This is a genomic window from Rhodobacter capsulatus (assembly GCF_052363185.1).
Taxonomy (GTDB): Bacteria; Pseudomonadota; Alphaproteobacteria; order Rhodobacterales; family Rhodobacteraceae; genus Rhodobacter; species Rhodobacter capsulatus_E.
Map to the genome: position 1 here is coordinate 588,220 of NZ_CP198955.1, position 41,781 is coordinate 630,000.

Sequence of the window (41,781 nt, forward strand, 5' to 3'; positions counted from 1 at the left end):
GACGATGAAAAACCTGAAGAAAACGCGGCGCATCCAGATTCTGCTGGTGGCGGCCGGGTCGCTGATGCTCTCGACCGCGCTGATCGGCTACGGCATGCGCGACGGCATCAACTTCTTCCGCGCCCCCGCCCAGGTTGTGGCCGAGCCGCCCGCCGCGGGCGAGGTGTTCCGCCTTGGCGGTCTGGTCGAGGAAGGCACGCTGGTGCGCGGTCAGGGCGAGGCGATCACCTTCAAGGTCACCGATGGCGGCGCCTCGGTTCCGGTCACCTTCACCGGCGTGCTGCCCGACCTTTTCGGCGAGGGCAAGGGCATGGTCGGCACCGGCGAGATGGTCGATGGCATCTTCGTCGCCAGCGAAATCCTGGCCAAGCACGACGAAAACTACATGCCCAAGGAAGTGACCGAGGCGCTGAAGGAACAGGGCGTCTACCGCGACCCGGCCCAGCCCGAGGGCTGAACGCCCGCATTCCGGATCGTTAACCTGATTTCGTCACCCTTTGCGCTCAGCCAAGGGGGATCGTGATGAAATCTGTCAACGAGATTGCCAGGGAAATCGTCGCCCGCGAGGGTGGCTATGTCAACGACCCCTCCGACCCCGGGGGGGCGACGAACTACGGGGTGACGCTGGCCACGCTGCGCAGGCTGGGGCTGGATCTGAACCGCGACGGCGTGGTGAATGCGCGCGACGTGAAGCTGCTGACGCCCGATCAGGCGGCAGAGATCTACGTGACCCATTATTTCAAGGCGCCGAAGCTGGATCAGCTGCCCGTGGCGGTGCAGGCCTCGGTTTTTGACATGCAGGTGAATGCGGGGGCGCATGCGATCCGCATCCTGCAGGAGCTGCTCGGCCGGATGGGGCATCCGGTGGCCGTCGATGGCGTGCTGGGGCCGCAGACGATCGCCGCCGCGCAGACCGCTGCGGCCGCCGATCCGCAGCTTTTCGCCGATGCTTACGGGATCGCGCGGCGGAACTACTACTATGATCTGGCCGACCGCCGCCCGGCCAGCCGCAAATATGCGACGACACGGGCAGGCACCAAGGGCGGCTGGATCCTGCGCGCCGAGGAATTCATCTCGCCCCGCTTCCATCTGAGTGCGGCACAGCATCGGGCGCGGGTGGCGAAATGGCGCTGATCGGGGCGGTTCCGGGCGCGTCTGCGGCCTGATCAATACATCCGGGTGGGCCGGTCGAAGACCTTCCGGCCCATCAACGAGGCGACCAGATCCACCATCAGCTCCGCCGTGCGGCCGCGTTCGTCCAGAAACGGGTTCAGCTCGACCAGATCGAGCGAACTGACAAGCCCCGATTCGTGCAAAAGCTCCATCACCAGATGCGCTTCCCGAAAGGTCGTGCCGCCCGGAACCGTGGTGCCCACGGCAGGCGCGATCGAGGGGTCGAGGAAATCGACATCCAGCGAGACATGCAGCAGCCCGTTTTCCGCCCGCACTTTCGCCAGAAATTCGCGCAGGGGGGCGCCGATGCCGCGTTCATCGAGCACGCGCATGTCGGCAATCTCGATTTCGGCGGGGATCAGCGCGGCTTCCTCGGCCGCATCGACAGAGCGGATACCCAGCATGCAGATGCGGTGCGGCGGCAGGGGGGCGGGGAAGGGCGGGAAGGCGTCAAAGCCGGGCCGCCCGGCGATATAGGCGACCGGCGTGCCGTGCAGATTGCCCGATTGCGTGGTCTCAAGCGTGTGGAAATCGGTGTGGGCATCCAGCCACAAAAGGAAGAGCGGCCGCCCGAGGCGGGCCGTATGCGCCGCCATCCCGGCGACCGAGCCGAGCGAGAGCGAATGATCCCCGCCCAGAAAGATCGGAAAACCCTCCTCCGCCGCGGCCTGCCCAACCTCGGCCAGGGCTTCGGTCCAGCCCAGGGTCTCGGCCAGATGATGCACGGCGGGGTTCTCGTGCGCCATCGGCGGATGGGCGACGGGCGCGACATCGCCGCGGTCGATGACCTGATGGCCCAATCCGGTGATCGCTTCGGCCAGCCCGGCGACGCGATAGGCGGCCGGGCCCATCAGACAGCCCGCGCGTTTCTGTCCGGTATCGACGGGCGCGCCGATCAGGATCACTTTCTGGGACATGGCGGGTTCCTTTCGCAGCAAAAGGGAAGGGGGCTGTCTGCCCCCTCTTCGGGCTTTGCCCGAATTCACCCCCGAGGATATTTCAGCCAAGGTGAAAATGGCATGACTTTCATCTTGCCAAAAATATCCCGGGGGGAGTCCGCTTGCGGACGGGGGGCAGCGCCCCCCCTTACTCCCGTCGACCGGCGAAGCGCTTCGCCCAGTCTTCGCGCTCTTCGTCGGTGATCTTGCGGAAGAGGTTTTCCGGCACCGCAAAGGCATGGCCCGCGGGCAGAACCGTCAGCGCGGCGTCGAGATCCTCGGGCCAGGTCCAGTCGTCGCAATTCAGCGCCGTCATGATCGCCTGCGCCGCATCCGGAATGAAGGGGCGCGACAGCACCGCATAAAGCCGGATCAGATGCAGCGCGAAGGCGATGATGCCGCGCGCGGCGGCTTCGTCGGTCTTCACCACGCTCCAGGGTGCGGCCGCCTGCAGATATTCGTTGCCGAGCACCCAGAGCCCGCGGAGTTCCTCGGCGGCGCGGCGGACGTGAATTTCGTCCATCGCCTTTTCATAGGCCGCCAGCCCCTCGCGGAATTGCGCCATCAGCGCGGTTTCCCGTTCGGTCATCGCCACCGCGGCGGGCATTTCGGGGCCGAATTTCGAATTGCAGAACTTCGTCACCCGGCTGACGAGATTGCCCAGAACGTCGGCCAGATCCTTGTTCACCGAGGCCTGGAAATTCTCCCAAGTGAATTCGGCATCCGCGCTTTCGGGGGCGTGCGACAGCAGCCACCAGCGCCAGTAATCCGAAGGCAGGATGCCCAGCGCCTGATCCATGAACACGCCGCGCCCGCGCGAGGTCGAGAACTGGCCGCCGTCATAGTTCAGATAGTTGAAGGACTTGATGTAATCGACCAGTTTCCACGGCTCGGCCGAGCCAAGGATGGTCGAGGGGAAGCTGAGCGTATGGAAGGGCACGTTGTCCTTGCCCATGAACTGGGTATACGTCACGTCGCCCGCGCCCTGATCGAGCCGCCACCAGCGCGCCCAGTCGCCGCCGGTCTTTTCGGCCCATTCCTGCGTGCCCGCGATATATTCGATCGGCGCGTCGAACCAGACGTAGAAGACCTTGCCCTCCATGCCCTGCCACGGCGCGCCGTCGAATTGCGCCGGAACGCCCCAGCTCAGGTCGCGGGTGATGCCGCGGTCCTGCAGGCCTTCGCCGTCGAACAGCCATTTCTTCGCGATCGAGGTCGACAGCACCGGCCAGTCGGTCTTGCTGTCGATCCAGGCGGCCAGCTTGTCCTTCATCGCCGACTGGCGCAGGAACAGGTGCTTCGTCTCGCGCATCTCCAGATCGGTCGAGCCCGAAATCACCGAGCGCGGGTTGATCAGATCGACCGGGTCAAGCTGCTTCGTGCAATTGTCGCATTGATCGCCGCGGGCGCTGTCAAAACCGCAGTTCGGGCAGGTGCCCTCGATGTAGCGGTCGGGCAGGAAGCGGCCGTCGGTCACCGAATACATCTGCTTTTCGGTGACTTCGCGGATCAGGCCCTGATCGGCCAGCACCTTCGCGAAATGCTGGGTCAGGGCGCGGTTCTGCGCGCTGGAAGACCGGCCGAAGTGATCGAAGCTCAGCCGGAAGCCGCCCGCGATCGTCGCCTGCACGTCATGCATTTCCGCGCAATAGTCGGCGACGGGCTTGCCCGCCTTGGCCGCCGCCAGTTCCGCCGGCGTGCCGTGTTCGTCGGTCGCACAGATGAACATCACCTCGTGGCCGCGCCCGCGCAGATAGCGCGCGTAAAGATCGGCCGGCAGCTGGCTGCCCACAAGGTTGCCCAGATGCTTGATGCCGTTGATATAGGGAATCGCCGAGGTGATGAGATGACGCGCCATGACCCTTGCCCGCTTGCCGCAACTGCAGCCCTTTAGCGTGGCGGGCGGGCGCTGGCCAGAGGGTTTCGCCCATCCGTCGCCAAAGCTGCGACAGTCCGTCTTATGTGATGACACAATCTCGTGCTTGCGGAACTGAACGAAGCAGTGCACAACTGAGGCGTGTGACGGTCCCTCCCCGTCCTCATGCAGCGGACTCCAGAATGGACTATTCCTGGCCAAGCCGCGGGGCGCCGGAAGATGGCGTCGTCGCGATCGATGCGCAAGGCCGCATCGATTATGTCAACGCTGCTGCGGCGGCGCTGTTCGGCTACGGCCAGGGGGCGCTTCTGGGCGAGACGCTTGAAGTGCTGATCCCCGAACCGCAGGCCGATGTCCATGCGCAATTGCGTCGCGCCTTTGCCGCCGGAAAAATTCCGCTGGCGATCGGGCGGATGCGCTCGGTGCGGGGGCGGCGGCGCGATGGCAGCGAAATCGCGTTGCATGTCATGCTCAAGCGCGATGCCGACAGCGGCCGGATCTTTGCCTTCCTGCATCCGCTTGACCGTCCGCGCGGTGCCCGTGCCGACAGCCGCGAGGCGGGCGAGGACCCGTTGACCGGCCTGCCCGACCGGCGGGCGCTGCGCAGCGATCTGGATGCGGTGCTGGCGCAGCGCGATCCGGCGCTGGGGCAGGTCTGTCTGCTGTTCGTCGAGATCGACCCTTTCGCGGGCAACCGCGCCGCCAGCGATCCGGCCCATCACGATGCGCTGATGCGGGCCTGCGCGGCGCGGCTGGAGGCGCTTGAAACCGATGCGGTGCGGCTTTACCGCTCGGGCGAGGACGGGTTCGTTTTCCTGATGGTGCAGCGGGCCGAGCCTGCGGTGCCGGGGCCGCAGCTGGCGCGGGTGATGGCGGCGCTGGATGCGCCCTTCGAGATGGCCGGGCAGCCGCTGCATCTGGAATTCGGCGTCGGCCATGCCTGTGCGCCCGAGCATGGCGCCCATGCGGGCGAGCTGATCGCCAATGCGGCGCTGGCGCTGGCGGCGTCGAAAGCGGCGTTCAACCGGCCCACCGGCTATGACGAAAGCCTGCGCAACCGCGTGGAACATCGGCACCGGCTGCTGCGCGATCTGCGCGCGGCGGTCGAACGGCGCGAATTCGAGCTTTATTACCAGCCGCAGGTCGATCTGGGCACGGGGCGCGTCGTCGCGCTCGAGGCGCTGTTGCGCTGGCGGCATCCGGAATGGGGGCTGCTTCTGCCGGGCGCCTTCATGGAGGTGCTCAGCGCGTCGGAATTGTCGCTGGAGGTGGGGGATTGGGTGTTGCGCGAGGCCTGTGCGCAGGTCGCGCAGTGGAACCGTCATCGCGAAGTGCCGCTGACGGTGGCGGTGAACGTTTTCCCGCGCCAGTTCGACCGGGATATCCTGCCCGCCTCGATCCTGCGGGCGCTGGCCGAAAGCGGCCTGCCGCCCGAGCGGCTGGAAATCGAGATCACCGAAAACATCGTGATCGACCCCGCCACCCACAGTTCCGAGGTTTTCGCCGCGCTCAGCGCCACCGGGGTCGTGCTGGTGCTGGATGATTTCGGCACCGGCTATGCGTCGCTGACCTGTCTGGCCCGCCATCCGGTGCAGAAATTCAAGATCGACAAGAGCTTCGTCGATGGCATCGACACCGGGCCCGGCTATCGCGCGATCCTGAAATCGCTGCAGGCGCTGGCCGGGGCGCTGGGGCTTGGCACCGTGGTCGAGGGGGTGGAGACCGAACATACCGCGGCGCTGATGCGCGATTTCGGCTTCGAGGTCGGGCAGGGCTATCTGTGGAGCAAACCCTTGCGCGGCGAGGATTGCGCCCGGACGCTGGGGCTGCTCGGGCAGGCTGCGCCGACGTGATGCGGGTTCTTTATTGATTGGCCGATCAAAAACGACTTCTTGAACAGCGAAAGCGACAAATTTCTTGATGTTTCCCTGCGGCTGCAACAACGTGCAGGCGAAAGTGATTCGATTCTCAGGGGTTCGGGGGAAGGTCTCGGGATGCATACGGAAGCGATTGCCCGCAGCTACAAGCGCTGGGCGCCGATCTACGACAGGACTTTCGGCAAGATCACCCATGCCGGGCGCCACCATGCGGTGCGAGAAGTGAACGCCACCGGCGGCGCGGTTCTGGAGGTGGGGATCGGCACCGGGCTGGCGCTGGATCTTTACGAACCCTCGAAGGTGGCCGTCACGGGCATCGACCTGTCGCCCGAGATGCTGGCCAAGGCGCAGGCCCGGGCCGAGGCGCAGGGGCTGCGCAATGTGGCCGGGCTGCATATCATGGATGCGCGCGAACTGGCCTTCGAGGACGAGAGCTTCGATCACGTCGTGGCGTTGCACATCATGTCGGTGGTGCCCGAGCCGCAGCGGGTGATGGCGGAAATGGCCCGCGTCTGCCGTGTCGGCGGCACGGTGCTGATCACCAACCATTTCGCCCGCGAAAAGGGCGGCTGGGGCGTGGCCGCGAAACTCGCCGCGCCGATGGCCGATGCGCTGGGCTGGCATTCCGATTTCTCGCGCGATCAGGTGATGGCCGAGCCGCGGCTGAAACTGGTCGAGGAAACCCGGCTGCCGCCCTTTGGTCTGATGACCTATCTGCGCTTCCGCCGCGTCGCGTAAGCTTCGGCCCTGCGCTTACGGCAGGGCCAGAATGACGTGGCTGGATTTGATCAGCGCCGTGGTTTCGACCCCGGCGCGCAGATCCAGCGCCTCGGCGCTTTCACGGGTGATCGTTGCGGTGATCGTCTTGCCGCCGCCCAGACCCAGCGTCACTTCGCTGGACAGGGCCGCGTCGATCCGTTCGATCACCCGACCTTTCAGCCGGTTGCGCACCGACAGCCGCTCGGGCACGCCATCGCCTGCCAGCAGCACGAAGTTGGATTTCACCAGCGCCAGCACCTCGGAGCCCGGCGCCAGACGCATCTCGGCGGCCGAGCGCGCGGTGATCACCGCCGACAGATCCTGCCCCTCGCCCAGATGCATCCGCACCTGCGCGGCGACGCCATCGGCCGCCACCGACCAGACCTTGCAGGCCCAGGCATTGCGCGCCGAGGTCCGCAAGGACAGCCCCCGCAGCACCTCGGCCGGGTCTAGCTTCAGGCTTTTTTCGAAACTGGCCAGAAGCTTCGCCACCCCCTCCTCGATCGCGCCATAGGCCAGGATCAGCTTTTGCCCGGTCTCGGTCAGCACCGCGCCGCCGCCCGCCCTGCCGCCCGGCGCCGCGGTCACGACGGGGTCGGAAAACAGGTTGTTCATCGCCTGCACCCCGTCCCAGGCCGCCTTGTAAGACAGCCCCACCTCGCGCGCGGCGGCGGAAATCGACCCGGTGCGCCCGATCGCCGCCAAAAGCGCCACGCGCTCGGCCCCCATCCGTGATCCCGTCCGCTCCAGCACCAGCGCCCCGCGCAGCCCGTCCGTCATCGCCACCTCCGTTTGCCCCATTGTGGCGCAAACCGGCCGCAAGGGCCACTGTCGCGATGGGGCGACTCGGGGCCGGGCCTGCCTGCGCGGGCGGAGTCTTCGCATTTGGCCCGTTTTTTGGGCAAAGGCCGCGGTGGCGCCTGATTTGGCGGCGCTTGGCATGGGATCTGTGGGCGTGGGTGATAACGCGGCCCGTTGCGGCAGAGATGCCCCTGCCGTTCCCCGTGCGGCACCGCTATTAGGTCAGGATACATAGCGAAACACCTTTCGGAGCCGCCATGACCGACCAGCCCCTCACCGCCGCCCTCAGCCTGCAACGTGCCGGCGCCCCGCGGGTGGGCAGCGAGCGGATCCGGCTGCTTGAAGCGATCGCCCGCACCGGCACCATCGCCGCCGCCGCGCGCGAGGTGGGCCTGTCCTACAAGACCGCCTGGGATGCGGTGGGCACGCTGAACAACCTGTTCGAGCGCCCCCTGGTCGAGGCCGCGCCAGGCGGGCGCACCGGTGGCAATGCCCGTGTGACCGAAACCGGCCGCGCCGTGATCGAGGGTTTCGACCATCTGGAAGGCGCGCTTTCAAAGGCGCTTTCGGCCTTCGAGGGCAATCTGGCCAGCGCGCCCGAACAGGCGCTGACGACCCTTTGGAGCCTGACCATGCGCACATCGAACCGCAACACGCTGCGCTGCACCGTCACCCGCGTCACCCCGGGCGCGGTGAATGCCGAGGTGGAACTGGCCCTGACCGATGGCCATGCGCTGACCGCGGTGATCACCGAACGCTCGGTCAGTGACATGGGGTTGGCGCCGGGCGTGCAGGTCTTTGCGCTGATCAAGGCCAGTTTCGTGATGCTGGCGGCGGGGGGCGATCCGGGCCGGATTTCCGCCTGCAACCGGCTGACCGGCATCGTCGCCGCCCGCACCGACGGGCCGGTGAACACCGAAATCATCCTGGATCTGGGCAATTGCAAGTCGATCACCGCCGTGATCACCCACACCAGCGCCGATGCGCTGGGGCTGGCCCCGGGGCAACCCGCCACCGCGCTTTTCAAGGCCAGCCATGTCATTCTGGCGATGCCGTGATGGCGGGCTGATGACCGCCATGCCCCCCGCCGTCTTGCCCGCCCGGGCCGTGCCGCGCCGGTCGTGGCCTCTCGAAATCCGCGCGAAACGCGGCTAACTTGCGAAACAGGCCCTATGACGGAGATCCCCCTGCTCGATCCCGAGATGTTGCAAACGCTGGTGCTGACGCTGAAACTGGCGGCGGTGACGACGGTCTTGCTGTTGCTGATCAGCACGCCGCTGGCCTGGTGGCTGGCGCGTGGCGGTGGGCTGTGGAAGGAAATCGTCGCCACGCTGGTCTCGCTGCCGATCGTGCTGCCGCCGACGGTGCTGGGCTTTTATCTCCTGATCGCGATGGGGCCGAATTCGCCCTTGACCGATCTCCTGGGCTTCAAGCTTTCCTTCACCTTCGCGGGGCTGGTCGTCGGCTCGGTCGTCTATTCGCTGCCCTTTGTCGTCAATCCGATCCGCAACGCCTTTGCCGCCATGGGGCCGCGCCCGATGGAGGTGGCGGCGACCTTGCGGTCCTCGCCGCTCGATGCGTTCTTCACCGTGGCCCTGCCGCAGGCGACCCCGGGGCTGATCACCGGGGCGATCCTGGGCTTTGCCCATACCGTCGGCGAATTCGGCGTCGTCCTGATGATCGGCGGCGGCATTCCGGGGCGGACCAAGGTGCTGTCGGTCACCATTTTCGACTATGTCGAGACGCTGGAATGGGACAAGGCGCATGTGCTGGCGGGCGGCATGCTGGCGATGTCTTTCGTGGTGATCCTCGCCATGATGCTGATCGAGCGGCGCTTCGGCACCGGCAGCGGGGGACGGCGATGATTTCGGCACGGTTCAGCGGGCAGTTGGGCGATTTTGCGCTTGAGGCCGCCTTCGAGGTGCCGGGGCAGGGGGTCACGGCGCTCTTCGGTCCCTCGGGCTGCGGCAAGACCACGGTTCTGCGCTGCATGGCGGGGCTGATGCGGCTGCCGGGCGGGCATCTGCGGGTGAATGGCGCGACCTGGCAGGAGGGCCGCCACATCACCCCGCCGCACCGCCGCGCCGTGGGCTATGTGTTTCAGGAAGCCAGCCTTTTCACCCATCTTTCGGTGCATCAAAACCTGATCTACGGGCTGAAACGCGCCCGCGGCTCGCTGCGCATCACCGAGGCGGAGGTCACCCGGCTTCTCGGCATCGCACCGCTTCTGACCCGCCCCACCGCGACGCTGTCGGGCGGCGAGCGGCAGCGCATCGCCATCGGCCGGGCGCTTCTGTCGCAACCGGAACTCCTTTTGATGGACGAGCCGCTTTCGGCGCTCGACCGGATCTCGCGCGACGATATCCTCCCCTATCTGGAACGGCTGCATGCCAGCCTGAAGATGCCGGTGATCCTGGTCAGCCACGATCTGGCCGAGGTCGAGCGGCTGGCCGATACGCTGGTCTTGATGGAGGCGGGCCGGGTGCGCGCGGCGGGGCCGATCGCCACGATGCAGGCCGATCCGGCCCTGCCGCTCATCCATCGCCCCGACCTTGCCGCGGTGATCGAGGGGGCGGTGATCGCCGTCGATCCCCGCTATGGGCTCAGCGAATTGCAGGTGCCCGGGGGGGTGATCGTGGTTCCGGGGCTGCTGGGTCCGATCGGCACGCGGCGGCGGCTGCGGGTGCCTGCGACCGATGTCAGCCTTGGCCGCCATGCGCCCTCCGATACCACGATTTTGAACGCGCTGCCCGCGGTGATCCTTGGCGCCGAGGCGGCCGCGGGCTATCAGGTCACCGTGCGTCTGGCGCTGGGCACGGCGGGCGAGGGGGCAAGCCTGCTCGCCCGGGTGTCGCGCAAGTCCTGGGACGGATTGGGCTTTCAGCCCGGGGAAAAGGTGGTGGCGCGGCTCAAGGCGATGGCGCTGAGCGCGCCTGCGCAAACCGGAGGGTAGGGGATGTTCCTGATCGACGACACCGCGCTGATGGCGCTCATTCGCGAAGACGTGCCCGCGGGCGATCTGACGACGCGCAGTCTGGGGCTGGCCAGCGAGGCGGGCGAGCTGACGATGCGGGCACGCGGGGCCATGACCGTCGCCTGTTCCGAGGAGGCCGTGCGCATCCTGCAGCTTCTGGGCGCCGAGGCCTGGATCGCCACCGCCTCGGGGCGGCAGGTCGAGGGCGGCGAGATGCTGCTTTTCGCCCGCGGTCAGGTCGAGGCGCTGCTGGCGGGCTGGAAAGTGGCGCAAAACCTGATCGAATGGGCCTCGGGGCTGGCCTCTTCGGCGGCGGCGATCGTCGCTGCGGCACAGGCGGTGAATCCGGCGGTGACCGTTGCCTGCACCCGCAAATCGGTGCCGGGCACGCGGGCGCTGTCCTTGCGCGCGGTGACGGCGGGCGGGGCGACGGTGCATCGCACCGGGCTTTCGGACAGCGTGCTGCTCTTCGCCGAGCATCGCGTCTTTGGCGGCGAGGATGCCTTGGCGGCGCAGATTTCCCGGCTGCGCGCGACCTGCCCCGAACGCAAGGTGGTGGTCGAGGTCGCCGATGTCGCCGAAGCCCTTGCCGCGGCGCGGGCCGGGGCCGAGGTGCTGCAGCTGGAGAAATTCCCGCCCGAGCAGGTGGCGGCGGTCGTCGCCGGTCTGGACCCGGACTGGCGCGGGCACATCGCGGCGGCGGGGGGCATCACCGCGGCGAATGCCGCCGCCTATGCGGCGGCGGGGGCGCAGGTTCTGGTGACCTCGGCCCCCTTTACCGCGCCGCCGCGCGATGTCGCCGTCTGGATTGGCCCGGCCTGATCCTCAGGCTGTTTGGGCTTGTTTTTCGGCCATTCTTTCGCGGTAAAGCGCAAGGATGGCGGGTTCGATGTAGTCATGGGCCCAGTCGTCGCGGGCGGTGATGCCGGCCGCGGCCAGGCCCTCGCGCGGGCAGTCGCCGATCTTCGCCACCAGAACCGTGTCGATCCCTTCAAGCGCCGCAATGACGCGGTCGAGCCGGTCTTCCTCGCCGCCGCCATCGACGCAGTAATTGTCGCAGCGGCGGTGGAAGGCGAAACGCACGCCCGTCGCGTCGACCTCGAAGACCTGGAATTCGCTGGCGTGGCCGAAATGCTGGTTGATCCGGCCGCCGCCCTGCGTCGTCACCGCGACGAGGAGTTTCGGCGACGTGGCCGCCACCGCAGCCTCGGTCGCGGCCTGTGCCGCTTCGGCGGCGGCGCGGCGGTCTTCGCGTTCGGCGCCCACCCAGTCGCGATAGGTGTCCCGCGCGGCGGGGTCATAGACCGGCGCCTCGGGCACGAGGTCCAGGGTGAATTCCTGACCGCGGTCTTCGCCCAGAAGCCCCACCGCATCGGCGCGGCATTGGCGGCAGTGCTTCATCAGATTGGCGCCGCCCGCGCAGGCCTCCTGCACCGCCAGAAGCTCGGCCGCGGTGGGCCCCCGCTGCCCGGTCAGGCCGAAGTGCGTGCCATGTTCGGGCGCCGAAATCAGCGGCATGATGTTGTGCAAAAACGCGCCGCGGCGTTTGACTTCGCGGTTCACCTCCAAGAGATGCGCGTCATTGATGCCCGGGATCAGCACCGAGTTCACCTTGACCAGAATGCCGCGGGCGACGAGGCCGTCGAGCGCCTCCATCTGCCGTTCGTGCAGGATGCGGCTCGCCTCCACGCCATAGATCCGCTTGCGATTGTAAAAGATCCAGGGGTAGATCTGCGCCCCCACCTCGGGGTCGATCATGTTGATGGTGATGGTGACGTGATCGACATTCATCTCGACCAGCTCATCCAGATGATCGGGCAGCGAAAGCCCGTTCGAGGACAGGCAGAGCTTGATATCCGGGATCTGTTCCGTCACCAGCCGGAAGGTTTCCTTTGTTTTCAGCCAGTCATAGGCGCTGTCGCCCGGCCCCGCGATGCCCAGAACCGAGAGCTGCGGCACTTCGTTGGCCACGGCAATCACCTTGCGCGCGGCCTCCGCGGGCGTCAGGCGTTCCGACACGACGCCGGGGCGGCTTTCGTTCGAACAATCGTATTTGCGGTTGCAGTAATTGCACTGGATGTTGCAGGCGGGCGCGACGGACACATGCATGCGCGCGAAATAATGATGCGCCTCTTCGGAATAGCAGGGGTGATCCTTGACCTTGGCCCAGGTCGCCGGGTCCATGTCTTCGGGTTTTTCCTTGCTGCCACAGCCGGTTGCCGATCCGGTCGAGGAACAGCCGCCAGAGGCCATCGCGGCCGAGAGGCTCTCCTTCGAGCCGATCGCCAGGGTGCCAAGGGCCACGACATTGTCCGACATGCTGCTCTCCGTTCTGGTCCCGCTTGGGTCAACAGGGATGAAGCAAGAACCGTGCCAGGCCCACGGCGGGGCGATTGGCACAAAACCTGCGCTTTTGTCGGGAATGCGACAGGCGGGCGCGACAGGGATGCGCGAGAGGGGGGCGCAAACAAAGACCCCGGCCGAAGCCGGGGCCTGTCGCGTCTGCCAACCGCCCTCAGATCTTGCGCAGCTCGATCTCGAATTTCTGCAGCGCATAGGCGATCTGGCGCGGCGTCATGCCCAGAAGTCGCGCCGCCTTGGCCTGCACCCAGCCCGCGCTTTCCAGCGCCTTCACCAGCTCTTCGCGGCTCAGCTGCGCGGTCTTGGTGCGCAGCTGCACCTCGTCGCGCGCGGCCGGCTCGGGCGGCGCGGCCACCGGCTCGGGCAGGGGCGCCGCGGGAGCAGAGGGCGGCGGCGCGCTCACCCGGACCGTCGGCGTGATCACCCGCCCCACCGCCAGCCCGCCGATCGGCGAGGCCCCGTCCTGCAGCCGGAACAGTTCCGCCGAAAGGCAGGCGCCCTGCCGACAGGCCAGCTCCTCGGCCAGAACGATCTCGCCATCCGAGAGCGCCGCGGCCCGGTTCACGCAGTTTTCCAGCTCGCGCACATTGCCCGGAAACTGGCAGCGGCAGATCTGGTCAAAGGCATCGGCGGCGAATTTGACATTGGTGGCGTTTTGCTTGTTGAACCGGTCGAGGAACAGCTGCGCGAGGGGCTTGATGTCGCTTTTGCGGTTGCGCAAGGGCGGCAGCACGATCGGCACGACACAGATGCGGAAGTAAAGATCGGCGCGGAATTGGCCGCGCGCGACGGCATCTTCCAGATCGCGGTTCGTCGCGGCGACGATGCGGGTATCGACCTTGATCGTCTTCGACCCGCCGACGCGTTCGAACTCGCCCTCCTGCAGCACGCGCAGCAGTTTCGATTGAAAGGCCGGGCTGATCTCGCCGATCTCGTCAAGGAAGAGCGTGCCGCCATCGGCCAGTTCGAACCGGCCCTTCTTCAGCGCGGTGGCGCCGGTGAAGGCGCCTTTCTCGTGGCCGAAAAGTTCCGATTCCAGAAGGGTTTCCGACAAAGCCGCGCAGTTGACGCGGATGAAGGCCCCCTTCGCGCGGGGGCTTTGGGCATGCACGGCGCGGGCGAACAATTCCTTGCCGGTGCCGCTTTCGCCGCGCAGCAAAACCGGCATCCGGGTGGAGGCGACGCGCTTGATCTGCGCCACCACCTCGGCGATGGCGGGGCTCGATCCGACGATGCCGTCAAGGCTGACGGGCGCCGCCGGGCCGCGTTGCTCGGTCACCGTCTGCAGCATGCGGCGGGTGTCTTCCAGCGCCCGTTCGCGGTCGCGCGCGATGCGGCGGCGGAAGCGCAGGGCTTGCTCCAGAAGCGAGGCGACCATGGTCAGCACCCGCACATCGGCGTCGGAAAAGCCCGACCGGTTGTGGTCATGGCTGCGATAGGCGGCGAGCACGCCCAGCACGAAATGGCTGCGTTCGGGGTCGCGCAGCGGCACGGCGATGAGGGTCTGGCCCGCGTCGCGCAGCCGTTTCGGCACCGCCTCTTCGCCGAATTCGGCCGCCAGATCGAAGCTGACGAAGGGCACGCCGGAGCGAAAGACGATCCGCGCCACGGCATCGGGCAGCACATCCGAGGCAGGCGCATCGGGGCTGCGCTGAAACGCCGTCGCGGCGATGACGTAAGGGTTCACCCCAACCCCCTCGCCCGGTTCGGCCAGCAGGGCGAGCACGCCATGGCGCAGATCAAGGAAGGAGGACAGCACGTTGAAGATCTGCGGCACCTCCGCCACAGGATCGGGCGCCGCCGCAAAGGTCTTCGCGATCTCGTAAAGCGCGTCCAGAGCCAAACGGTCGGCGGTGGCCCGCGCCGAGCGGCGTTTTTCCTGCGGTTTGGGCACCAGACATTCCCGGATGTCGATCATCACTTTCTCCCTCGCTGGCCGGGCCCCGGGCGGCGCGAACGACCCACACCCCCTCCCATGGGGTGCCGCAGGCGTCGCTGCGGGGTCGTTTCGGGCGCGGTCGGGGGCCGTGGCGGACATGTCGAGACATGGTCAAGCCTGCGCCCGGATGCACGGCGCAAACAGTCCCGGGTGCCAATATGTCGCGACTTGAGGGTGATTGATCGGCCGTTAAGCACAACTTTGAAGCGACGCAGACCGAAGTGCCGCAAAAAATGGCGCTTTCGGTCTGGCAAGGGTCGGTTTCGACAGACTCAGCGCGCGGCGGCGGCGCGGCGGCGTTCGTAAGACGAGGCAAGCCCCAGCGTCGAGCGGTATTTCGCTACCGTCCGCCGGGCGATCCGCAGCCCGGCGCGTTCGGCCAGTGTCACGATCGCATCATCCGAAAGCGGGTTCTGCGGGTCTTCCGAGCCCACGGTGCGCTGCACGAAATCAAGCGCAGAGTCGCGCGAGACCGCCTCGCCGCCGCCCTGGGTCGAGACCGCGCGGGAAAAGAACGCCCGCAGCGGCAGCGCCCGGGTCTGGGTCTGGATCATCCGTCCCGAGACCGCGCGCGAGATCGTTGACGCATGCAGACCCAGTTCCGAGGCCACATCTTCCAGCGTCAGCGGCACCAGATGCGCGGGCCCCTTGTCGAGGAAAGCCGATTGCCGCGCGACCAGCACGGCCGCCGTGCGCAACAGCGTGTCGCCGCGCCGTTCCAGCGCCTGCGCCAGCGCCCGGGCCTCGGCCAGCGCCTTGCGCCGTTCCGCCCGCGCCTTCGCATCGGCGCTGCCATCGGCCAGGCGATCCTCGCGCACGGTGATCGTGGGCGAGGTGGCGCGGTTCAGTTCCACCGTCCAGCCCTCGGGCCCGCGCAGCGCGATCAGATCGGGCGGAAAGACCGGCGTCGGCTGATGATCGAAAGCAAGCCCCGGCTTCGGGTTCAAGTGCCGGATCTGCTTGATGATTTCCGGGATGTCGGCAATGTCGCAATCGCACAGATCGGCCAGATCGGCGAGCCGGTTTTCCGCGATCAGCGGAATGTTGCGGATCAGCGTTTCGACTTCCCAGGTCAGGATGTCGGCTTCGCGCGCCTGCAGGATCAGGCAATCCGAGAGGTCGCGGGCGAAGAGGCCGGTGGGCTCGAAGCCCTGCAGCACCGAAAGCACGATGTCGGCGCGGGCGGGGCTGACCCCCGCGGCCAGCGCAATGCTGTCGACGCTCTGGCCCAGCCAGCCGCTCGGTTCCAGCGCCTCGGCGAAGCGCAGCGCCAGCAACCGGTCGGCGGTGTCGGTGAAGGCCATCTCGATCTGGTCGATCACATGGGCCATCAGGCTGGGCTTGTGCGCAGCCACCGCGGCGACGGCGTCGAAATCCTCGCCGCCGCGGGCCAGGAAGGCGGGCGGGGCGCGGTAGGTCAGAAAGGGGTTCGACGTGGCTTGTTCGGTCAGATGCTCGGACAAATCCTGCGACGACATGCCAAGGATGGCGAGGGAATGGAGCATCTGCCCCGCCATCTGCATCGTTTGCCGTTGGGAAAGCGTCTGCGCGAGTTCCATGGGGACAACCTATCTCAAACTCGGGTCATTGCGTGGGGCGGCAGGGCGCCGCAGGTGAAGAAAGGGGGCGTTGCCGAAATCCGCGTCGCGCCGCCTTGGGCTGTGCTGCATTTTTCGGCGGAACGACGGGGGCGCATCTCAGTGCCGGATCTCGGGGACGACCCGGACCGGGCGGCCCAGGGTTTCGATCAGCCGGTGCTGCACCGTCGAAAGCGTGCGTGCCGACATCATGCAGCCCGCGCAGCTGCCCGAGAGCCGCACCTGCACGGTGGCGCCGGTGATGCCGATCAGCTCGATGTCGCCGCCGTCGCGCTGGAACATCGGGCGCATCGCGGCGATCAGTTCGGCGACCACCGCGGGTTCGTCCTCGGGCGAAAAGAGCGGCGCCGCCGGGGCTTTCGGGGCGGCGATCTCTCCGATCTTGACGAAATTCGCGAGGAACGCGGCAGTGTCGGGGGCCTTGCCGCCTACGGCCTGCCGGGCGGCCAGGGCCGCGGCGGCGGGTGGCGCGGCGGGGCGTGTGGGCGCCGCGGTGGTTTCAAGCGCAAGGCTCTCGTCGAGCAGATCCTTCATCGCATCCCCCTTTTTGATCGGTTGAGGCTTCAGAAATGATCCAGCAAGAAGCGTGCCAACCCTATCGGGGGCCCCAAGCAAGCTTCAGGCCGACATTGGGGGATTTGCGACAGACATTGTTGCAAAGGCGGAAAACCGGGCCGGGTGGCCATGTCCTGCGCCGGGCGCGGGGGGCCGACATGAAAAAAGCCGGCAGTCGAAACTGCCGGCCCAGGTCGAGAGAAAGTCTTGCTCAGCGGGTCAGATCGAAGCTGATGTCGGTCTTGCCCCAGTCACCGGCGCGGGCGTCGGCCTTGACGAAGATCGCGTCGAGGATCTTCACCAGAACCGTCAGGCCGCCCTGATAGCCCCAGGTCGGGAAGCGGTGGTGGTGGTGACGGTCGAAGATCGGGAAGGTCAGACGGATCAGCGGGATGCCGGTGTCGCGTTCCAGATATTTGCCGTAGGACGAGCCGATCAGGAAATCGGTCGGTTCGGTCATCAGGAAGCTGCGCATGTGCCACAGATCCTTGCCCGCCCAGACCTGACCTTGCTTGCCAAAGGGCGAGGCGGCCAGAACGTCTTCCATCTGCTTGGCCCATTTCTTCGAGCCGTTGGTGGCAAGGCAATGCACCGGCTCGCCGCCCATCTCCATGATGAACTTCGCCATGCCCAGAACAAAGTCCGGGTCGCCGAAGATCGAGAAGGTCTTGCCGTGCAGGTAAGCCTGGCTGTCGGCGATCGCGTCAACCAGACGGCCGCGCTCCAGCTTGATGCTGTCCGGGATCGCCTTGCCGGTCAGTTCCGAAACCTTCATCAGGAAGCTGTCGGTGGCGCCAACGCCCATCGGGTAGTTGAAGACGGCGGTTTCCTGCCCGGTGGTCGCGACATATTCCATCGTCTTCGGCGAGCAGTATTCCTGCATCGAGAGCGTCGCCTTGGCGTTCACCGCGGCTTTCGCGTCTTCCAGCTTGGTGCCGCCCGCATACATGCGGTAATGCCCGTCCGAGGGGGTGTCGTAGACTTCCGACACGTCCGACAGGAAGGTGAAATCAACGCCCATCGTATCCAGCAGGCGCTTGATTTCGCGGTTGTTCGCCACGGCGTAACCGTCGAAGCCCGGGATGATGTTCAGGCTGTCATTCGCCACGCGCTCGGCGCCGGTCCAGAACAGCGACAGGATGCCTTTTTGCGTGTTGTCGTAGCCATCCACATGCGAGCCGACGAAGGCCGGGGTGTGGGCGAAGGGCACCGGGAAATCGACCGGGACGCTTTCGGCCTCTTTCGCCTTGATGATGAAGGAGCTGAGGTCGTCGCCGATGACTTCGGCCATGCAGGTGGTCGAAACGGCGATCATCTTCGGCTTGTAAAGCGCATAGGCGTTGGCCAGGCCCTCGACCATGTTGGTCAGACCGCCGAACACCGCCGCATCTTCGGTCATCGAGGACGAGACCGCCGCCGAGGGTTCCTTGAAGTGGCGCGACAGGTGCGAGCGGTAATAGGCCACGCAGCCTTGCGAGCCATGCACGAAGGGCAGGGTGCCTTCATAGCCCTGCGCGGCAAAGACGGCGCCGACGGGCTGGCAGGCTTTCGCCGGGTTGATGGTCAGGGCTTCGCGGGCGAGGTTCTTTTCGCGGTATTCCCAGGACGCCGTCCAGTCGCCGATCTGGGCGAGGGTTTCGGCGGAATGGCCGCATTCGAAGGTCGCCTTCTTGTTGGCGAGCATCTCTTTGTATTCAGGCTCGAAGAACAGTTTCGAGTGGTCGAGCACCTTGTCAGCCGACTGGGGCATGGGTCAATTCCTTGTCAAAGGCCGTCCGCATTCCGGGACGCACCGACGGGGGGAAGGGAGGGTGGGGGCGGCAGCACCGCCCCCCTTTGGCTCACTCGGCGGCGATGGGGGCTTTTTCCCAGGGCGCGTCGAACAGGCCCCAGACGGGGTTGTTGATCGCCATGTCCATGTCGCGCGCGAAGATCGCGAAGCCGTCGTAGCCGTGATAGGGGCCCGAGTAGTCCCAGCTGTGCATCTGACGGAACGGAATGCCCATCTTCTGCACCGGATACTTCTCCTTGATGCCCGAGCCGACAAGATCGGGGCGGATCTTCTCGATGAACTTCTCCAGCTCGTAGCCGGTGACGTCATCATAGATCAGCGTGCCTTCCTTGACGTAATGGCCGGTGCGCTTGTAGTCGTCGTTATGGGCGAATTCGTAGCCCGTCCCGGCGATCACCATGCCCAGATCGTCATAGGCGGTGACGACGTGGCGCGGACGCAGACCGCCGACGTAAAGCATCACCGACTTGCCTTCGAGCCGCGGCTTGTATTTCGCCAGAATGCCATCGACCAGCGGACGATATTTGGCGATGACCTTTTCGACATTCGCCTGGATCGTTTCGTCGAACTTGGCGCCGATGGCGCGCAGGCTGGCTTCGATCTGCGTCGGGCCGAAGAAGTTGTATTCCATCCAGCCGATCGAATACTTCTCTTCCATGTAGCGGCAGATGTAGTTCATCGAGCGGTAGCAGTGGATCAGGTTCAGCTTCGCCTTCGGCGCCCGTTCCATTTCCGCCAGCGTCGCATCGCCCGACCAGCAGCCGATCACGTTCAGACCGATTTCTTCCAGCAGGATGCGCGAGGCCCAGGCGTCGCCACCGATGTTGTAGTCGCCGATGATGTTGACATCATAGGGGCCGGGCTCGAAGGCCTTGGTCGCTTCCGACTCGGGCTGCTCGAAGATCCAGTCGCGCACGGCGTCGTTGGCGATGTGGTGGCCCAGCGACTGGGAAACCCCACGGAAACCTTCGCAACGCACCGGAACGATGGTCTTGTTGATTTCCTTGTTCTTTTTCTTCGAAACGGCCTCGATGTCGTCGCCGATCAGACCGATCGGGCATTCCGACTGGATCGTGATCCCTTTCGACAGCGGGAACAGTTCGTTGATCTCGTCGATCGTCTTTTCCAGCTTCTTGTCGCCGCCGAAGACGATGTCCTTTTCCTGGAAATCGGTGGTGAACTGCATCGTCACGAAGCTGTCCACGCCGGTTTTCCCGGTGTAGTAGTTGCGGCGCTGGCTCCACGAATAGTGGCCGCAGCCGACCGGGCCGTGGCTGATGTGGACCATGTCCTTGATCGGACCCCAGACCACCCCTTTCGAGCCGGCATAGGCGCAGCCGCGGATCGTCATCACGCCCGGGACGGATTTGATGTTCGATTTCACCGTGTCGCATTTCGACGCGATGCCGGTGACGGCGTCGGCGTCTTCGCTGGTCGCACCGGCCACCGACAGGTGCTTGGCGCGTTTCTTCTGAGCTTTCGCCGGATAGGCTTCGAGAACTTCCGCAATCAGGTTCTCGAGGTCTTCCGGGCCGCCCGCGTGATCTTTGGCCATTCTTTTGGCTCCCTCACTTCAGGTTTCGAAAAGGTGGGCAGGCTGCCCACCTGAACTGTCAGGCCTCAGGCCTTCATCGCGGCTTCCATCTCGGCGATCTGCTTTTCGCGATCTTCTTCCGATTGCATGATGCCGAAATCCATCAGCATCTCTTCCAGCTCTTCCATCGTGATCGGGGTCGGGATGACGCCCTTGCCCGAGTTCTCGTGGATCTTGCGGGCCAGTTCGCGGTATTCCTGCGCCTGGCTGCAGTTCGGATCGTATTGGATCACGGTTTCACGACGCAGTTCGGCATGTTGCACGACGTTGTTGCGCGGCACGAAGTGGATCATCTTGCAGCCGAGTTTGGCGGCCAGCGCTTCGGCCAGTTCCAGCTCGCGGTCGGTCTTGCGCTCGTTGCAGATCAGCCCGCCCAGACGCACGCCGCCCGAGTTCGCGTATTTCAGGATGCCCTTGGCGATGTTGTTGGCGGCGTAAAGCGCCATCATCTCGCCCGACATGACGATGTAGATTTCCTGCGCCTTGTTTTCACGGATCGGCATGGCGAAGCCGCCGCAGACCACGTCGCCCAGAACGTCGTAGGACACATAGTCCACATCGTCATAGGCGCCGTTTTCTTCCAGGAAGTTGATCGCGGTGATCACGCCGCGGCCGGCGCAGCCCACGCCCGGCTCCGGACCGCCAGCTTCGGTGCATTTGATGCCCTTGTAGCCGATCTTCACGACGTCTTCGACTTCCAGATCTTCGACCGAACCGGCTTCGGCGGCGAGGTGCAGCACGGTGTCCTGCAGCTTGGTGTTCAGGATCAGACGGGTGCTGTCAGCCTTGGGGTCGCAGCCGACGATGAGGATCTTCTGACCCATCTCGACCAGCGCGGCGAGGGTGTTCTGCGAGGTGGTCGACTTGCCGATACCACCTTTGCCGTAGAAGGCGATCTGACGGAGTTTGCCCATGTGTGGCTCCCTTGGGGGTTGGTGCTTCACGAATATCGAGACGGTTCCTGACCGGGCTCACAGTCTCTTCAGCATCCATCGTGCCAACCGGAGTTTTCGCAAATAATCGTTTTGAAACATGGCATTGCGGATTTTGTTCGAAATGGGACAAGCCCGACAAATTGTAGGGCCTCCGCTGTCGGGCGGGGTTTTGTCGGTGCAGCCTGTCGGTCGGGCATGAAAAAACCCCGCCAGAGCGGCGGGGTTTTCCGGTCTTTGGGCCGTTTCAGACCGAGCCGCCGGGGGTGCCGGTGAAATGCACCATCACGTCTTCATCGCGCGGGATGAACTGGCAGGCCAGACGGAAGCGCGGCGGCACGTCGCTGACTTCGGCCGCCTCGATCTCCTCGGGGGTGATCATCTGCAGCTCTTTCAGGCGCGCCTTTTCCTTCTCGGTCAGCATCATCGCCATCGCGGGCTTGTTGTCGAGATGGGTGACCTCGATCAGGCACGAGGCGCAATCGCCGTCGCCGCATTCGAACGGGATCGGAATCGCATGTTCCTTGGCCAGCGCCAGGATCGTCGCGGTGTTGCCCGCCACCGCATAGATGGTCTTGTCTTTCTTCATGATGGGCGAGGTGAAGGTGATATTCGGCATCGCAGTCCTCTTTTCTGTCGTTGAGGGAAAGGTCCCGAAAGCCGCGCAGCAAGGGCCATGCCAGCGCGCCGGGCGGGCTTGCCGGGGGGCGGGTCCGGGCTTAGCCTTGGCCCGGTTCCCCTTGCGCCAAAGCCCGATGCCCCCGCCCGCCCCTTCCTCCGACTGGATTTCCCGCCTGGAAGGCGGTCTGCGCCGCCGCTACGCCGCGGGCGAGACGATCGCGCGGCCCGATGCGCCCTCGGACCGGCTGATCCTGGTCGAAAGCGGCGCGGTGCGGTTGAGCCTGACCGGCGCCGGGCGCGAGGTGACCTTGGCGCAGCTGCGTCCGGGCGGGCTTTTCGTCACCCATACGCGGGTCTGGGTGGTGGCGGCCGAGCCCGCGCAGATCCGCAGCTGGCCGGTGGCCGAGATGCTCGATCTGGTGGCGCGCCATCCCGACATGGGCGTCGCCGCCTTTCGCGAGGTGGGGCAGATCCTGCGCGGGGCGCTCGATCTGATCGAGGATCTGGCCTTCCGCCCGGTCGAGGCGCGGCTGGCCCGCCATCTTCTGGCCGAGCGGCAGGCGCAGGGGGCCGACACGATCCGGCTGATCGGCCCGACCGAGGCGCTGGCGACGGCACTTGGCACGACGCGGCAGACGCTCTCGACGCTGATCAACCGGCTGATCCGCGCGGGCGTGCTGTCGCGGCCGGGGCGGCAGCTTCTGCATCTGCACGATCCGGGCCATCTGGCGCGGCTGGCCGAAGTGTCATCCGGCTGACAGAAATCCCCCGCCGCCCTGCCTATGAAACGACGAAAGCAGCCAGGGATTTCCGCCATGAACGACCAGACCCCCGACCGTTACGTGACTTTCATGGGCATCGCCTGCGACACCAATGCCGACCGGCTGTGCGAGATGCTGGCGGCGCGGATGGCGGGCAACGACTCGCGCTGGGTGGCCTATTTCGAGACCAAACTGGCCGAGAATGCGCGGATGGGCCTGGACCGGCTGCGTTTCATCGGTGCGCAGGTCAATGCGCTGATGACCTTCTTCGAAGAGGAGGAGGACGAGGAAGCGCTGGCGCTCTTGTGGCACATCGAGCACCATTGCCTGTGACCCTCCGCGCAAGTTCAAGACAAATGCCGCGGATTGGCCGCCCCGCCACCGCGGCGGCGATAAACGGTTGTTAAGACCTTTCGGGTGAAGTCGGGTCGCTGCCCCGGGGTTCGGGCAGCCGCTGGCGGGGGCCGGCGAAACCACTGGGGTGACTCGATGACAATCTTGAACTTCCGCCCGCGCGCTTGCGGGCGCTGCTTCCGTTCCATGCTGGGGGCCGGTCTGGCGCTGACGCTGGTGCTTGCCGCCGCCGCGCCGGGGCAGGCGAGCGGGCCGTTTCGTCACCGTCTCCTGAGCCCGGAGGTTCCGGCGGGGTCGGTGACGGGCTGGGTGCAGCGGCTGCGGCCCGAGGTGCTGCGGCGCGACGGCCCGCTGTGCGAAGCGCCGCGCCCCTCCGGGATCGGCCAATGCCTTGCGCCGCAGCCGGATGCGGCCGGAAAGGTCGCGCCGCCGCCGGTGTCGGCCCCGCCGCGGCCGGATCAGAACAGCAGCTTGTAACTGTTGCCCAGCGTGTCGGTGACGGTGCCGGTGCCGCTTTGCGTGCCCGAGCCCATGATGAAGCTGCCCTGCAGCCGGGTGCCGTCCTTGCAAACGGCATAGACCTCGCCGGTGTTGACGCCGCCGACATCGGCGGTGGAATTCTTGTAGCTGCCGCCCAGGTCCTTGAGCTTGAGCGACAGCCCGCGCTCCTGCGTCTGGACCCGCGGTTGCACGCTCGACCAGGTGCCGGTGCATTTGGTCTTGTTCGGCTTGGGCAGCTTGAAACGGATCTGCCCCGAGGTTTCGCTGTCCTCGGTGATCGCGATCGGAATCGCGATCGAGGGGTTCTGCTCGGCGATCGGTCCGCTCAGCGGATAAAGCCGGAACGAGCCGTCCGACCCGCAGGCCGACAGCGCAGTGACGGTGATCAGGGCAAGCGCAAGACGCGGGGTCAAGGGGTCTCTCCAGAGGCGGGCACCGGGCAGGTCGCGATGGCGCGGGGCACGCGCCCGCGCGTCATCGACCGCGGGCCTTAGAATGGATTTGACCGCCCCCGTCAACCTGGCATCTGCCGGGCAGGGGGGGCTTGGTCATCACACGTTGACGAGCGTGCCCAGTTCCACCACGCGCGAGGCCGGAATGCGGAAGTAATCCGACGACCGGGTGGCATTGCGGGCCAGATAGAAGAAGAACAGGCTTTGCCAGGCCGGCATCCGCCGCTGCCCCGACAGCTTGAGCGAGCGTTGCGACAGGATGAACGAGGTCGCCATGATGTCGAATTTCCAGCCCAGCTTGCGGCATTGTAACAGCGCCTTCGGCACGTCGGGTTCCTCGGCATAGCCGAAGCGCAGCTCGACCTTGCGGAAGCGCTCGTTCAGCTCTTCCATGTTCACCCGGTCTTCCGGGGCGACGCGCGGCACATCCTCGGTGACGATGGTCAGGATCACGATATGCTCGTGCAGCGCCTTGAAATGCTTGAGGCTGTGCAGCATCGCGGCGGGCACCATGTCGGGCGTGCCGGTCATGTAGATCGCCGTTCCCGGCACGTTCGAGATCGACTTCGAATCCATCTGCCGGAAGATCATGTCGAGCGGCACGTCGTTTTCGCGCTCGAGCTTGAGGATGATCGCCGCGCCGCGCCGCCAGGTCCACATCAGGAGGATCATTCCCCCGGCAATCGCCAGCGAGACATAGCCGCCCGAGAAGATCTTCATCGAATTGGCGCCGAAGAACACCAGATCCAGCGCGAGGAAAGGCACCATCAGGCCGACGGCCAGCACCACCGGCAGCTTCCAGAGCTTGTGCGCCACCACCATCACCAGGATCGAGGTGATGCACATCTCGCCGGTGACGGAGATCCCATAGGCCGCCGCCAGCGCCGAGGAGGAGCCGAAGACCACGATCAGCATCAGAACACCCAGCATCAGCCAGAAGTTCACCTCGGGCATGTAGATCTGGCCCTGCTGCGTTTCCGAAGTCTGCCGGATCCGCAGCCGCGGAATGAGCCGCAGCTGCACCCCCTGTTGCGTCAGCGAATAGGCGCCCGAAATCACCGCCTGGCTGGCGATGACGGTGGCGGCCGCGGCCAGCACGATCATCGGCAGCACCGCCCATTCGGGGTAAAGCCGGAAGAACGGGCTTTCGATCGCGCCCGGATTGCTCAGCAAAAGCGCGCCCTGACCGTAATAGTTCAGCAGCAAGGACGGCATCACCACCGCCAGCCAGGACACCCGGATCGGCGTGCGGCCGAAATGGCCAAGGTCTGCATAAAGCGCCTCGGCCCCGGTGACGGCCAGGAAGGCGGCGCCCAGAATCGCGATGCCCAGCATCCCGTTCGACATCACCAGTTCGGCCGCGCGCATCGGGTTGAGCGCCTCGAGCACCACCGGCGCCTGGATCAGGTTCATGGCCCCGCCCACCGCCAGCGCGGTGAACCAGACCATCATCACCGGGCCGAAGAATTTCGCCACGGCCGAGGTGCCCCGGCTTTGAAACAGGAACAGGAACAGGATGATGATCACGGCAAGCGGGATCACGAAGGGCTCGAAGGCCGGGGTGACGAGCTTCAGCCCCTCGATCGCGGACAGAACCGAGATCGCGGGCGTCACCGCGGCATCGCCGTAAAACAGCCCCGCCCCCAGCATGCCCAGCGCCAGAACGATCGGCGTCGGCCGCCCCATCGCGCGCTGCACCAGCGCCAGAAGCGAAAAGGTCCCACCCTCGCCGTCATTGTCGGCCAGCATCAGGATGATGACATATTTGATCGTGACGACGATGATCAGCGCCCAGGTGATCACCGAGAGCACACCCAGGATGTGTTCGGGATCGGCGCCGCCGCCATGCGCGCCCGCCGCCACCATCGCTTCACGATAGGCGTAAAGCGGCGAGGTGCCGATATCGCCATAGACGACACCGATCGCGGCCAGAGAGGTGAGAGCAAGCCCGCCCTTGCGGTGGGTGTGATCTCCCGGCTCGGGGATCTCGGATTCGGTTTTGGTCATGCAGGTGTGACTCTGGTCACCGGAACGTGATCTCCGGCCATGGCTTCTTAACGATCTGCGGCGGGAACCGCCACCGGATTCGTACCTGCCCCGACATCGCCCGAAAACCGGCCCGCAAGAAAATGGAAAAAATGTCGCACCCGGGGGGTTGAACTTCTTCTTGCCGTGACCAAGATATGGGGAGCGGGCCGGGCCCCTCTGGCGTCGGAAGTTCCTCCAAGCTTCCACGTGATGTCGGACCGCATCGACACCCGCTCGATGGTCGCGCCCGGCAGATGGTCTGTCGTCAGCCGGGCGACCAGACGGCGGAAATCTGACAAGAGGTCGCCCCCGTGGAACTGCTTATTCTTTCCTTTCTTGGCCAGCCGCTGTGGATGTGGCTGGTTTTCATCAGTCTGGTCCTGACCCTTCTCGCGCTTGATCTGGGCGTGTTGAACAAGGACGATCATGAAATCGGCATCGCCGAAAGCCTGCGGCTTTCCGCGATGTATATCGCGCTCGGGCTCGGGTTTGCGGGCTTTGTCTGGTGGCAGATGGATGCCACCGCCACCGCGCAATATCTGACCGCCTTCGTCGTCGAGAAATCGCTGTCCATCGACAACATCTTCGTCATCGCGCTGATCTTCGGCTTCTTTTCCGTGCCGCGGCAATATCAGCGCCGGGTGCTGTTCTGGGGCATCCTGGGCGTGATCGTGCTGCGCGGGCTGATGATCGGCCTTGGCGCGACGCTGGTCGCCGAATACCACTGGGTGCTTTACATCTTTGCGGCATTCCTGATCCTGACCGGCATCAAGATGCTGTTTTCGGCCGACAAAGAGCATGAGATCACCGAAAACGGCCTGATCCGCTTCCTGCGCCGCCATCTGCGCGTGACCGACAAGCCGCATGGCCATGCCTTCTTCGTGACCGAACCCGACACGAAGACCGGCCGCCTTGTCCGCCGCGCCACGCCGCTCTTACTGGCGCTGGTGATGATCGAACTGGCCGATCTCGTCTTTGCCGTCGACTCGGTGCCTGCGGTCTTCACCATCACCACCGATCCCTACATCGTCTACACCTCGAACATCTTCGCGATCCTCGGCCTGCGGGCGCTTTACTTCGCGCTCTCCGCGATCCTCGCCCGCTTCGCCTATCTGAAATACGCGCTCTCGGTGCTTCTGGTGTTCATCGGCTCCAAGGTCTTCGTGGCCGAGGCGATGGATTGGGAAAAATTCCCTCCGGCCTGGTCGCTTGGCATCACCTTTGCCATCCTGGCCGCGGGTATCCTTTTCTCGCTGTGGAAGACGGGCACAGCGAGAGGGCCGGCTCATCCGGCTGAGTGAAGACGTCCCCGTCAATCCTCCAAACTGCGAACGCGATGCCCCGATCCTCCGGTCGGGGCATCGCACTTTCGGGGCCATCCGTCGCCTTGATCCGCCCGGGCTTTGCCGCACATAGAGACATGTCAGTTTCTCCGAGGTTCCCGTTGCGCCATCCCCGCCGCCATCTTGCCACCTTCGCCCTTGCCCTTGTGCTGATCCTGACCTCGGTCTTCATGCTCGAACGCGACCGGGCGGGGCTGAGGATCAGCGATTTCACCGTCGGCGCAACCCCGGTGACGCTTTACGAACAGCCCGGCGCCACCGGCCCCGCCGTGGTCATCGCGCATGGTTTCGCCGGGTCGCGGCAGATCATGCAGGCCTATTCGTTGCGGCTGGCGCAGGCGGGCTATCGGGTGCTGGCCTTCGACAGCGAGGGTCACGGCCGCAATCCGCAGCCGATGCGGGGCGACGTGACGAAGATCGACGGCACGACGGTCTTTCTGGTGGCCGAGGTGCGCCGCGTGATCGCCGCCGCCCGCGCCCTGCCCGGGGTGACCGGCGTCTCGCTTCTGGGGCACTCGATGGCGACCGACATTCTGGTGCGCGCCGCCCATCAGGAGGCCGAGGCGGGCGCCGCGGTCGAGGCCGTGGTGGCGATCTCGATGTTCTCGCAGGCGGTCACCGCGACCGAGCCGCCCCGGCTTCTGGTGATTTCCGGCGAATGGGAGGGCGGCCTGCGCGGCTTTGCGCTTGAGTACCTGCATCAGGTCGATCCGGCAAAGGGCGAGGGCGAGCTGGCCACCGCCGGGCCGGTCGCGCGGATGGCGGTCGTGGCCCCGCATGTCGAACATGTGGGCGTGCTTTACAGCCCGACCGCGGTCGTGGCGGCGCGGGATTGGCTGGATGCCACCTATGCCCGGGTTTCGGGGGGCGCGGTCTCGTCGATGGGGCTCTGGATTCTGGTGCTGCTCGTGGGCCTTGTGCTGGCGGTGCATCCGCTGGCGGCGCTGCAGCCCAAGCGCGCAGATCCGGCGCCGGTGCCGGTCGGGCGGTTCCTGCTGGCGTCGATCCTGCCCGCGCTGATCGTGCCGGTGGTGCTGACGCGGTTTCGCATCGACTTCCTGCCGGTGCTGGTCGCCGATTACCTGATGGTGCATCTGGCCTGTTACGGGCTTTTGCAGATCACGCTTTTGCGCGGCTGGGGCAGCTTGCGGGCGGGGCTTTCGGCGGTGCCGGTGGGGCTTTTCCTGATCTGGGGCCTCGGCGCCTTTGGCCTGGCGCTGGATCGGTATGCGGCGAGCTACTGGCCCTCGCCCGAGCGTCTGGTGCTGATCGCGGTTCTGGCCTTTGGCACCGTGCCCGCGCTGATCGCCGATGCGCAGCTGACCGAGGCCGGTCATGCGCGGCTGTGGCGCCGCGTTGTCGGGCGGGGGCTCCTGTTCGGCTCGTTCGCCCTTGCCGCGGCGCTCGATTTCGACCGGCTGATGTTCCTTTTGATCGCGCTGCCGCTGTTGCTGCTCTTTTTCTCGGTCCATGGGCTGATGGGCCGCTGGATCGCGCGGCGCTCCGGCGCCACCGTGGCGGGGCTGGGGCTGGGGTTGTGCCTTGCCTGGGTGCTGGGCGTCTGCTTCCCGCTTTTCAGCCCGTGACGGGCGGCGGCGCGTTCAGCGCAGCGCCGCCTCGATGTTGCCGCCGTCCACCGTCATCACATGCGCCGTCGTGCGCTCGGCCCGGGCCAGCGCCACGAAGGCCTCGGCCACATGGCGGGCCTCGACCTCGGCCTTGAGCAGGTTGCCCGCCATATAGGTCCCCGCGTCGATCCCCCGCGCCGAGGACCGCGCCGCGATCATCTCGGGCGTCAGCAGCCCCGAGCGGATGCGGTCGGCATTGATCCCGTTGACCCGGATGCCTTCGGGGCCAAGCTCCAGCGCCAGTTGCCGCAACAGGAAGAAGCTGGTGGCTTTCGGCAGACCGTAAGCCGCAAAGCCCTTGCCCGGGTTGACTGCCTGTTTCGACACGTTGAACAGGATCTGCCCCGGCTCGGCGCCGCGGGTGCCGCGCCCCGCCGCCTGCGCCCGGTAAAGCGCGATGGCGGCTTGCGAAAACGCCAGATGCGAGAAGAAGTTCAGCTCGAAACTGCCGCGCAGGACCTGTTCATCGAGCGTCGCGATATCGCCGGTGATCGCCGCCCCGGCGTTCGAGACAAGGATATCCAGCCCGCCAAACCGCGCCGCACAGGCCGCCACCACCGCCGCCGCCGCGCCCGGTTGGGTGATGTCGCAGCCATGCCCGGCGTGATCGCGGCCAAGCCCGGCCACGGCCTTTTCCAGCGCCGCGCCGGGACGATCGACGATGAAGATCGAGGCGCCAAGGGCCGCGAAAGCCTCGGCCGTGGCCAGACCGATGGCGCCCGCGCCGCCCGTCACCAAGACCACCCGGCCCTGAAGCGCAGGCGCCTTTGCCGTGCCCAGCTTCGCCAGTTCCAGCGGCCAATATTCCATGTCGAAGAGGTCGGCGTCGGAAATCGAGCGGAACCCGCCCGCCACCAGACCATCCGCCTTCACCCGCGCGGATTGGCTGCCGATATCGGCCGCGATCCGCGCGGCCTTCGCATCGGCGCCCGCACCGACCGCGCCGATGCCTTCGAGCCAGATCAGCCCCGGCATCGGCGTGAGCATTTCCACCGGGCCGCCGAACCGCGCCTTGTTGGCGTCGAAATAGGCGCGGTAGCGGGTGACGTAATCGCTCACCGCCGCGCGCATGCCCTCGGGCGTTTGCGCATCGCGGCGCAGCATCAGAACCTCGCCCTTGGTGCGGATGACGTGATCGGGCGTCACCACCCCGGCTTTCGCCAGATCCTCCAGATCGGGGCGGGACACAAAGGCCCGCGTCGCGTCATCGGCGCGCAGATCAAGGACCGGAAGCGCGGCTTCCTCGGGCAGCGCCGCGGCGAGCGCGCCGCGCAGGCCCGCCAGCACCGGGGCGACCTCGGCCACGGGCAGCGCAGCCGCCGGAACCAGCGGCGCGGGGCGACGGTCGGCCAACCAGGCCTCGACCGTGTTCGCATGCTCGATCACCTTGAAATAGCTGGATTTCGCATCCGGCCCCCAGGTGAAATGGCCGTGGTTCTTCAACAGCAGCGCCTCGACGCCCGGGTTCGCCTCGTAGGTGGCCAGCCCCGCCTTGGCCAGACCGAAGCCCGGCTTGACGAAGGGCACGAGCGCGATCTTGTCGCCGAACAGTTCCCGCAGCGCCGCCTCGGCCTCGGGCAGGTTCGCCAGCACCAGAAACGGCGTCGCATGGGTGTGATCGACAAACTTATGCGGCAGGAAAGCGTGCAGCAGCATCTCGACCGAGGGGTTCGGCGCGGACGGGTCGAGCAGGTTCAGCCGCTGCAGCTTCACCAGCACCTCATCGGCCACCGCGTCGAGGGCCTTCAGCCGCAGCATCGGATCGAGCCGCACCGCCGGCATGCCGGCCGCGTCGATCGTCGCCAGATCATGGCCCGAACCCTTGACATGCAGGACCGAAACCGTCTCGCCGAACAGATCGACCGCCTCGGTCTTCAAGGAGGTATTGCCGCCCCCGTGCAGCACCAGCTCCGGGTCCGACCCGATCAGCCGCGAAGAATAAATCCGCAGCCCCAGATCATCGCCCGCCGCCGCGGCGGCCTCGTCACTCCAGAGATTGCGGATCATCGGTGTCTCCTTTTCCTCACGGGCGCTGGATTTCCTTACTTTTGTCACCTATTTTTGTCAAACGGCGAAACCCGGAGGGCAAGATGGCGGGCACGACACGGAAGCGATCTCTGGGGCGGCCGCTGGGCCGGATCAGCGGCGAGAATGCGGTGATCGAGGTGGCGTGGATGTATTACCACGATGGCCGCAACCAGCAGGATATCGCCGAGGCTCTGGGGATTTCGCGCGCGACGGTGGTGAACTACCTGCAGGAGGCGCGCGAAACCGGGCTCATTCGCATCACCTTGGCCGCGCCCGCCTTTACCGCGCATCGGCTGTCGCTGGAACTTTGCGCGGCCTTCGGTCTGGCCGAGGCTTTCGTGGTGCCCGATGACGGGCTGGAGGCTGACGCCGCCTTTGCCCGGGTGGTGCGCGGCGCGGCGCTGTGGCTGCCCGATCTGCTGGCGCCGGGCGACCGGCTGGGCGTGGCCTGGGGCCGCACCGTCTATGATCTGGCCGAGCAGGTCGAAAGCCGCGAGATCGCGGATCTGACAGTGTTGCAGCTGGTGGGCTCGATGGCGACGCCCTATGGCTTCACCGCCGAGGCCTGCTCGACCCGGCTGGCGCAAAGGCTGGGGGCGCGCTGTCTGAACCTGCATGCGCCCGCGGTGCTGAGCCGGGTGGCGCTGGCCGAGGAATTGCGCGCCGAGCCGATCCTGCGCGCGCAGCTTCAGGCGCTGCAGGGGGTGAACAAGCTTCTCTTTTCCGTCGGCACGGTGAGCGAGAACAGCCATGTCGTCAGTTCCGGTCTGGCAACGCCCGAGGAGCTGGCCGCCCATGTCGCGCGCGGCGCGGCGGGGGTGATCTGCGGGCGGTTTGTCGATGCGATGGGGCGGCAGATGCCGGGCGAGACCGAGGCGCGGATGATCGGCATCGACCTGCCGCGGCTTGTCGGGCTTGACATGGGGCTTTTGGTGACGCCGGGGCTCGACAAGGTGGTGCCCAGCCTTGCGGCGATCCGCGGCGGCTATGTCACGCATCTGGCGACTTCGACCCGGGTGGCCGAGGCGCTGCTGGCGGCGGCTTGAAAGCTCAGGTCGGCGGGCTCAGGTCGCGATCAGAAGTTCGATGCCGCGGGCCTCGAATTCCTTGGCGTCCTTGTCGGAAATGCCGTCATCGGTGATGAAGGCATGGATCACCGCCAGCGAGCCCAGCCGGGTGAAGGAGCTTTTGTTGATCTTGGTGCTGTCGGCGACCAGATACACACGGGACGCCGCGCGGATCATCGCTTCCTTCAGTTGCAGATCGGCGAAGCTGGGGTAAGTCAGCCCGGCATCCAGCGCCACGCCTGCGGTGGCCAGAAACAGCTTTCCGGCAAAGATGTTGCGGAAGTAATCGACCGATTTGTCGCCCGAGAGCGACAGGGTGGGCGCCTTGAACTGCCCGCCCGGCATGTGCACCGCCGTCCCCGGCACCGAGCCGAGGATGATCGCGATGTTCAGCGCATTGGTGATCACCGTCAGGTTGCGCCGGGTGACCAGCCGCGTCGCCACCTCGGTTGTGGTCGTGCCCGCATCCAGAATGATCGTCTCGCCGTCGCTGACGAGCGAGGCGGCCAAGGCCCCGATCCGCCGCTTCTTGTCCATGTTGTCCTGATGATGCAGCACCAGCCCCTCGGCCCGCGAGGAGGGGGCGTTCAGAAACGCCCCGCCATGTTCGCGGGTGATGAAGCCCTCGGATTCGAGCTTTTCCAGATCCTGCCGGATCGTCGCTTCCGAGACCTGAAAGGCCACCGCCAGATCGCGCACCCGCGCCGAGCCCTCTTCCTCGATCCATTCCAGGATGCGACGCCGCCGCGGTTCGGACAGAAGACCGGCCTTGCTGTCGTCGCGGATCGGAACGGGTTTCGTGGACACGGGATTCGCCTATCGGTTGCGGGTCAGGGGAACGTCAGGGATGCCTTGGACCTCCTTAGGGGCGGGGGCAGGGCCGGTCAACGGCCCATTCGTCACCGGCCCAGCGCCGCCTCCTGCTGCAGCGCCACACGGGCCTGCAGCCGACTTTGCGCCTGGTCGATGACGACAGCGGCGACGATCACCAGACCCTTGATCACGGTTTGCCAGAACGAGGACACGCTCATCATCACAAGCCCATCCGACAGGATCGAGATCACGAAGGCGCCGACGATGGTGCCGCCGATCTTGCCGCGCCCGCCCGAAAGCGAGGTGCCGCCCAGAACCGCTGCCGCGATGGCGTTCAGTTCAAACGTCTCGCCCGTCGCCGGATGGGCGGCTTGCAGTTGCGAGGCGATGATCAGCCCGACGATGGCGGCGCAAAAGCCCGAGAACATGTAGACGAAAAGCTTGACCCGGTTGACCTTGACGCCCGAGAGCGCCGCCCCGCGTTCATTGCCGCCTACCGCGTAGATATGACGGCCCAAGGGCGTGCGCTTGGCGATATAGGCGGCCACAAGCCCCACCGCGATCAGCATCCAGATCTGCACCGGCAGGCCGAGAAAATCGCCCGCGCCGATCGCCGGGAAACTGTCCGAGCCATAGTCCGGATTGCCCGAGAGGTTCGGGAAGGTCCGCCCGCCCGAAGACAGAAGCGCCGCGCCGCGGGCGATGTAGAGCGTACCCAGCGTCGCGATGAAGGGGGCGACGTTCAGCTTGGTGATCAGCACCCCGTTGATGAACCCGACGAAAATCCCGACGCACATCACCAGAAGGGCAATTTCGATGGTGTTGAAGTGCATCGTGCCCATGGCACCAAGGTCGATGCCGTAAAGGATCAGCCAGCCCGAGACCATGGCGCAAAGCCCCACGGTCGAGCCCACCGAGAGGTCGATGCCGCCGGTGATGATGACAAAGGTCATGCCGATGGCCAGATAGGCGGTCAGCGCGGCATGTTTCGCCACGATCACGCTGTTGGCGACCGACAGGAAATTCGGCGCCATCAGGGCGAAGAAGCCGAAGACAAGGATCAGCGCCAGATAGGTCCGGGCCTGCAAAAGCGTGAGCAGCAGCGAAGATCCTTGCGCTTGCTTGGGGGCGGGGGCGGCACTCATGCGGCGATGTCCTTCGAATTTTGCGCGTTGGGCGTGGTGGCCGAGATCACCTTCGCGGCTTCGGTGCCGGAGGGGAACTCGCCGGTGACGCGGCCTTGCGCCATGACGATGATGCGGTCGGAAAGGGCCAGGACCTCGTCGAGATCCGAGGTCACGAAGAGAATGCCCAGACCCTCGGCGGCCAGACGGCGCATGGTGCGGAAGACCTCGGCCTTGGCGCCGATGTCGATCCCGCGACTGGGCTCGTCCATCAGCAGCACCTTCGGCCCGGTCATCAGCGCCTTGCCGATCACCACCTTTTGCTGGTTGCCGCCCGAGAGCGACGAGACCGGGTTTTCCGGGCTCGCCACCTTGATCGTGAGCCGCTTGATGAACTCAAGCGCGGTCTGCGCCTCGCGTTTCAGGTCCAGATCGAAGAGCCGGGTGAAGCTGGGCAGCGACGACAGCGTCAGGTTTTCCCGGATCGCCATGATCTGGATCAGCCCGTCGCGCTTGCGGTCTTCGGGGATCAGCGCGATGCCGCGGGCGATCCGGCCGGGCACGTCGCGCTCGGTGAGCGGCTTGCCCTCGACCCAGAACTTGCCGCCCGAATGCGGGTGCTGCGCCATCACGCATTCCAGAAATTCCGACCGGCCCGCGCCCATCAGCCCGTAAAGCCCGACGATCTCGCCCGCGCGAATGGACAGCGAGACGTGATCGACGGTGAAGCCACCGCCCATGCGGGGCAGGGTGATGTTTTCGGCGCGAAAGATCTCGGGGCCGAAACTGGCGACTTCGGAACGGCCGTATTCCTTGGAACTCGACCCGATCATCGCCTGCACGATCCACGGAATGTCGACGCCTTCCATGCTGCGCGCGCCGGTGATGGTGCCATCGCGCAGGACGGTGATGTAATCGCCGACGCGGATCAGCTCTTCGAGCCGGTGGGAGATATAGACGATGCCGACGCCCTGCGCCTTCAGTTCGGCGATGACGCGGAACAGCACCTCGACCTCGGCCGCCGACAGCGCCGAGGTGGGTTCGTCGAGGATCAGGATGCGGGCGTTCTGTGCCAGCGCCTTGGCGATTTCCACGATCTGCTGTTGCCCGATGCGCAGGTTGCCCAAGGGCGTCTCGGGGTGGATGTTCTGTTCAAGCCGCTCCATCAGCACCCGCGTCGCGCGCCGATGCGCCTCCACGTCGATGTCGATCCCGCCGCGGGTGGTTTCATGGCCGATGAAGATGTTTTCCGCCACTGTCAGGTTCGGAAACAGGTTCAGCTCCTGAAACACGATGCCGATCCCCGCCGCCACCGCATCGGCTTTGGTGCGAAAGCGCATCTCGCGCCCGTCCATGGTGATCGTGCCTTCGGTCATGTCCTCGACCCCGGCGATCAGCTTCATCAGCGTCGATTTGCCGGCGCCGTTTTCGCCCACCAGCACATTCACCGCGCCCATGCGCAGATCGAAATCCACGCCCTTGAGCGCGCGGGTGCCGGGGTAAACCTTGACGCCGCCGCGCATCTTCAGTCCGATCGGATGCTGTTCCGTCATGGCAGCACCGTCAGCGCGGTGGGGGTGACCAGCCATTTGTCGGTGGCGGTGCGCAAGGACAAGACGCCGGTAAAGGCGACGGTCTTGCCGGTCGGGTCTTCGGCGGGCACGGTCAGCCCCGCCGCGGCGCGGTCGTTCAGCGCCCGGCCCAGCTTGCCGAATTCCATCTGGTCGCGGAAGGCGGTGAAATCATAAATCTTCGGCGCCACATCGCGCAGGGCATTGCCCTTGATCACCGGGCCCAGCTGCAACGTCAGATCGGCCGCGCCGTCGCCATCGGTATCGAGTTCAAGCAGCCGCGCCCGCGAGGCCAGCTCGGCCTTGATCACCTTGCCCTGATCGCGCAGCGCAAAATTCCAGGGCGAGCCGGTGCCCGCGCCGCGTGCGCCATGGGCGGCACCGGCGGCATCCAGCCCGGCGGTCAGCCGGGCGCGCAGATCGGCCACGGTCTGCGCCTGCGCCGCGATCTGCGGCAACAGCTGGCTGTCATAGCTTTCGGCCAGAAGGTTGGCGATGCGCGCATCGTCGCCGCTGGCATCGGCCGCGGGGGCGGCGTCGGTCTCGGCCGTTTTCGGCACGATCTTGCAGCCCGAAAGCGCCAGGGCCGAAGCCAGGCACAGGGCCGTCAACATAAAGGATTTCATCGCCGTGGATCCCTGAGACTCCGGCGCGCCGAGGGATATCGGCGCGCCGGGAAGGTGATGCGGTCAGTTCGACAGCGCGAAGGTTTCAAGCTTCGCCGCATTGTCGGCGTTGATCAGTTCGCAATCCATCAGCTGCTTTTCGTCAACGCCGGTCGAGCCGGTTTTCAGATATTTGTCGGCCTGTTCGACCGCCATCTGCGCCTGCGCATAGGCCGGTTGCAGCACCGTGGCCTTGATCCCGCCCTTGAGGATCGAGTCGCGCACGTCGTTCGACCCGTCAAAGCCGACCACGACCACATCGGTCCGCCCCGCGGCTTCCAGCGCGGCCCAGGCGCCCATCGCCATCGTGTCGTTGCCCGAGATCACGCCCTTGATTTCCGGATGCGCCTGCAGCATCGATTCCATCACGGTGTAGGCTTCGGTCTGCGACCAGTTCGCGGTCTGGCTCGCCACCAGTTTCAGGTCCGGATACTGGTCGATGATGTCGTGATAGCCCTGCGAGCGGATCCCCGCATTGGTGTCGGATTCCTTGCCCAGAAGCTCGGCATATTCGCCCTTTTCGCCCATCAGCTTGACGAATTCCTCGCCGCCCAGCTGCGCGCCCTGATAGTTGTTCGACACGATCTGGCTGACCGCGATCCCCGAGGCGGTGATTTCGCGGTCGATCAGGAACGAGGGGATGCCCGCATCCTTGGCCTTTTGCACCGCGGCAACGGTCGCATCGGCACCGGCATTGTCGAGGATGATCGCCTTGACGCCCGCGGCGATGGCGCTGTCAAAGAGTTCCGATTGCTTGTTGGCGTCGTCGTCATGCACCAGAACCATGGTGTCATAGCCCAGTTCCTTGGCCTTGGCCGCCGCCCCGTCGGCTTCGGCCTTGAAGAACGGGTTGTCGTGGCTGGGCGTGATGATGGCGATCGTATCCGCCGCGGCCGCAAAGGCGGGCATCATCCCGGACATGGCGACGGCAAAAACCGACACCAGAAGGCGTCTCTTCACGTTCATGGGTATCCTCCGTTGTCGCGCGCCCCCCGACCGGGGGCGACTCCCCGGCTGTGATCCTGCGCCCGGGCTTCGATTGCCGTCAAGTATTTTCGTTTCGCTTTCGATTATTTCGTTTGCCTGCGTTCCAATCACATTCTTGGCCCTGAATGTTTGCGACCATTGCGGCATCGCGGCGCGGTTTTCTGCAAATGCACAAGAAACTCAGCGGGTTGGAATGTTTCTCTTTGGCGCATCCCGGGGATTGCGTCAAAGCGGCGACTCGTATTAAAACGAAGCAATCGAAAGTAATCGAAAGCAACCCGCGGGGCGTGCAGGTCGGGCGCAGCGGGGCAGCGAATGTCGGGAGGAGAGACATGAGCCAGCATATCCACCGCAAGGTCACGCTGGGCGTGGTGATCGGCAGCCGCGCCTTTTTCAGCCCCGCGCCCTGCAAGGATGCGCGCGACGAGGTGCTGGCGCAGCTGGCCCGGCTGGGCGTCAACGCGGTGATCCTGCCCTATGAGGCGACGGCGAATGGCGCGGTGCAGTCGATTGCCGATGCCGAGCTTTATGCGAAACATTTCAAGGCGCATCGCGACGAGATCGACGGTCTGGTGATCTGCCTGCCGAATTTCGGCGATGAAATCGCCATCGCCGAACTGGTCAACCGCGCGAAGCTGAATGTGCCGATCCTGCTGCAGGCGTCGAACGACGAGATTGGCAAGGTCGATGTGCATTCGCGCCGCGACGCCTTTTGCGGCAAGTTCTCGGTCGCCAACAATTTCTGGCAATACGGTGTGCCCTTCACCGAAACCACCACGCATACTTGCGACACCTGGGGCGAGGAATTCGGCGCTGACCTTGAGCGCTTCGCCCGCATCTGCCGCACCGTGCGGGGGCTGCGCAACGCCCGCATCGGCGCCATCGGCGCGCGGACAAGCCCGTTCCAGACCATGCGCTTTTCCGAAAAGCTCTTGCAGGCGAGCGGCATGACCGTGGTCACCGCCGATCTGTCGGAGCTTTTGCAACAGGCGGGCGCGATTGACGACGCAGACCCGGATCTGGCGGCGAAGATGGTCAAGCTGAAGGCCTATGGCAAGATCCCGGCGCATATCCAGCCCGGGCAGATCCTGAAGCAGGCGAAATGGACCCTCGCGGTCAATCGCTGGATTGAAGAGAACGGCTGCGATGCCTCGGCCATTCAATGCTGGCGGTCTTTGCAGGACAATTTCGGCTGCGCCACCTGTGTGACGATGTCGATGATGGGCGAGGAGCTGATGCCCTCGGCCTGCGAGGTGGACGTGATCGGCGCGGTCTCGATGTATGCCCTTGCCTTGGCTTCGGGCCAGCCTTCGGCGCTGCTCGATTGGAACAACAACTACGGCGGCGAGCCCGACAAATGCGTCTGCACCCATTGCGGCAACTATCCGAAGAGCTTCATCGGGGATGTGCCGGAAATCGGCGAGCTTGACGTTCTGGGCGAGACCATCGGGCGGTCGAAATGCTTCGGTGCGGTCAAGGGCAAGGTGAAGGCCGGTCCGATGACCTATTTCCGGCTCTCGACCGATGACCGCAACGGCACGATGAAATGCTATCTGGGGCAGGGGGATTTCACCGATGACCCGTTCGGGATGGATGGCGGCATCGCCGTCGCCCATGTGCCCCATCTGCGCAAGCTGATGAAATTCGTCAGCCACAACGGCTTTGAACACCACGTTGCAATGGTGCGCGGCCATGTGGCCGATGTGCTGAACGAGGCCGTGGTCCGCTACCTTGGCTGGCCGATCTACCACCACGGGGGCGAACCCGAGCCGCAGCTCTTCACCCCCCACCGTTTCTGACAGAGGACGCCATGACCCCGAAACCCGAAACCCTGGACCGCATTCGCGCGAAGGCGCTCTGGATGCGCCGGACCGCGTTTGCCATGGTGCACAAGGCGCAGCTTGGCCATCTTGGCGGCGATTTCTCTGCCATCGACATTCTGGCGACGCTTTATTTCGGGGTGATGCGCCATGACGCGACCCGCCCCGACTGGGCCGACCGGGACCGGTTCATCATGTCCAAAGGCCATGCGACGGGCGCGCTTTACACCGCGCTTTGTGCGGCGGGCTATTTCCCCGAAGACTGGTTGCAGACCTACATGCAGCCGCGGTCGAAGCTGAACGGGCACCCGAACCGCAACTATCTGCCGGGGATCGAGACCAACACCGGGCCGCTTGGCCACGGTTTCCCGGTGGCCACCGGCATTGCGATTGCGGGGCAGCTGACCGGGGCGGAGTATCGCACCTTCGTTCTGACCGGCGACGGCGAACAGCAGGAAGGCTCGAACTGGGAAGCGGCGATGACGGCAGGCTTCCGCAAGCTTGAAAACCTGACGCTGATCATCGACCGCAACCGGCTGCAGCAGGGGCAATCGACCGAGGAGACCTCGGGGATGGAACCGCTGGACGAGAGATACCGCGCCTTCGGCTTTGAGGTGGCGGTGGTCGATGGCCACGATCTGGGCGCGCTTTTGGATGTGCTTTCGGCTTCGCCGAAGGGGCGGGGCAAGCCCTTGTGCGTGATCGCCAATACGGTCAAGGGTAAGGGCGTGTCCTTCATGGAAAATCAGGCGAAATGGCACCATGCGGTGCCCGATGACGCGCAATTCGCGCAAGCGATGAAGGAGCTGGTGTGATGTCGCATTCTGCACCGATCAAGGCGGGTCTCGCCGATTGCCGCAATGCCTGGGTGGAGACGCTCGAAGCCTTGGCGGCCGAGGATGAGCGCATCGTTGCCGTGGTGAATGACTCGGTCGGCTCGTCGAAGCTGAACGGGTTTCAGAAGAAATTCCCCGATCGGCTGATCAATGTCGGCATTGCCGAACAGTTGATGGTGGGCGTGGCCGCCGGGCTGGCGAATGGGGGGCGCATCCCCTTTGTCTCGGCGGCCTCGTGCTTCCTGACCGGCCGGTCGCTGGAACAGGTCAAGGCCGATGTGGCCTATGCCGGGTTCAACGTGAAGCTGGTGGGCCAATCCTCGGGCGTGGCTTACGGCGAATTGGGCGCGACGCACCATTCGATCGAGGATTTCGCCTGGCTGCGAGTGCTGACGCCGATCACCACCATCGCCCCGGCCGATGCCTGGGAAACGGCGCAGGCGGTGAAATGGGCGGCGGAGCATGAAGGTCCGGTCTATCTGCGGCTCTCGCGCATGCCGGTGCCGGATCTGGATCTTCCGGGCCGCAAGTTCACCCCCGGCAAGGCCGAAGTGGTGCGCAAGGGCTCGGATGTCACGGTGATCGCCTGCGGCACGACGGTGCATCTGGCGGCGGAAGCGGCGGACAAGCTCTCGGACAAGGGCCTTTCGGTAAGGGTTCTGAACATGGCCACGATCAATCCCATCGACGTCGAGGCCATTCTGGCCGCGGCCCGCGAAACCGGCGCCATCGTCACGGTCGAGGAAGCCTCGGTCCGCGGGGGCCTGGGCGGTGCCGTGGCGGAGATCACCGCGGGCGACTGCCCGGTGCCGGTCGAGCGGCTGGGCTTTCCGGGCTTCGTGCCCACCGGCTCGACCGAATGGCTATTCGAGGAATACGGGCTTTCCGTCGCGGGCATCTCGGCCGCGGTGCGCAAGGTTCTGGCGCGGGTGACAAAATGAGCGCGCTGCGGGTTCTGGCCATTGATCAGGGCACGACGAACACCAAGGTTCTGGTGGTCGCGGGCGACGGATCGGTGCTGGCCCGCGCCGCGGCCCCGCTGGTGACGCATTACCCGCAATCCGGCTGGGCGGAGCAATCGGCCGAGGCGCTCTGGGCCTCGGTTCAGGGCGCGATCGCAACGGCTTTGGCCGCGGCCCCGGGCCCGATCGACGCCATCGCGATCGCGAACCAGCGCGAGACGCTGGTGCTGTGGGATGCGCTGACCCATCAGCCGCTGTGCCCGGCGATGATCTGGCAATGCCGCCGCACGGCCGAAGATTGCGCCACGCTGGCGGCGACGGGCATCGGCCCGGTGGTCGCGGCGGCGACGGGGCTTGGGCTGAACCCGCTCTTTCCGGCGACGAAACTGGCCTGGGCGTTGCGCAACATCCCCGCCGTGGCGGCGGCGCAGGCGCAGGGGCGGCTGCGGGCGGGGACGGTCGATGCCTGGCTTTTGTGGAACCTGACCGGCGGCGCGGTGCATGCGACCGATCATTCGAACGCCTCGCGCACGCTTTTGTTCGATACCCGGACCCTGCGCTTCTCGCCCGAGCTGGCGGCGATCTTTGCCGTGCCGATGGCCTGCCTGCCGCAGCCCTTGCCCTCGGACAGCCTGTTTGGCGTGACCGCCGCGGGGGTGACGGCGCTGCCCGCGGGCGTGCCCATTCACGCGATGATGGGCGACAGCCATGCCGCGCTTTACGGCCATGGCGTGCGCAGCCCCGGCGCGGTGAAGGCGACCTATGGCACGGGGTCGTCGCTGATGACGCTGACGCCTGCGCGCGTCACCTCGCGCCACGGGCTTTCCGGCACCATCGGCTGGACGGATCGGCAGGGCACGGCCTATGCGCTGGAAGGCAATATCACCGTTTCCGCGCAGGCCGCGGCCTTCATGGCGAAGCTTTTGGGGCTCGCGGATGCCCGGGCGCTCTCCGATCTGGCGCAGACCGTTCCCGATGCGGGGGGCGTGACCTTTGTGCCGGCGCTGGCGGGCCTTGGGGCGCCGCATTGGAACGATGCCGCGCGCGGCAC

At 65.9% G+C, this 41,781-nt stretch carries 36 protein-coding genes and 1 pseudogene (1 of these 37 only partly in view); 18 read left to right on the forward strand and 19 right to left on the reverse strand.

Going from position 1 to position 41,781, the window contains the following annotated elements:
* The first annotated feature begins 4 nt into the window (after nucleotides 1-4).
* Together ccmE and ACTTAG_RS02975 are read left to right on the forward strand one after the other, a co-directional pair.
* Entirely contained in the window at nucleotides 5-457 is a 453-nt protein-coding gene (gene ccmE, locus ACTTAG_RS02970) for a cytochrome c maturation protein CcmE (protein ID WP_444464121.1), read from the forward strand.
* A 65-nt stretch (nucleotides 458-522) separates the two neighbouring features.
* Nucleotides 523-1,134: a holin-associated N-acetylmuramidase gene (locus tag ACTTAG_RS02975; protein WP_444464122.1), complete on the forward strand. Its 612-nt coding sequence runs from the start codon at nucleotides 523-525 to the stop codon at nucleotides 1,132-1,134.
* A gap of 32 nt (nucleotides 1,135-1,166) precedes the next feature.
* Here the strand turns inward: ACTTAG_RS02975 and rocF are convergent, their stop codons facing one another.
* Nucleotides 1,167-2,090, reverse strand: a complete 924-nt coding sequence (gene rocF, locus ACTTAG_RS02980) for an arginase (RefSeq protein ID WP_444464123.1) — start codon at nucleotides 2,088-2,090, stop codon at nucleotides 1,167-1,169.
* Between the two features lie 169 nt (nucleotides 2,091-2,259).
* Entirely contained in the window at nucleotides 2,260-3,969 is a 1,710-nt protein-coding gene (metG, locus tag ACTTAG_RS02985; RefSeq protein WP_444464124.1) for a methionine--tRNA ligase, read from the reverse strand.
* Between the two features lie 200 nt (nucleotides 3,970-4,169).
* On the opposite strand from metG, the gene ACTTAG_RS02990 reads away from it, so the two are divergent.
* Both ACTTAG_RS02990 and ACTTAG_RS02995 read left to right on the forward strand, forming a co-directional pair.
* Nucleotides 4,170-5,840 carry a putative bifunctional diguanylate cyclase/phosphodiesterase gene (locus ACTTAG_RS02990; protein WP_444464125.1) on the forward strand — a complete coding sequence of 557 codons (1,671 nt, stop codon included), beginning with the start codon at nucleotides 4,170-4,172 and terminating at the stop codon, nucleotides 5,838-5,840.
* Nucleotides 5,841-5,981: 141 nt separating this feature from the next.
* On the forward strand, nucleotides 5,982-6,602 hold the full coding sequence (locus tag ACTTAG_RS02995) for a class I SAM-dependent methyltransferase (protein ID WP_444464126.1): 621 nt from the start codon (nucleotides 5,982-5,984) through the stop codon (nucleotides 6,600-6,602).
* A gap of 15 nt (nucleotides 6,603-6,617) precedes the next feature.
* Here the strand turns inward: ACTTAG_RS02995 and mopB are convergent.
* Nucleotides 6,618-7,434 (reverse strand): annotated as a pseudogene (gene mopB, locus ACTTAG_RS03000) (molybdenum-pterin-binding protein MopB).
* 247 nt (nucleotides 7,435-7,681) lie between these two features.
* Here mopB and ACTTAG_RS03005 point away from each other — a divergent pair.
* The 4 genes from ACTTAG_RS03005 (at nucleotide 7,682) to modD (ending at nucleotide 11,220) form a co-directional block, all read left to right on the forward strand.
* Nucleotides 7,682-8,482 carry a TOBE domain-containing protein gene (locus tag ACTTAG_RS03005; protein WP_444464127.1) on the forward strand — a complete coding sequence of 267 codons (801 nt, stop codon included), beginning with the start codon at nucleotides 7,682-7,684 and terminating at the stop codon, nucleotides 8,480-8,482.
* Between the two features lie 114 nt (nucleotides 8,483-8,596).
* Nucleotides 8,597-9,289 carry a molybdate ABC transporter permease subunit gene (gene modB / locus ACTTAG_RS03010; RefSeq protein ID WP_444464128.1) on the forward strand — a complete coding sequence of 231 codons (693 nt, stop codon included), beginning with the start codon at nucleotides 8,597-8,599 and terminating at the stop codon, nucleotides 9,287-9,289.
* Nucleotides 9,286-10,377, forward strand: a complete 1,092-nt coding sequence (modC, locus tag ACTTAG_RS03015) for a molybdenum ABC transporter ATP-binding protein (RefSeq protein WP_444464129.1) — start codon at nucleotides 9,286-9,288, stop codon at nucleotides 10,375-10,377. Before modB ends, modC begins: the two co-directional genes overlap by 4 nt.
* A 3-nt stretch (nucleotides 10,378-10,380) precedes the next feature.
* The gene (modD, locus tag ACTTAG_RS03020; RefSeq protein WP_444464130.1) at nucleotides 10,381-11,220 is read left to right on the forward strand and encodes a ModD protein; all 840 of its coding nucleotides are present in this window, start codon (nucleotides 10,381-10,383) and stop codon (nucleotides 11,218-11,220) included.
* A 3-nt stretch (nucleotides 11,221-11,223) separates the two neighbouring features.
* Here the strand turns inward: modD and nifB are convergent, their stop codons facing one another.
* The 8 genes from nifB to fdxD form a co-directional block, all read right to left on the reverse strand.
* The gene (nifB, locus tag ACTTAG_RS03025; protein ID WP_444464131.1) at nucleotides 11,224-12,717 is read right to left on the reverse strand and encodes a nitrogenase cofactor biosynthesis protein NifB; all 1,494 of its coding nucleotides are present in this window, start codon (nucleotides 12,715-12,717) and stop codon (nucleotides 11,224-11,226) included.
* Between the two features lie 196 nt (nucleotides 12,718-12,913).
* Complete coding sequence (gene nifA, locus ACTTAG_RS03030; protein WP_444464132.1) at nucleotides 12,914-14,677, reverse strand: nif-specific transcriptional activator NifA; 1,764 nt, start codon at nucleotides 14,675-14,677, stop codon at nucleotides 12,914-12,916.
* A gap of 293 nt (nucleotides 14,678-14,970) precedes the next feature.
* Nucleotides 14,971-16,257, reverse strand: coding sequence for an RNA polymerase factor sigma-54 (gene rpoN / locus ACTTAG_RS03035; RefSeq protein WP_444464133.1), 1,287 nt, complete (start codon nucleotides 16,255-16,257; stop codon nucleotides 14,971-14,973).
* 138 nt (nucleotides 16,258-16,395) lie between these two features.
* Entirely contained in the window at nucleotides 16,396-16,830 is a 435-nt protein-coding gene (locus ACTTAG_RS03040; RefSeq protein WP_444464134.1) for a NifU family protein, read from the reverse strand.
* Nucleotides 16,831-17,062: 232 nt separating this feature from the next.
* Nucleotides 17,063-18,601 carry a nitrogenase molybdenum-iron protein subunit beta gene (gene nifK / locus ACTTAG_RS03045; RefSeq protein WP_444464135.1) on the reverse strand — a complete coding sequence of 513 codons (1,539 nt, stop codon included), beginning with the start codon at nucleotides 18,599-18,601 and terminating at the stop codon, nucleotides 17,063-17,065.
* Nucleotides 18,602-18,692: 91 nt separating this feature from the next.
* Nucleotides 18,693-20,198 (reverse strand): nitrogenase molybdenum-iron protein alpha chain, encoded by a 1,506-nt coding sequence (nifD, locus tag ACTTAG_RS03050; protein WP_444464136.1) that lies wholly within the window; start codon nucleotides 20,196-20,198, stop codon nucleotides 18,693-18,695.
* A 65-nt stretch (nucleotides 20,199-20,263) separates the two neighbouring features.
* Nucleotides 20,264-21,151: a nitrogenase iron protein gene (nifH, locus tag ACTTAG_RS03055; protein WP_110806937.1), complete on the reverse strand. Its 888-nt coding sequence runs from the start codon at nucleotides 21,149-21,151 to the stop codon at nucleotides 20,264-20,266.
* Between the two features lie 265 nt (nucleotides 21,152-21,416).
* Nucleotides 21,417-21,788 carry a ferredoxin FdxD gene (gene fdxD / locus ACTTAG_RS03060; RefSeq protein WP_444464137.1) on the reverse strand — a complete coding sequence of 124 codons (372 nt, stop codon included), beginning with the start codon at nucleotides 21,786-21,788 and terminating at the stop codon, nucleotides 21,417-21,419.
* Nucleotides 21,789-21,924: 136 nt separating this feature from the next.
* On the opposite strand from fdxD, the gene ACTTAG_RS03065 reads away from it, so the two are divergent.
* The 3 genes from ACTTAG_RS03065 to ACTTAG_RS03075 all read left to right on the forward strand — a co-directional run bounded on the left by ACTTAG_RS03065 (nucleotide 21,925) and on the right by ACTTAG_RS03075 (nucleotide 23,382).
* Nucleotides 21,925-22,548: a Crp/Fnr family transcriptional regulator gene (locus ACTTAG_RS03065; RefSeq protein ID WP_444464138.1), complete on the forward strand. Its 624-nt coding sequence runs from the start codon at nucleotides 21,925-21,927 to the stop codon at nucleotides 22,546-22,548.
* 57 nt (nucleotides 22,549-22,605) lie between these two features.
* On the forward strand, nucleotides 22,606-22,884 hold the full coding sequence (cowN, locus tag ACTTAG_RS03070; RefSeq protein WP_444464139.1) for a N(2)-fixation sustaining protein CowN: 279 nt from the start codon (nucleotides 22,606-22,608) through the stop codon (nucleotides 22,882-22,884).
* 156 nt (nucleotides 22,885-23,040) lie between these two features.
* Nucleotides 23,041-23,382 (forward strand): hypothetical protein, encoded by a 342-nt coding sequence (locus ACTTAG_RS03075; protein WP_444464140.1) that lies wholly within the window; start codon nucleotides 23,041-23,043, stop codon nucleotides 23,380-23,382.
* On the opposite strand, the gene ACTTAG_RS03080 is transcribed toward ACTTAG_RS03075, so the two are convergent.
* Complete coding sequence (locus tag ACTTAG_RS03080) at nucleotides 23,364-23,819, reverse strand: hypothetical protein (protein WP_444464141.1); 456 nt, start codon at nucleotides 23,817-23,819, stop codon at nucleotides 23,364-23,366. The genes ACTTAG_RS03075 and ACTTAG_RS03080 overlap by 19 nt on opposite strands.
* Before the next feature lie 138 nt (nucleotides 23,820-23,957).
* A complete protein-coding gene (locus ACTTAG_RS03085) occupies nucleotides 23,958-25,865 on the reverse strand; it encodes a potassium transporter Kup (protein ID WP_444464142.1) in 1,908 nt (635 codons plus the stop codon).
* Nucleotides 25,866-26,197: 332 nt separating this feature from the next.
* Here ACTTAG_RS03085 and ACTTAG_RS03090 point away from each other — a divergent pair, with 332 nt between their 5' ends.
* Nucleotides 26,198-27,187: a TerC family protein gene (locus tag ACTTAG_RS03090; protein ID WP_444464143.1), complete on the forward strand. Its 990-nt coding sequence runs from the start codon at nucleotides 26,198-26,200 to the stop codon at nucleotides 27,185-27,187.
* 143 nt (nucleotides 27,188-27,330) lie between these two features.
* Nucleotides 27,331-28,815 carry an alpha/beta hydrolase gene (locus tag ACTTAG_RS03095; RefSeq protein WP_444464144.1) on the forward strand — a complete coding sequence of 495 codons (1,485 nt, stop codon included), beginning with the start codon at nucleotides 27,331-27,333 and terminating at the stop codon, nucleotides 28,813-28,815.
* A 15-nt stretch (nucleotides 28,816-28,830) separates the two neighbouring features.
* On the opposite strand, the gene ACTTAG_RS03100 is transcribed toward ACTTAG_RS03095, so the two are convergent.
* A complete protein-coding gene (locus ACTTAG_RS03100; RefSeq protein WP_444464145.1) occupies nucleotides 28,831-30,864 on the reverse strand; it encodes a bifunctional aldolase/short-chain dehydrogenase in 2,034 nt (677 codons plus the stop codon).
* 83 nt (nucleotides 30,865-30,947) lie between these two features.
* Here ACTTAG_RS03100 and ACTTAG_RS03105 point away from each other — a divergent pair, with 83 nt between their 5' ends.
* Nucleotides 30,948-31,931 carry a sugar-binding transcriptional regulator gene (locus ACTTAG_RS03105; RefSeq protein ID WP_444464146.1) on the forward strand — a complete coding sequence of 328 codons (984 nt, stop codon included), beginning with the start codon at nucleotides 30,948-30,950 and terminating at the stop codon, nucleotides 31,929-31,931.
* 18 nt (nucleotides 31,932-31,949) lie between these two features.
* Here ACTTAG_RS03105 and ACTTAG_RS03110 read toward each other — a convergent pair whose 3' ends face one another.
* From ACTTAG_RS03110 to ACTTAG_RS03130, 5 genes are all read right to left on the reverse strand, one after another.
* Entirely contained in the window at nucleotides 31,950-32,759 is an 810-nt protein-coding gene (locus ACTTAG_RS03110; protein ID WP_444464147.1) for a DeoR/GlpR family DNA-binding transcription regulator, read from the reverse strand.
* A gap of 92 nt (nucleotides 32,760-32,851) precedes the next feature.
* Complete coding sequence (locus ACTTAG_RS03115) at nucleotides 32,852-33,910, reverse strand: ABC transporter permease (protein ID WP_444464148.1); 1,059 nt, start codon at nucleotides 33,908-33,910, stop codon at nucleotides 32,852-32,854.
* Nucleotides 33,907-35,442: a sugar ABC transporter ATP-binding protein gene (locus ACTTAG_RS03120; RefSeq protein ID WP_444464149.1), complete on the reverse strand. Its 1,536-nt coding sequence runs from the start codon at nucleotides 35,440-35,442 to the stop codon at nucleotides 33,907-33,909. Before ACTTAG_RS03120 ends, ACTTAG_RS03115 begins: the two co-directional genes overlap by 4 nt.
* Nucleotides 35,439-36,074, reverse strand: coding sequence for a DUF2291 family protein (locus ACTTAG_RS03125; RefSeq protein ID WP_444464150.1), 636 nt, complete (start codon nucleotides 36,072-36,074; stop codon nucleotides 35,439-35,441). The genes ACTTAG_RS03120 and ACTTAG_RS03125 overlap by 4 nt, the downstream gene beginning before the upstream one ends.
* Before the next feature lie 75 nt (nucleotides 36,075-36,149).
* A complete protein-coding gene (locus ACTTAG_RS03130; protein ID WP_444464151.1) occupies nucleotides 36,150-37,091 on the reverse strand; it encodes a D-ribose ABC transporter substrate-binding protein in 942 nt (313 codons plus the stop codon).
* Between the two features lie 353 nt (nucleotides 37,092-37,444).
* Here ACTTAG_RS03130 and ACTTAG_RS03135 point away from each other — a divergent pair, with 353 nt between their 5' ends.
* The 4 genes in view from ACTTAG_RS03135 to ACTTAG_RS03150 are tightly spaced (at most 11 nt apart) and all read left to right on the forward strand, a layout consistent with a single transcriptional unit that may run on beyond the window.
* Nucleotides 37,445-38,911, forward strand: a complete 1,467-nt coding sequence (locus tag ACTTAG_RS03135) for an L-fucose/L-arabinose isomerase family protein (RefSeq protein WP_444464152.1) — start codon at nucleotides 37,445-37,447, stop codon at nucleotides 38,909-38,911.
* Between the two features lie 11 nt (nucleotides 38,912-38,922).
* Nucleotides 38,923-39,747: a transketolase gene (locus ACTTAG_RS03140; RefSeq protein ID WP_444464153.1), complete on the forward strand. Its 825-nt coding sequence runs from the start codon at nucleotides 38,923-38,925 to the stop codon at nucleotides 39,745-39,747.
* Complete coding sequence (locus ACTTAG_RS03145; RefSeq protein WP_444464154.1) at nucleotides 39,747-40,709, forward strand: transketolase family protein; 963 nt, start codon at nucleotides 39,747-39,749, stop codon at nucleotides 40,707-40,709. Before ACTTAG_RS03140 ends, ACTTAG_RS03145 begins: the two co-directional genes overlap by 1 nt.
* Nucleotides 40,706-41,781, forward strand: the 5' portion of a protein-coding gene (locus ACTTAG_RS03150; RefSeq protein WP_444464155.1) for an FGGY-family carbohydrate kinase. The gene runs 388 nt beyond the window's last position; the window shows 1,076 of its 1,464 coding nt (coding positions 1-1,076); its start codon is at nucleotides 40,706-40,708; its stop codon lies beyond the right edge, outside the window. Before ACTTAG_RS03145 ends, ACTTAG_RS03150 begins: the two co-directional genes overlap by 4 nt.

What these genes read in the sequence shown, in the direction of transcription:
- ACTTAG_RS02990 (WP_444464125.1), top strand. Translation starts at nt 4,170, where the DNA reads ATGGACTATTCCTGGCCAAGCCGCGGGGCGCCGGAAGATGGCGTCGTC.
- ACTTAG_RS03065 (WP_444464138.1), top strand. Translation starts at nt 21,925, where the DNA reads ATGCCCCCGCCCGCCCCTTCCTCCGACTGGATTTCCCGCCTGGAAGGC.
- metG (WP_444464124.1), bottom strand. Translation starts at nt 3,969, where the DNA reads ATGGCGCGTCATCTCATCACCTCGGCGATTCCCTATATCAACGGCATC.
- ACTTAG_RS03125 (WP_444464150.1), bottom strand. Translation starts at nt 36,074, where the DNA reads ATGTTGACGGCCCTGTGCCTGGCTTCGGCCCTGGCGCTTTCGGGCTGC.
- ACTTAG_RS03040 (WP_444464134.1), bottom strand. Translation starts at nt 16,830, where the DNA reads ATGAAGGATCTGCTCGACGAGAGCCTTGCGCTTGAAACCACCGCGGCG.
- ACTTAG_RS02995 (WP_444464126.1), top strand. Translation starts at nt 5,982, where the DNA reads ATGCATACGGAAGCGATTGCCCGCAGCTACAAGCGCTGGGCGCCGATC.
- ACTTAG_RS02975 (WP_444464122.1), top strand. Translation starts at nt 523, where the DNA reads ATGAAATCTGTCAACGAGATTGCCAGGGAAATCGTCGCCCGCGAGGGT.
- ACTTAG_RS03115 (WP_444464148.1), bottom strand. Translation starts at nt 33,910, where the DNA reads ATGAGTGCCGCCCCCGCCCCCAAGCAAGCGCAAGGATCTTCGCTGCTG.
- ACTTAG_RS03145 (WP_444464154.1), top strand. Translation starts at nt 39,747, where the DNA reads ATGTCGCATTCTGCACCGATCAAGGCGGGTCTCGCCGATTGCCGCAAT.
- nifD (WP_444464136.1), bottom strand. Translation starts at nt 20,198, where the DNA reads ATGGCCAAAGATCACGCGGGCGGCCCGGAAGACCTCGAGAACCTGATT.
- nifB (WP_444464131.1), bottom strand. Translation starts at nt 12,717, where the DNA reads ATGTCGGACAATGTCGTGGCCCTTGGCACCCTGGCGATCGGCTCGAAG.
- modD (WP_444464130.1), top strand. Translation starts at nt 10,381, where the DNA reads ATGTTCCTGATCGACGACACCGCGCTGATGGCGCTCATTCGCGAAGAC.
- fdxD (WP_444464137.1), bottom strand. Translation starts at nt 21,788, where the DNA reads ATGCCGAATATCACCTTCACCTCGCCCATCATGAAGAAAGACAAGACC.
- ACTTAG_RS03120 (WP_444464149.1), bottom strand. Translation starts at nt 35,442, where the DNA reads ATGACGGAACAGCATCCGATCGGACTGAAGATGCGCGGCGGCGTCAAG.
- nifK (WP_444464135.1), bottom strand. Translation starts at nt 18,601, where the DNA reads ATGCCCCAGTCGGCTGACAAGGTGCTCGACCACTCGAAACTGTTCTTC.
- ACTTAG_RS03005 (WP_444464127.1), top strand. Translation starts at nt 7,682, where the DNA reads ATGACCGACCAGCCCCTCACCGCCGCCCTCAGCCTGCAACGTGCCGGC.
- ccmE (WP_444464121.1), top strand. Translation starts at nt 5, where the DNA reads ATGAAAAACCTGAAGAAAACGCGGCGCATCCAGATTCTGCTGGTGGCG.
- ACTTAG_RS03130 (WP_444464151.1), bottom strand. Translation starts at nt 37,091, where the DNA reads ATGAACGTGAAGAGACGCCTTCTGGTGTCGGTTTTTGCCGTCGCCATG.
- rocF (WP_444464123.1), bottom strand. Translation starts at nt 2,090, where the DNA reads ATGTCCCAGAAAGTGATCCTGATCGGCGCGCCCGTCGATACCGGACAG.
- cowN (WP_444464139.1), top strand. Translation starts at nt 22,606, where the DNA reads ATGAACGACCAGACCCCCGACCGTTACGTGACTTTCATGGGCATCGCC.
- ACTTAG_RS03105 (WP_444464146.1), top strand. Translation starts at nt 30,948, where the DNA reads ATGGCGGGCACGACACGGAAGCGATCTCTGGGGCGGCCGCTGGGCCGG.
- ACTTAG_RS03140 (WP_444464153.1), top strand. Translation starts at nt 38,923, where the DNA reads ATGACCCCGAAACCCGAAACCCTGGACCGCATTCGCGCGAAGGCGCTC.
- modB (WP_444464128.1), top strand. Translation starts at nt 8,597, where the DNA reads ATGACGGAGATCCCCCTGCTCGATCCCGAGATGTTGCAAACGCTGGTG.
- rpoN (WP_444464133.1), bottom strand. Translation starts at nt 16,257, where the DNA reads ATGGAACTCGCGCAGACGCTTTCCCAACGGCAAACGATGCAGATGGCG.
- nifA (WP_444464132.1), bottom strand. Translation starts at nt 14,677, where the DNA reads ATGATCGACATCCGGGAATGTCTGGTGCCCAAACCGCAGGAAAAACGC.
- ACTTAG_RS03135 (WP_444464152.1), top strand. Translation starts at nt 37,445, where the DNA reads ATGAGCCAGCATATCCACCGCAAGGTCACGCTGGGCGTGGTGATCGGC.
- nifH (WP_110806937.1), bottom strand. Translation starts at nt 21,151, where the DNA reads ATGGGCAAACTCCGTCAGATCGCCTTCTACGGCAAAGGTGGTATCGGC.
- ACTTAG_RS03075 (WP_444464140.1), top strand. Translation starts at nt 23,041, where the DNA reads ATGACAATCTTGAACTTCCGCCCGCGCGCTTGCGGGCGCTGCTTCCGT.
- modC (WP_444464129.1), top strand. Translation starts at nt 9,286, where the DNA reads ATGATTTCGGCACGGTTCAGCGGGCAGTTGGGCGATTTTGCGCTTGAG.
- ACTTAG_RS03100 (WP_444464145.1), bottom strand. Translation starts at nt 30,864, where the DNA reads ATGATCCGCAATCTCTGGAGTGACGAGGCCGCCGCGGCGGCGGGCGAT.
- ACTTAG_RS03085 (WP_444464142.1), bottom strand. Translation starts at nt 25,865, where the DNA reads ATGACCAAAACCGAATCCGAGATCCCCGAGCCGGGAGATCACACCCAC.